Origin of the sequence: Bacillus sp. 0909A (assembly GCF_036765115.1) — a bacterium.
In the GTDB taxonomy this organism is placed as follows: domain Bacteria; phylum Bacillota; class Bacilli; order Bacillales; family Bacillaceae; genus Bacillus; species Bacillus mojavensis.
Genome location: NZ_JBAIZU010000004.1, coordinates 173,014 through 230,684 on the forward strand (window position 1 = coordinate 173,014; position 57,671 = coordinate 230,684).

Sequence of the window (57,671 nt, forward strand, 5' to 3'; positions counted from 1 at the left end):
GCAACAAGCATGGTTTTGGCATAATAGCCTCTAGTCATAATCAGACTCGGCCGCTGCCCGTCGAGATACGCAATGCCCGCAAGAAAACGATCGACCCGGTTGCCGTAGCTGTCGCCCCAATCCGATACGTTCCCTCGTGCCGGTTCAAAGTTTGAAGTGACAAGCTCTTTCCCCGTTTCACCTTGAAAGACAGTCAGGTACTCAGGACCAGAAAGCACTCGCCCCTGCTCATTTCTGTAATCGGCATTCGCATTTCCGATCACTTTTCCCGTGCCGTCTTTTGTTCCGTCAGCGGTCTTCATCGCCACTTCCGCTTTTCCGTCACCATCCAGGTCATACACCATAAACTGAGTGTAGTGTGCGCCTGCTCTGATGTTTTTGCCGAGACCGATTCGCCATAATCTTGTTCCGTCCAGCTTATACGCATCAATAAACACTTCACCCGTATAGCCGTCCTGTGAATTATCCTTTGAATTGGACGGGTCCCATTTGAGGATCAGCTCATACTGCCCATCGCCATCCACATCACCCGTACTGGCATCATTGGCACTGTAGGTATAGGCTTCGCCCTTTGGCGTCGTGCCGCCAGCCGGTTTATCAAGTGGAACGGAGAGATACGGCTGTGCCCATACAGAGGCTTTTTCAGAAGCTGCCTGCTCGGTTCCGTTTACAACAGCCCGAATGGAATACGTTGAGCCCGCAGATCCGTTTTTATCGTTATAATTCGTGGATTTGACAGGCGAAGCATTCAGCTTTTGTCCATCTCTGTACACATTAAACGCCACGGATGCGTTTTCTGTCCCAAGAAACCGCCAGCTGACAAAAATGCCGCCATCCGTCTTGACTGCCACAAGGCCCCGGTTCAGCGCTTCCATCTGCCGCGCCGCTCCTTCTGCTTTGACAGGAAACACAGAAGCCCCCATCATCAACAACAACAACAGTGTGAGAGTGGTAAACATGCTTTTTCTTCGTCTAATCATCAGACAGCTCCTTATCATTTATCTGTAAGCGCTTACTTAAATTGGATTTTATGCGCTTAAGAAGCTGTCTTCAATGTCACTTTTTTGCATAAACGTTTTTGGTTGGCTGCACTTTTTTGCCGGTTTGTCATTTTTTTGTTTACCCGGCCTGATGACGGTGCTGGGCCTCTGTTTTTTGAAACCCTCTGAAAGCAAAAAACATCGATACGAGCCCAAATAAACTGGGGCCGTAAAATGGGATCAGGCCCGGAAGCGTATACAGCAAATAAAGCACAAATCCGCAGCCGATCAGCATGCAGCAGGTGGTCAGCGGCCGCATGGCGCCAAACAGCAGCGCTTGCGGAATATATTGGCGAAGCGGAAGCTCGTAATGCACATAAAGAGGAAACACATACATGAGCGCGACAGTGTACAAAAGCCCCGCCAAGAGTGTGCAGCTCGTCACGGTAAAGGACAGCCAATCCGCACTTGCCGAAAAATAATGATAATTAGCCGACAAAATAAGCAAAAGGGCAAAAAACACAAGTCCAATCGCATTGACCTTTAGAAACTCTTTTTTGTAGGTATCCAGAAATAACGCAAATACCGGGACATCTTTTTGCCCCATCAGCCATTTCCGTATGACGGCACACATCGCGGCTGTGCTCGGCGCCCATCCGAAAAGAACGCCGCCCAAAAGCGTAAACAACAGCCACAGCCCGTTCAGCCACGCGATTTTCACAACCGCTTCACAGCCCGCATAAAGCGCATCCGTCACAGTCGTCTTCATCCTCTCACCGCTTGGTGCACAGACAAATCACGATAAGCGGCTTTCATCGGCGCCATTTGCCTCAGCCCGATTTTTCCTTTCGTTAACACAGGCCCGAATGTGCTTCCGTCATCCTGCCACTCCAGAATGGGCAGATCATTGATCGAAAAATGAACATATCCTTTATCCTTAATGAGCTTCATATGATACGGGGAAACAGCGTCGTCCGGAGAAGGCAGCGGATCAGCTCCCATTGCAGTGAGGTGGAAACCGCGGCTTTTTCTTACATTGCAGGTGCGGAACGCTCTTTCCTCCGGGTATTTTCTGCGGAAATACGACAGGTGGAGCGCATTGATGTCTCCGGAATGGTATTCGGGGTACTTTCCTGTTCTTTTCTTGAGTCGCGGGTCAAATAAGTCCTCGCCTCCGATGCCGGCAGCCGCGAAAAACAGCATACACAGCCCCGGCTGTTCAATCGGGTAAAAATCCCACTTCACAATGATGCCGTCGGGAAATGTTTCCGGGCACCAATAAACAAAGTGCGCTTCGTCCTCTACATGTGACAGGTGCATACGGTGCTCTTCGAATGAAACGTGCCCGCCTCCCTCCATCCGCCAGTCCTTCACATCGCTTGCTGAACGGAGCGGATTGCGGTACAGGCACGCGCCTTCTTTATACATGTTCTTTCCCCTCCCGGCTTACGAGATGATCCTTCAGCGGAAAGCCGATTTCTTCGATGCCCTCGGCAACGAGCTTCGCAACCTCCATGGCCCCTTCTTCTGAAAAATGCGTATTATCCTCAATGCCGTCTGGATAATTCGGATGTTCATCCGGCTGAAACCACATGAACAAACGCTTTGACTCCTCCGGTCCGTATGCTTCATAAAGCGCCTTCGTTTTCGTTAACAAATCAATGACCGGCACATCAAGCTCCTTCGCTAACGCTTTCATCGCATCCGGATACTCACCGAGCGTATGCTCAATCCTTCCGTTTTCATCAAAACGGCGGCGCTGCACCGATGTAACGAACACAGGCTGCGCGCCTTTTTCTCGCGCTGTGTCCGCAAACAAAGTGAGAAATTGCTGATACGTCGAGTATGGTTTCGTTCCCCGCGGTTTCTGGTCATTGTGGCCGAATTGGATAAACAAATAATCGCCTTGGGATATACGCTCAGCAATCGTCTGAAGCCTTCCTTCCTCAACAAATGAATTGGTGCTTGCTCCCCCTTTGGCGTGATTGCACACCTTCACCTGTTTAGTGAACAATTGACCGAAAACCTGCCCCCAGCCTGCCATCGGCGCTTCATGCGGCGGGCAGTCGCTTACGGTGGAATCACCTGCTAAAAATACCTGAATCGTTTTTTCCATCACATGTCCTCTCCTTTCACGGCGTTTCCTGATACATTTGCCTGAAGACTCCCGGCGGCATGCCGACTTGCTTTTTAAAAATCCGGTTGAAATAATTGTGGCGATAGCCGACTTCTTCTGACACATCATGAATTTTTTTATTTGTATTGACCAGCAGTTCTTTTGCTTTTTCGATTCTGATGCGGGTCACATAATCAATAAAATTAACGCCCGTCACTTGCTTAAAGGCCTTGCTCAAGGTGTAAGAATTCATGCCCAGCGCATCCGCGCAGCTTTCAAGAGAAAGATCCGCCATATACTGCTCATGAATCATTGCAATCACACGTTCCGCCACCTGTTTTTGCTGTCTGTTTTTCCTGCCTTCAAGCTTGGCGAGGTACGGGGTGACAACCGCATCCATCAGCCAGGCAGCCGCTTGGACAGGCTCATGCAGCTCAGATATTTCGCGAAGCATATCCCTGTTGCCGAACAGCTCGCTCGGGTGAAGGCCGGAATGCAGAATATCCTCCTGGATGCGGGAAAACAGCTGTATCAGCGCAGAATGCACTTGTCTGTCGCTGACCGCCTTTTCAGCCATTTCAGCCATACATAAGCGAATCAGCTCCTCTGCTTCCGCTTTTCTTTCCAGCCGAATGGCCTGAACAATTTGCTTTTCAAGTTCAAAAGGATAGTAGGGTGCGGATGGCTCAGCCTGAAAAACATCATCCTGCAAATCTATGATCTGATGGCGATTCGCAAAACATCTGCGGGACTTGCCGCTTTTCACATCCTTAAACAAAGATGGGATATCCTTAATACGGGCCGATTGCCTGCTCATTGTTCCGGTCAGGCTTAGTCCCGTGACAGCACCAAATAAGTGGGCCAGCTCTGAAACATACGCCTTCAGATCCGAGCCGCTCCTTTTCATCACAAGCACGGTGACGGAAAGGCGGCCAATATCAAGAATTAAAGGTTGAAAACACCGATTTGTCGCGAGCTCCTCATGTAAATTGGTCAGTGTAAACACAGCAAGCTGTTCATCGTCGGCATAGAGCATGCTTTTATCACAGAGAAGCCCTGTCACCTGAAGATCAAGCACATGAAATACGTTTTCTCCGATGTCCCATCCCGCATCCTCCATCCGCGATCTGAGGCTGTCCTCTGTGTCATAGTAAAACTCACCCTGAAGCAGGTGCTGCAAAAAACTCTTTTTCATATGGGGCGTCTGCCGGAGCAGCTGCTCTTGAAGCTTTCGGCTCTCAAGGGAAAGATCATTCCATCTCTTTTCTATCCACTTAAATTCGTCCTCCCCTGACGCCTGCCATGTTTTTTTCTCTCCTCCCGTAAACAGTCCGAGCAGATGCTGAATCGGGCGATAGATTTTCTTTGAAGCGTACCACGTCATGCACACAGCCAAGCCAATACAAATGACAAGCATCACAATAATCACCTTTGATAAAAACACCATCGGCGCTGTGATAGCTGAAAGAGGCGCAGCGGAAACAAAGGTCCACTTCTGGTGCATTCGCTTTATTTCTCCATAGGAAACGGAATACACCGTGCCGTCCCAATCCATCTGAAAATGGCCTTTCTGGTGAGGCTGTTTTTTCACCTCATTCAGTAAAGCATTTTCAAAATCCTTTTCTCCTCCATGGAAAAGCACCTCACGCTTTTGATCAAGAAGTAGCGCGCTGCCTTCAGGATAAGGAGACAAACTTTGCAGGAGCGCCTCCATTTCTTTCGGATCTACCGTCAGCATAATCGCGCCAAACGGTTTCTCAGCCGCACCCGGAATGAGCTGAATCAGCGCGGCGTCTTTTCCCGATCGGCTCCAATAAATACTCCGATCGGAGTCGAGAAGCGAGCGGTATTTGCGAAGCATATCCTGTTCTGTCAGTACACTGTATTCGGGGCTAAGCACAAGAGGCCGGGGGCTGTTCAGAAAGATAGAAGCCTGCTGAATCAGCGGCTGTTGATCCCGCAAAAGAAACAACTTCTTCGTTATTTGATAGGAGAATGTAAAGTCTTTCTCCAAATCCTTCTCGGCCAATCCGTTCATCAGCGAAGAATCGTATGCCATTTGGGCAAGCGTCAGCTCAAGCCCTTCCAGCTTCTCATCCATCCGGCTGACTTCACGCGCCACCTGTGTTTCATGCGACTTTTGCAGTTCTTTCTCCACTTTATTGATAGACAAAAAGTAGATGGCCCCGCCTGTCAGCAGTCCGGGAATACAGGCAATCAGCAAAATAAAAACAAAGTTTCTTTTGAAATACGTTCCCTTCCAGCGTGAAACCCGTTCTTTCTGTTGAAGCTGTTTTTTCATCCCTTTCCCCCCGCCGCCGTCTTTACTGATACACGCGTTTTTTCGTTCTCAGCACATCAGCAAGAAATGTGAGCGCAAGTCCCTGTCCCCATCCTTGTATTCGTTTGTAAGGCACTTGTTTGTATCCTTCCGCATTTTTCATGACGGCTGTGCCCGCGGATACTTTGCTGACACGTCCGTCCTCTTCCACCGCATCCAAAATGGCGGCAAGTGATTTCTGCGCGTATTTTGTATAGAGCTTCCCGCTCGACAGCAAAGCAGAGGCAATGCCCGCCGATGCGGAAACCTCCAAATACGAATCCGGATCATCCAAAATGGTATGCCACAGCCCTGAATCGTCCTGAAGCCGGACAAGCGCGCTTAACTGGTCTCTAAGCGATCCGTCAATGATCATAAAAGAAGGATGCGTCACCTCGATGAGCGGGAGCGCTTTTGCCATCGTGAGCGCAGCCCAGCCATTCGCCCGTCCCCAATAAATCCCCGACAGGTGGTTTTGCGCTTTATTATCCCAGGCATGGTAATACAGATTGGTCACGGGGTCCTGCAGCACGTCCTCGTGTCCATGAAACTGGCGCAGGCCGTCCTCAAAGTAATCCTCCCGCTCCATCACACGGCCGATTCTCAGCATAAACAGCCCCGCCATCATCAGCGTATCCGCCCATGCCTGCTCAGGAAACACATAATCCGACGAGTTCACCGTATGCTGAAGAATACCTTCTCCAAAGCGGGGCGCGTGATGAAGCACATATTCCGCCATCTCGCCAGCCGTTTCCAAATAGACGTTATCTCCCGTCACCTGATGCAGAAACAAAAGCGTATGCCCAATCGATACACCGTTGATCGACAGCGGCGGCAGCCCATCCTCAAGCTGTTCATCCACCCACATTTTTAACAGTTTGATATACTCCTCGTTTTCCGTCGCTTCATACGCCTCTGCCACGCCGTAAAACGCGACGCCGCCCGGCCAATCCCACGCAAAATCCATTTGAAATGTCCGTTTCACAATTCTGTCCATAACGGATGTGACCTTTTCTTCATCAAAGATTAGCTGTGCCATCTGCAACACTCCTTTTTATTTTAATCCGGTCGTACTGATGCCCTGAACGATATATTTTTGAAACAGAAAGAATACGAGAATTACAGGCAGTAAAGAGACGGCCGACATGGCAAACATCGCGCCCCAGTTCGAAGCGGACTCCGTATCGAGGAAAAGCTTCAGCGCAAGGGAAACAGGATAAAGCTCCGGCTTATTCAAATAGAGCAGCGGCTGAATCAGCTCCTCCCACTTCCAATAGAAAGAAAAAATCGCAGACGTCGCAAGCGCCGGTGCAATGAGCGGCAGAATGATCCGCCAAAAACAGGCAAAGCGCCCGCACCCGTCGATCCTCGCTGCTTCATCCAGCTCCTCAGGGATCGTCCGGATAAACTGGATCATCAGAAAAATAAAGAACGCATGCCCGAAAAATTGCGGAACGACAATCGGTTTAAAAGAATTCAGCCAGTCTAATTTCGCAAACATAATGTACTGCGGAATCATCAGCACTTCATGCGGCAGCATTAACGTCCCCATCATGCAGGCGAACCAAAATGCTTTTCCTTTAAACGGAATGCGCGCAAAGCCATAGGCAATGACAGCCGATGACAGAACGGCGCCGATTGTAGACAGCCCGACAATGATCGCCGAGTTTTTTATAAAGGTCCAAAACGGCTGACCCGCAATGCCCTTCCACCCTTCAGCATAGTTGCTGAGAATAAAAGGATCTGGAATGAGAGAATGAGAGGTTGTGAAAATACTGGAGCTTTCTTTAAAAGAACTGACAAACAGCCAAATGACGGGATACAGCAATAACACCGCCAGTGACGCCGTAAAAACATGGAACAGAATGCGTTTTGGCTTGATGCGTCCGGCTTTTTTCCCTTCAAACACCGGGGCTTGCCTGACAGGCTGGTTGACCGGCTCCATCCGTTATTCCTCCTTTGATTCGTAGTGAACCCAATATGATGATGTTTTAAATAAAATCAGCGTAATCAGCCCGACAATGATCAGCATGATCCACGCCATCGCCGAGGCGTAGCCCATTTGAAAATAGTTAAACGCCCGCTGGAACAAATAGAGTGAATACAATAGCGTTCCGTCAAGCGGCCCGCCCTCGCCTTTTGAGATGATATAGGCTGGGGTAAAGGTCATAAAAGCAGAAATCGTCTGCATGACCAGGTTAAAGAAAATAATCGGCGTCAGCATCGGCAGCGTGATCTTAAAGAAGCGCTGCACACGGTTTGCGCCGTCCACGCTGGCCGCCTCCAAATACGATGCCGGAATGTTTTTCAGCCCGGCCAGAAAAATCAGCATGGATGACCCGAACTGCCAGACGGACAAGAGAATCAGCGTCCATAACGCGCTTGTCGGGTCCTGGTACCAGAGAATTTTTTGATCAATCCCGACAAAAAACAGCAGCGCATTGATGACCCCGTCATTGCCGAAAATATTGCGCCACATAATGGCAACAGCCACACTTCCGCCGATGATTGAAGGCAGATAAAACAGCGTTCTGTAGATGGCTGTTCCCTTTGCCGCATTGTTTAAAATGACGGCAATAAAAAGCGCGAAGCCGAGGCGGAGCGGAACCCCGGCAAGTACGTACGTGAAAGTGACCTTCAGCGACTGCCAATACTTTTCGTCACCCGTAAACATTTCCTTATAGTTATCGAGCCCGATCCACTTCGGCGCCGTAAACAGGTCGTAGCTTGTAAAGGACAGAAACAGAGACGCGCCCATTGGAATCACCGTAAAACAGAAGAAGCCGATAATAAACGGAGAAATAAAAGCATATCCCGCCAGATTGTCTTTTCTCTTACTCCGGCTTATTTTCATACTGTCAGCCCCATTTCCCGTCAATTATTCCTCTCTAAGATTTCGTTGGCCTGCTCCCGAAACGTTTTGGCGGCTTTTTCCGGCGATACCTTCTGATACAGAATCTGATCAGACGTATCCTTCAGCAGCTTAATAACCTCAGCGCTTCCCACCGGCTCCGGCGGATCGGCTTTGCTGATGTTTTTCGACGCGGCTTCCACATATTCCACAATGTTGGCCTCTTCCTCATTCAGCTCCGGTTTTATCGCATCTGCCACCTTGTCGGATACCGGAACGCCCCGCTCGCCTTTAATCAGCTGGTTCGCTTCTTTATTATTCACAAAGAAATCAATGAATTTCGCGGCCTCTTTTTTATGCTCAGAGCTTTTCGGAATGGAAAACAGCATACTCGGCTTCAGCGTCAGTGCCTTTTCCTTCATTTGTTCAGGCGGCAGATAGAGAGACAGCGGTGAGTCTGTCAGCCGGGCAAAGCCCAAATATTGATTGGAGTAGTTCCATGTAATGGCTGATTTGCCTTTGACAATAAAGTCATCTTCCATCCCTTTAATTTGGGCGCTTTCGTCCGGTGTTGGCGATGTTTTTGCTTTGACCAGTCTCAGCTGCCGCTCAAAATAGTCAACAAACAGCTTGTCATCCTGATACGCAAGGCCCGTGCCGTCCTCTTTATAAAAACGCTCACCCTTTGTGCGCAAATAATACGGGAAGAAAATATCAGGCGGGTGCATTCCGTTAGATCCGTATACGCCGGCTTTTTCCTGCAGCTCATACGCAAGCTTCTCATAATCCTTCCACGTCCAGTTTTCCTGATGAATTGAAACACCGGCTTTTTTCAGCAGATCATCATTGGCAATCACAGAAAGCACGTTGACCCCAAGTGTAAATCCGTAAAGCTTTCCGTCAATCTTTCCGCCGGACAGCATATTCTCATCGATTGAACTGACGTCAATTGTTCCGTCCTTCATATATGCCGTTAAATCCTCAAGCTGATTTTTCTTTCCGTATTGCGCCAAATATGCCGTATCCATTTGAATGACATCAGGCAGCTGACCCGCGGCAGACATTGGCGCAAGCTTCTTCCAATAGTCATCCCAGTTCGCAAATTCCGCTTCAATATGGACGTGCGGATTCTTTTTCTCATATAATTCAATGACCTTTGTTGTATAGTCATGCCGCGGCTGTCCGCCCCACCATGCGATTCTGAGCGTCATGTCCTCTTTTTTCCCTGACGCCTCTTCACCCGCAGAACATCCGCTGAAGAAAAAGACGCATACAAGTGACAGCAGCACGTAATAAACCTTCTTCACATCAATCCCCCCTTTAATGTAAGTGCTTACATTTTATTTTAAAGGGTTGTAACGAGGCGAAACACTCAAAAAACAGTGGCGAAAGTTAAAAAAACAGAGATGGCTATCCTGCGGAAGCGCCTCCCTGTTTTCTTCTGAATTCTGACGGTGTCAGACCGGTATATTTTTTAAAGACAAGACTGAAATACTTCGGATTATCACCGAATCCGATTTCTTCCGCGATTTCTGATACACTCACATCCCGCCTCAGCTTCATCTGCTTCATCGCATGCTCAAGACGCACCCGCGTAACATACTGGGAAAACTTTTCGCCTGTCTCCTGCTTAAAGATTTTCCCCAAATAATCAGGGTTCATAAACAGCATATCTTTTGCTGCCCATTTCAGAGAGAGATTCGGATTGCCGAGCTCGTCGGCGACAAGCCTGGTGATTTTAGAAATCAAATCACTCCGCTTTTGGTCACCGGCCGTTTCAGTTGCTTCCCGGAACAGCTGTCCTGCGTCCCGCAGCTCCCCCGTCCGGCTGATGATTACCCGGCAGCCTGCAAAGCCGTCTTCGGCCTTTTTCTCCAGATCGGGCGTGCCCTCCTCCACGGCAAACACCGCACGTCCTCCGCTGCAGCAAAAAGCTGTCAGCGCGGAACCAAACGCCTCTCTGGCGGCAGAATCTCGAGGCTGAGTGTTCTCCGCGATGATAAGGCGAATCTTCTTTCCTGCAAGTGAAGGCGGCGGAGACAGTTGGGTGACACCGGCGATCAAGCCTTCCAGGTATTGATCAGCGGCAAAGGAGCGGATATGGTTCAGTTCATGTTTCAGGTGGGCGGCTTTCTTCTTCCGCACATCATGCAGCTTCAGCTCGGCGATGATCTCCTCTAACGAACTGATAATCTGCTGTTCATTGCAGGGCTTCAGCAAATAATGCCTTACCCCGTATTTCATCGCTTCTTTCGCGTACTCAAACTCCCCAAAACCAGACAGGACGATAAATTGCACGGACGGGCAGACCGCTGACACTTTTTTGATCAGCTCAAGCCCGTCCATACCGGGCATTTTTACATCAGTGACGACGATATGCGGCTGCTTGTTTACGATCTTCTCATACGCTTCAATTCCATTTTGCGCTTTTCCGACTAAAGAAGCGCCGAGCGTCTCCCACTCAATGATCCCTGCCATTCCGTCAAGAATAATTCTCTCATCATCAGCAAGCAGTATTTTGTACATCACACCACCTCATTTCGGCACGGTATTGTCAGCAAAATCGCCGTTCCCTTCCCTTTCTCACTTTGAATATGTAAGCCATACGGCTCCCCGAACGTTAACCGGATGCGTTCATGAATATTCCAGAGCCCGATCCCTCTTCCGCCCGTTTTTTCAAGAATACGTTCGTCCATGCCGGGCCCGTTATCTTCGACCGTGATACAGACGCAGTCCTCCGTTTTTTTCGCTTGAATGCGGATGGCACATGGCCGAGTAAAAGGCTCAAGCGCGTACTGAATCGCATTCTCCGCCAGCGGCTGGAGTGTCAGCTTCGGAATTCGGCAATGCCTTACCTCATCGGCGATGTCCAGTGTGAAGTTCAAGCGCTCTTCAAACCGAAACCGCTGAATCGTCATATAGTGAAGCACAATATCCGCCTCCTCCTGAAGGGTCACCGTATCATCTTTGATATGAATGCTGTTTCGCAGGAGAAAACCGAGCGACTCCACCATTTGAGAAATTCGCTTCTGCTGATTCGCTTTCGCCAGCCAATTGATGGACTCAAGCGTGTTATACAAAAAATGCGGGTTAATCTGGGCTTGCAGCGCCTTCAATTCTGTTTCTTTAATAATAAGCTGCTTTTCCACATTTTCTTCCATCAGCTCATTGATCCGCTTCATCATTACGGTAAAATGGCGGTTCAGCGTTCCCGCCTCATCTTGTGTGTGTTCCGGCAGTGACAGCGACACGCCCGCCTCAATTCCGCCGTGCTGCACCGATTTCATTGCGGATACAAGCTGCTCGATCGGCTCTGTGATGCTGTTTGCGATCTTCCGCCCGAAAAGCAAAACCACACTGAAAAACAAAAGAAAGCACGTACCGATCACCGTTTTCATAAAGGAAATTTTCGCGAACATCTGATCAAAGGGGATGACATTGTAGTAGCTCCAGTTTTGATAGGATGATTGAAGGAAAGAAATAAAATAACGTTTGCCATTCTTTTTTACCAAGTCATAACCAGGATGCCGCAGCGTCTGCTTTGTCATCTCAGGCGTAAGCACCGATGCATGTGCCGAATATACCAGATTGCCGTCCTTGTCTGCGATCATCATGTCTCCGACCGAATCGCCCCAATCCTTCGGCAAATCACGAATCATCTGTTTCACATTCACTTGAATCAGCACCATGCCCAAGCCATTTAAACTCAGCTGATGAAACGATCTGATTTGCCGCGCTGAAATCAGGACAGGATCTGAACTGCCTAAGGTCATCCAAAGATTTCTGCCTTTTTGCGCTTTCGCCCGTTCAAATACCTCTTCCTGCTGCTGCTTCATAAGATCCGATGAACTGCTTCCGGCGGAATACTCTGAGCCGCGGGCATCAATCAAATGAATCGAATCAATGTACTTTTCATCGCCGGCATATTGCGCAAGCTGATCCCACAGCTCCTGCTTCATTTGATACTGGTCATACGTATCATCACGGTTTTGCATGCTGAGAATGCGCTGAATTTGTTCATCGGTAATAATTTCATATGATACATCTTCAATTTTCTTCAGCTCGTCTTCAATCCGTTCAGAAGACATCCGCAGCACCTCCGAGGATTTGCGGTAAATCTGTTCATCATAGACATGAAAAGCGTACTGCACCCCGCTGTATACAAACAAAAAGGACACGGCCATAATCAATGACAGAAACACAAATAGCTTATCCTTAATCTTCATCCGCCTGTACCAGCCCGCGACTCTTCCTTTCATGCCGCCTTTTCTTTCTCCTGACGCTGATCTATTGACATAAATGCTTTAAAGGACAGCTTCGTTAACAACAAGCTCAGCGCGCTGCCGCTGAAAAACAGCAAAAACGTCACATGAAACAGCACAAGAAACAACATTCCGACCGCACCCGCAGCCATCATCAGCGTCACCAATGGCCGGCTGAAGGCAATCAAAAAGCTCATGCTCAGCACCTGTCTGAGCTTTACGTCAAAATGAGAAAAGACCGGAAACACATATAACAGCACAAACGCGAAAATCAAACCGATGCTCATAAACACATTCACCAGCACAGGCTGATTCATCTGAGCGGCAATCCGTATATCCGCAAACAAAAACAAGCCGGCCGTCACAAGAATGAGCCCCAACAGCTGAGCTGCCCCCCACTCCTTCTTAAACGTCCGGATAAACACAGAAAACACCGGGACATCCGTGTTCCCCTTCGCCCACTCTCTCGCCACCGAAAACATCGCGGCCGTAGCAGGCATCAATCCAAACACAACGAGCCCGGCAAGAGAAAACAAGATCCAGAGCACATTGACATAAGCCAGTCTCATCACCCATGTACAAAAACGATTCAGCCCATTTGTCAGGCTATGTATCATCAACATCACCTTCCTACTACAGAAAACGCTTTCAATGTAAAGTAATATGTATTTCTCCACTCGAAAGAAAATTCCTGCCGCCCCGTAAAAAATTCGACATCATTTGAGACGGCAAATGCCTTACCTTCTCCTAATTTGTCTTGTCAACAGCCGGAACACCGTCTCGATCAAATACCCGGCAAACGCTCCGATTATCACATGAATCCCAAGCATGCCCAGCGCCATGCCATCCCAGCCGCCGACAAAAAAGATGCTGCACCAAATTGTGATCACACCGAGACCAATCAGCACGGCAAGTATGCATTCCGGGCATTTTCTTTGCGGCATCCTCAAGCGCAGAAAAATAGATACACAAGCAGAAATACAAGCCGTCGCAATGGCCATCACATAAAAAAAGATCAATCGCCCTGTCCTCCCTTTTCAAAAAGGCAAAAAAGCCTCCTAAAAAGGACGCTTATTCTGACTTGTTCAGTTCTTTCTCAAACAAATGAAACCCTGAGGCGTCTGATCCCTTGAATTCATATCCCATTCGCCTGTAGAAGGAATGCAATGCGTCGTTATCAGCCACACAATCAAGACGGATCCGTTTCTTCCCCGGATACTCAACACCCGTCTCCGTCCATGTGAGAATCTCGGCCCCAAGCCCATTTCCCGCAAACCGGCGGCTGACCGCCAGACGGTGCAAATAAATGGACTCTTCGTGCCCCTCGTCTCCCCAAAGCGTTCTGTCCCATTCGCTCGGCTCAGGCAGAAGCATCACTACACCCGCCAGCTCTTGATCTTTTTGAAACACAAACACATGTCCGCTTTCAATCGAGCCAACAATATCATGTGAGTCATGTCCCTCCAGCAGCCCGCTCCACTGATCAGAGCCCCGGTCCCGCAGCCATTCAGCCGTACGGACGAGCAGTCCCGTTATTTGCTCTGCATCCTCACGGTCTGCCAGGCCGGCGTAAAAATCATTTGCAACTGTTTCTTTCGTAATCTTAAAAGATGACATAAAGGCCCCCCGATCAAAACTAACTTACATGCATACCTCCATTATAATGCAAGCAAACGACAAAAAAACAGAATATTTTGTCTGTATGTAAAAGGACGCATGAAAGGGAGCCCCCGCTGCTGTTAAAAGAGTTTCTTCTTATCCCGTTCTTCTTTTAAAATTTCAACCGCTTCCCTAAAGCGCATTGAATGTATAATTTCACGTTCACGCAAAAACCGCAGGGAATCGTTCAAATCAGGATCATCCGAAATATCAATCAGCCACTGATACGTCGCCCGCGCTTTTTCTTCTGCTGCGATATCTTCATACAAATCCGCAATCGGATCGCCCTTCGCCTGAATATAGCTTGCCGTAAAAGGCACTCCCGCCGCATTATGATAAAAAAGCGCGCCGTCATGATTCGCGTAATGATCGCCAAGCCCGGCTTCACGCAGCTGCTCCGGCGTCGCATCTTTCGTCAGCTTATACACCATCGTCGCAATCATCTCCAGATGGGCAAACTCCTCCGTGCCAATATCTGTTAAAAGGCCGATGACCTTATCGGGAATGGTATACCGCTGGTTCAAATACCGGAGAGCCGCGGCCAGCTCGCCGTCCGCTCCGCCATACTGCTCAATCAAATATTTCGCCAGTGTCGGATTGCACGTGCTGACCTTGACAGGATATTGCAGCTTCTTTTCATACACCCACATTCAGGCATTCCTCCTTATACTTGCCACGGCCAAGGCCCTTGATTCCAATCCCACTCCTCGCCCGCGGGGCTGTTGCCGTACTGCAAAAGCGGTCCGTAAGATGATTCGAATTGCCTTTTTAAGTGCCTTGAATAGCCGGAATATTGATTGAATTGCTTCAGCGCGTCTTCATCATGAGGATGTGTATCTAAATAAAGGCTCAGCTCAACAAGCACAAAATCCGCTGCTTGAATCTGCTCAAGCTGGCGGTAATATTCCGCATCAACCTTTTTTGTCATGTGCGTCTCCCCCTCGATAAGGATTTTCATAAAAATCATAGAGATCCTTCCAAAGGGTGCCTTTCCTTAAAGCCTCCATCGGCGAAAACTGCTCCATATGCTCAGGCTGAAAGGTCATATAGAGATTAGGGGGCGTTCTGTAATATTTCTTCCCTATGGGCGGACAGGGATCAAAACGGCTGTGAAAGGGCGTGTATGATTTAACAGGTGTAAATGGCTGCATCTCCTTCATTCTGGCTCCTCCTTTCTCAATAACAATGACCTTAATAGGTATGAGGCAGGAGGCGTCATTATGACTGGAATTCTTAATAAGGAAGCTTGATTTGTTTTTCTATCCCCGCTATCCGGAGCGGTCCCAAGAGCGTTAAACGTGTTAATTGATTCGCCATAAATAAAGGACTGTACTTCATGCCGCTCTCCAGCCAGGAACAAATCACCCCGATATGGGCGGAAGTGATATAGCTGACCAGTATCTCTTTCGGGAACTGAAGCTGTTTCTCAGATTCTTCAATAGATGAAAGCAATTCCTCGTAAATTCGTTTCTGAACGAATTCCGCCATCAAACTTCTGAATTGAGGCAGCCCTCTATCACTCAGCATCACTTGAAAGTACTCGGCGTGCTCATGAATGTACTCAAAGAGCTTCACAAATGAAACAGGCGGATGATCCTCATTAATAATGACCGGTTCCACCGGCGTCTCAGGCTTAACCTGCTGGATCAAATCATCGAGAACCTCCGTCATGCTTTGAAACAGAAAATCCTGTTTATCCCGATAGTGCAAATAAAAGGTGCCGCGGGTCAGATCCGCTTTTTCAGTAATTTCCTGAATCGTAATCGAATTGGCTTCTTTTTCTTTCAGCAGTGCGATCAAAGCGTCTCTTAAATATTTGTTCGTTCTTTTGACTCTCGGATCTACTTTATTTTTTTTAGACATTTTTTACCTCCTTGTCTAACTTTTATTTTCTTCTGGACAAATCATCTGCTGATGTCTTCTTCTAAACGTTTGCACGTTCTCTGTTTATTGACCTTTTCCCAAAATCTACTGTACCATGAACTTACATCTTGTACATGATGTAAAGTAATAAACACATTGTTCATTACCTATTGAAACGAAGCTTCGTGACGTAAAATGAGTGCACTCCATCTGATCTACACCAGACATGAAAAAGAGAGGAGCCTTTTGACATGAATGGAAAAATCGCATTAGAAGAGCACTGGGAATCTCCTGATTTTCCGGCAACAGGAAGTCACAATTTTACTGACGATGAATATTTCAGCGCTGTCCAAAAACGCTTGCAGGAATTCGAGAAACGGATTGAGGACATGGATCGAAACGGCATCCAAACGTCAATTCTCTCATTGACACAGCCTGGTATTGAAGGCATTACTGATCCTGACAGAGCTGTAAAACTCGCAAAGCAAATGAACGATCACGCTGCGGAATTCTTCGTTTCCAAACATCCAGACCGTTTTAAAGCATTTGCAGCGGTTCCCCTTCAAGATCCTGAAGAAGCAGCGAAGGAGCTGGAGCGGGCAGTAAACGAACTCGGTTTTGTCGGCGCCTTGGTCAACGGCTACAGTAATATCGGAGACGAAAATACCGCTCAATATTTAGACGAGCCACAGGTACGCCCTTTCTGGGAGAAGGCCGCACAACTTCAGGTTCCCGTCTATCTGCATCCGCGTATTCCGCTGCCAAATCAGCAGCGTATCTATGAAGGCTACGAAGGCCTCCTCGGCTCAGCATGGGGCTTTGGGGTTGAAACAGCAACACACGCCATCCGCCTGATTCTCAGCGGCCTGTTTGACGAATATCCTGATTTGACCGTAATTCTCGGACACTTAGGTGAGGGTCTTCCGTTTACGCTGCCGCGTGTCGAGCACAGACTGCGCCATCAGCGTCCTGAGACCCATGGAAACCATAAAAAAGCGCCGACTGAATACCTCCGCAAAAACTTTTATCTCACAACAAGCGGTGTATTCAGAACACAGGCATTAATTGATACATTGTTAGAGGTCGGCTCAGACCGCATCTTATTCTCGGTGGACTATCCGTATGAATCGATGGAAGAAATCTCTTCCTGGTTTGACCAGTGTCCAATCAGTGAAACGGACCGAATGAAAATCGGCACCGAAAACGCGGCAAGCCTTTTTAAACTCAATAGATAAAAAGAAAACCTTCGGCAGAGCCGAAGGTTTTTCTAGATCGATCAGTCCAAAATAAGATCAGCGTTTCCAGTATACAGCATGAGCAGCCGCAAACTCAGTCAGCGAACGGGGTTCTTTTCCTGTCACACGCTTCACTGTATCCGTTACCCGCTGTTCCGCACCACGGCTGATCGCTTCATCTAATTCCGCCATAAAGCGCGCGTAATCCGCAGGCAAACCCGCTGTTTCCATCCTATTTTTCAGCTCGGAAGAAGAAATGCTGACATGCGTCACCGGACGTCCCGCCATGGCTCCGATGATATCCGCCGCCTCAGCGTAGCTCAGCGCCTCAGGTCCCGTTAAAATATGATGAGTATTATGAGGCACAATGTCAATCAAAGCACGCACTGCTGTTTCCGCAATATCATCAGCATCAATAAAACCAAGTTTTCCCTCACCCGCCGCCGTAATGATTTGCCCCTCAGTTTGAATGGACATGCGATGCTGGACATTGATGAAGTTTTGCATGAAGTATGACGGCCGCAGCACCGCCCATTCCGGAAATCCGCGTACTGCACGATGCAATGCTCCAAACACAGGACCATCCTCAGGAACAGCGGACGCACTGAGCATCACCACACGTTCAGTACCGAGCCGCTTTGCTTCCTTTAAAAAGGGAAGCACATAAGGAGACGGGTCAAACACACCAACCGGCGCAACGAGGTAAATCCGTTTCACCCGCTCCAAAGCAGGCGTAAAGCTAGACTCATCCTTCCAATCAAAATATACATACTCCGCATTGCTCATTTTGCCCTTATTTCTGCTCGCGATGCGAACGCTGTAACCCTGCGCAATTAACCGTTGCGCAATCCGGCTTCCTGTCGTGCCGGTTCCTCCCGTAATCAGAATCTGATCGTGACTCATCATTTTTCATCCTCCTCTGTTTGTATAAATGTTTCAATGGTTTCTCCAAACGTCTTATTGACGATAAGCGGATTCCAATAATCCTTATAATGCAATATGCTGCCGTCCTTCGTTTCAATCACACTGATATAGGTTTGCCGGTAAGGTAGCCCAGTCGCAATCGCATAGCCTTCACATTGAAACTCCGCAATGATCGTGTTTGTATCAGCCGAACGATACACTGTCGGAGCAGTAAACGCAGAAATATGAATGTGATCAGGAAAATCCTTAATATAATCGTAAATGGCCGCCTTCCCCTCAATTCTTTCCGGAAATCCCTCTGGCGCATAGGGAAACTCCAATACGGCATGTTCATCCCACAGCTCTGTCCAGCTCTCCATATCCTTTTCAAGCATATATTGCATAAATTTATTCAGTGTGTCACATGCTTTTTCGTAATCCGTCATCATCATGGATCATCACCTCGTATTTTATTTTAGACCATTCAGTCCGAAAAATGCGTCAAAGGGCTAAGCACCCTTTATCAAAAAAGTCAATCAAGGACAGATAAACTCACTTCAACATAATCCTGAAGCTGGTCAAAATCAGCAGAAACCTTAGCGATAAACGTCAGAGACAGCCGGCTCTGGTTTAAATAACGGGCAAGCGCCGATATATCAAGATGTTCCTTTAATTCTCCTTCAGTCTGTGCCCGTTTCAGTGCCTGATAAAAGGCCGCCTCAAGCTGTTTCGTCTGCCCTTCAAAGTACCGGGCAAGGTCCGAATCATGCGGGATTTGTTCAATAGCGCTGTTGATGATAAAACAAGCCTTTGAACGTTCAGGATCTTTCAGGACATTCACACCCTCCTGAAAAATATCACGAATGGCTTCCTTGACAGATCCCGGTGCCTCGAGCCTTTCCACAACAGCCGCGTTTTTTCCTTCAAGATACGTTTTCACAGCGGACAAAAACAAATCCCGCTTCGTTCCATACGTATCGTACAAACTCTGGCGCGCAATGCCTAAATGAGAAAGCAGCTCTTGCAGCGACGTGCCTTCGTAGCCATACTCTCCAAAAACCTCTATCGCTCTGCGCAAAACAAGCGCTGTATCGAATTCTTTATTTCTACCCAAACGAATATCACCTCCTGCAAGAAGATATTACCTTTTCCAGACTGAACAGTCAAGAAAAAGAAAAACAAAAAAACACCCTTGATCAGCAAGAGTGTCCGTTCTCCACGCTTTTTACTTATGACCGTCTTTTCCCCAGTGCCCCATATGGTGGTGATGGTGCCCGTAGTTACCATCATGATGCCCATAATTTCCATCCTGATGGTGTCCGTAATTTCCACCAGGGTAATGGTGGTGATGCCCATCATTATCATAATGCATTCCGTAGCTCGGATAACTCATTGAGCTCGGATAGCCTCCGCTTGGGTAGCCGCCGAATCCTCCAGACATGCCATAACCCGGATAGCCTGCGCCTCCATAACCTGGATGGCCCATCCCTGTATACATGCCATGGCCCGGATAGCCCGCGCCTCCGTACATGCCGAATCCCGGACCGCCTGCACCATAGCCTGGGTGAGCGCCAAAACCGGGTCCGCAGCAGAAGTGTCTTGTATCAGTCATATCCAATCTCTCCTTCACATAGGTTACAGTCCAGCGTATGAGAAGGGCTTACAGATCGTATAGACACCCGCCTATAAACTGCTAAAACAATTTCCCGGACAATAAAAAAAGCAGACCACGACAGTCTGCTCATTTTTTATTCACCAAGATCTACGTTATGATACACCTGCTGAACGTCTTCCAAGTCCTCTAACGCGTCAATTAGCTTTTCGAACTGTTCCTTCGCATCCTCAGGAAGTGTCACTTCACTCTGCGCAAGCATGGTCAGCTCCGCTACCGTAAATTCCTCGACGCCCCCGTTTTTAAATGCCTCCTGCACCGCATGGAATTGATCCGGCTCCGCATAGACGATCACGCTGTCATCCTCTTCTAAAATATCGCGGACATCGACATCCGCTTCCATGAGAATTTCAAGCGCTTCATCAGCCGTCTTGCCTTCCACACCGATAACAGCCGTCGCATCAAACATGTAAGCGACAGATCCGCTCACACCCATGTTTCCGCCATTTTTTCCGAACGCCGCACGCACTTCCGGCGCCGTACGGTTCACATTATTCGTCAGCGCATCAACGATAATCATTGATCCGTTTGGCCCGAAGCCCTCATAACGAAGCTCATCATAATTTTCTTCCGCTCCGCCCTTCGCCTTCTCGATCGCACGTTCAATGATATTTTTCGGCACGCTGTAAGTCTTCGCGCGCTCAAGCACAACCTTCAGCGCCTGATTGGATTCCGGATCAGGCTCGCCCTGCTTTGCCGCCACATAAATCTCACGGCCAAACTTTGCGTAAACCCGACTCGTATTTGCGTCCTTAGACGCCTTCTTCTCTTTAATATTGTTCCACTTACGGCCCATGATGTTCCACTCTCTTTCATATATATCAATCTGTATATTGTGATTCACTTTATCCATTATACCTCAAATGGTTTGGTTGTTTCGAGTGTCTTGCGCTAGAAATAGAAGGAATGCCAAGGTATTAAAGGCCAACGTTTTCCGTTAAACAAGAAAAAAGCCCTAGCTAAGGGCTTTCTTCTCCTGATGTATCGTACTATTATGAGGGGAATGATCGATATACGTCGTGTTTCGATCCGTTGATTCCTTAAAACCGCCGGACTGTGTCAAGAAAGGAACTGCAATGCTTCCGCAAATAAGGGGAACAGCAAGACATATCATCACTTTTTTCTTAATAAGCATATAAACACTCTCCTTTTTGAATATCTTCTTGCGCTTTCAGCACTTTCCGATAAAACGCAGCAGCGTGCTCAAAATGACAGCGGCTTTCAAAAACAGCGGCAGCGCTGCGGGCACAAGCTTCAATGTAAGCGTGCAAGTTCTTTTTTTCGAAATAGCTTAAAAGATCATGAATTTTGCGTTCGTCAACAATCTCTTTGTACACTGCCTGCAAGAACAGATACAATTCTTTATAAAATTTGTGGGCCCCCGCATTTGGATGGGTTGTGATATGTTCTAATCCTTCTTCTATTAGCTGAAACGCCTGCTGTTTTTGTCCAGCTTTGCATAATGTCCAGCTTAACCCAAACAAGACTTTCGGCAGCAAGTCAGGGACCGTTTCTCTGCTTACTTTCACCGCTTTTTGGAAGTACTCAATGGCCAAATCATATCTTCCTGACCTGTCATAACTGTTGGCGATGTTCAATAAAGAGATGCCAATGAACCGGTCGTTTTGAATATCCATTGCCAGCTCCAGCGCCTTTCTTAAATGCGGGAGCGCTTTATCATAGCATCTGAAGTCATCATAATTTCCCGCTATGACAAACAAGCTTTGTATTCTTCTCATGCTATATAACGGATGGTCTTGATAAATGTCTAAGGCTTGAAGGATATGATGCATCGACACATGGGTTTGCTTCATATGGTAATACGCTTCTGCCACTTTAAAATGAAATTCCGCTTTCTCAATTTCATCTGACAAAAACGGCAGTTCCTTCTCCGCCTCGCGATAAAAACCGATCGCTTCCACATATTCTTTTTGATCAAATTCATACATGCCGCGGAAAAACAAAGAGTAGTATTTCAAAAGGCCTGTGAGTTTTTTCTGAGGAGTTTCAATGTTTTCCAGAAGCTCTGTCACTGTAGGGCGATTCCCATATGTTTGTCCCGGCTCCAAATAATCCAGCATCAGCTGGTGCCGAAAACACATGAGAGAATAATAGATCAGCAAATCCTGATCCTCTTCCATCTGCTGAATGTCCTGCTCCACCTCCGCTTTCAGCACCTCAGCATCCGGAACACTGAACTGGCGAATCATCTTGTACCATTCATTAATCTTAACACCAACACGCGAAGACGGTATGGCTTGACTCAACGGCTTCCCTCCCTCTCTGTGAGATATGTCATATTCTATCAATCCCAAATTTTGAAAACAATACAGAAGGAAGAAATTGTTTTTTCATCCTGTCAATTTGTTTTCTTGGCAAAAAAAGACCCTTTATGCAAGGGTCCAATATCATTCTATTTCATTTACGCATTCACTTATTGTCAACCACAATAAAATCCTGCACCTTCACTTGTTCCTCTGGCAAATCAAACTGATAAAGCATCTTCTTGGAATGGATATCAAACACACCCACGTACCCGCCAATGCCCTTTTTATGCTCTTCCTGGGCAACAACATACAGTTGATTCCCCTTAAACTTTGCATCCATATAAGGGAATTTTAAGCCGTATGTGCGAAAAGAAAAGTCCTTCCCATACTCAAGCAGGTTCGCTTCCCCCTCTTTGTCTTCGTACGTCACATAAAAACTGCCGCTTTCTTTGTCATAGTACACGGTATCAGCATATTCAAGATCATCAGGATAAGAAATATACTTCGTCTTCCATGTCCCTTTTTCAATCACAGTCAGTTCATGCTGCGAGCTCGCGACAATAAATTCCTCCGAGTCTGCGAATTTATCAGCGTATGAGGCTAAGCTCAAGGTCTCTATGATTTCCTCTGTGTTTCTGTCAATCACGTAAATTGCCATGCCTTGAATGACATAAATATAATTCTCGTCACTCGACCCCATCGTGACAAGCGAAGGCAAGGTGAGGCTATATTCCTTTTTCGTTTTTTTGTCGTTTATATGGACGTCATTCCCCGTCGTATCAACGTTATAGGCCTTAACAGAAACATCCTTCCCCTCATACCAAAACGAAAATGGATTTGATAGCGGATGCTTTTTTATGGCATCCTTCTCCAGCGCGTAATAAAAGGACTCGTGTTCCGCTAGTAATACAATAACTGTTGATGCGTAAGATTTTGTTTGAATGTAAGGCACATCCGCCACCTTGAACGTGCGCCTGTTAAATCGTTCGCCTGTTGAGGTCGAAAGCAGCGTACTTTCTTTGATGAAAGGATTGGAGTAAATAAAAAAGATGCGGTCTTCTTCGGGGTGGATGGCGGAAGCTTTGACAGGAATATTGCTTTTATTATGTAACTGAATATATAGAGCAAACAGGATGATGCATATCATTACCCCTAATAAACCAAATGTAATGCCTTTTTTCTTCATCAAAACGCTCCTTTACCTGTCTATCAATAATCATTTCGATTATGTTTACACAATCCCTTCGTGAATAAAGACACATGCCAAATGACTCATTTTTCCATCGAAACACGTTCTCACCCCCACCCTCATCCCGTACCGTGGTAAAATTTTGATATTGGGCGAACAAAAGAAGGGAAATGGTCATGAAAGTACTTGAAGCGAAAACACTGCTTTCTGAAGCGACAGACCGCGCGAAAGAGTATAAAGAACTAAGAACGCAAATGGTCAACTTGAGAAAAGCGTTAAAAAGCGTAGCTGATCTCAGTGACAGCGAATTTTCAGGAAAAGGCGCCAGCAACATCAAAGCCTTCTATCACGACCACGTCGGCGTCACCGGCCAATGGATCGACTACATCGACATGAAAATCGCATTTTTCAACAGCATCGCCGGAGCCGCCGAGGACAAAGGCCTCTCAGACGCATACATCGAAGAATCCTTCCTGGAGCACGAACTGGCAAATGCCAATAAAAAATCAAAATCCATCATGTCCGAACAGAAAAAAGCGATGAAAGACATCCTGAACGATATCGACGACATCCTCCCGCTCGACCTGTTTTCAACAGAAACCTTCAAAGATGAGCTTGCGGATGCCAACGACAAACGAAAAAAAACACTGGAAAAATTGGACGCCTTGGACGAAGACCTGAAGACAGAATACGACCTGTCAGAACCAAACGAACAATTCATCAAATCCGACTTCCAAAAGCTCCAAGAAGCAACGGGCAAAGGCAAAAATGCCACACCCATCCACTACAACGCCAAAGCGTACCGTGAGAGTGACATACATAAGAAAAAAGGCGACATTGAAAAGCGGACTGAGGCTTACTTGAAGATTAAGAAAGAGGAAGCGAAGGAACGCGAGATTGAAAAACTGAAAGAGAGACTGAAAAACTACGATTATGCAGATGCCGATGAATTCTACTCAATGGCAAAAACGATCGGCTATAAAAATCTGACAGCAGAACAGCAAAGGTACTTCACCCAAATTGAAAACACGCGTGAGCTTGAAGCAGGCTTCAAAGGGGTTGCCGTCGGCCTTTACGATTCAGGAAAAGACGCGGTCACAGGCCTGTGGGATATGGTCACAGATCCGGGCGGAACCGTTGAAGCCATTACAGGAGCGGTGGCTCACCCGATCAAAACGTATGAAGCCATTTCAGCGGCAATCGAAGAATCGTACCAAAAAGACATGGTGAATGGTGACACCTACTCACGAGCAAGATGGGTGTCATATGCGGTTGGCACTGTTGTCACATCAATTGTCGGCACAAAAGGCGTAGGAGCCGTCTCAAAAACTGGCACAGCCGCCAAAGTGACGGCCAAAGTCAAAACAGCAGCAAGCAAATCAGCAACAGCCCAAAAAGCCATAACGGTCTCAAAACAAACCATTGATCACATCAACCAAAAAGTAAACACAGGCATTGAAGTATCAAAAAAACACGTCAAAACCAAATTAAATCAAATCGGAGATCTCACACTTGCTGATATTCTCCCGTATCATCCCCGTCATGACTTAGTGCCTGCAGGCGTTCCTTACAACGCAGTCAACGGGGTCACACTTAAAGAGGGACTGCAAAAATTCGCCAAAGTCATCCTGCCGAAACCGTACGGAACTTCTTCAAGCGGAAGACGAACACCAGCGCCAGTTGTACCGCCGGTAACCGTCAAATACGGCGAGCATTATGCAAAATGGAGCAGAAAGAAAGTGCTGAAGCCGAATGTCGAATATAAAACAAAAGAGGGCTACACATACAATACAGACAACTATGGTAGAATTACAAAAGTTGAAGCTGATTTACAATTAGGAGAAGCAAAGCGAAATCAATATGCGCAATCAAACGCTGGAAAGCCTCAAGATCGATTACCTGATGACGATGGCGGACATTTGATAGGATCACAATTCAGAGGTTCAGGGGAACTAGATAACTTAGTTGCTCAAAATAGTCAAATTAACCGTTCTGGCGGAGAATGGTACAAAATGGAGACCGAATGGGCGGCGGCTCTAAAAGAGGAACCACCGAGAAAAGTCTCAGTAAGAATTCGACCGAAATATTTAGGAGACTCTCTAAGACCAGACTCTTTTGAGGTTATTTACAGAATTGAAGGCAAAGGATTATTTAAGAAATTTATAAAAAATCAAGCTGGAGGTTGATTCTTGTTGGAACATAAATTAAATGCATTATATAGAAGCATAGCTGAAATCGTTAACGAAATGATACCAGAACCATGGGAGAAATTTTTGTTCTATGCTCAGGTTTCAGAGACAGGCGGAGGCACTTACTTTTTTTATAATTCTCAAAATGAACCTAATCATTTTAAGTACAGTCTTGAAATTCCGTTTGAGTTTGATATTGACGAAAATGAATTCGATCAGTATGAGATGGAATTATTTAAACTAAGCGAAGAAATGAGAGATGTTTTCAAAGATCATGATCAAGAATTATTTTACTCCTTCACTCTTAGCCTAGAAAGATCAGGAAAATTAACTGTCAACTTTGATTATACAGATTGGTTTAAGACAGATTATAGTTTCAGTGATCAGCTTATCATCTGGAAATTTAAATATTTAGGGGAAGAACCTAAGGATCCATCATTACAAAAATTAACAAAAAAATATTTAGAAGAATATCCTGAAAATCCAATTTAATAAAGTTGAGATAATGATGTTAGAAAAAATTCATCTACAAATAACTGATGTCATAGGAAAAATAATTCCTGCTGATTGGAGTAATATTGTTCTTTATGCAGAAATACTAGACGGTTCCAGAGAAGTGTGTTTTTTCTTTCAAACACCAGAAAACGATGAATATATATACTCTCATGACATTCCAGAACAATTTCAAGTTAGTAAAAAAATTTATACAGAACTATTAATAGATCTTCAAGAGTTATTTAAACAGTTACACAATGAGTTTAAAGAAAATAATCCTGAAGCATGGACAAATTTGACACTGAATCTTGAAAGCTCTGGAATGTTTTCAATTGATTAAGATTATGAAGATGTTATTGAGTCTGATTTGGACGAATACGAAAGACAAATGATTTGGGAGTTCAATAACTTGGGTATTTTCCCCGAAGATGAAGAGGATAAAGAATTTGTTAAGGATTATCTAAACATAAACTAATGCAATCATCGAATCGAAGTTAGAGGTTAATCGAATGGAAACTCAAAAAATGAGCGAAGTATATCAAAAAATCGCTGAGCAAATAAATGAAATTATCCCCTCTGAATGGGAGAAGGTTGCTCTTTATGCTGAAATTTTAGATGATTCTTCAGAAGTTTACTTCTTCTTTACTACTCCACAAAATCAGGAATATATATATTCACACGATATTCCTGAACATTTTAATGTTGATGAAGATATATATGACGGACTTCTATATGAATTGCATGATTACTTTGAAGAGTTACGGGATGAATTTAAAACAAACAACGAGGACTTATGGACAAACCTCACTTTACATCTCGAACAAAGCGGTAAATTCTCAATTGACTACGATTACACCGAGGTCATCGCCTCAGACTTAAACGGAACACAACGCCAAGTGGTATGGGAATATCAAAACTTGGGGATTTTGCCTGAAGATGAGGACGATAAAGAATTTGTAATAAGCTACTGCGGTCTATAAAACAATAATGGCTCAGCACTTCCCTGCTGGGCTATTTTTTATAACTAGGATTTCTCGACGATTGAAGGCGAAAAGGTTTGAAAATAAGAAAATGCAAAATCTGTACCAGATTATTGGTGAGAAATTAAATGACATCATACCTTGTGAATGGACAAAAGTATATCTTTATGCAGAAGTATTAGATGACTCTACCATGGTTCTCTTTCACTTCAAGACACCAGAAAAACGTCAACTGATTTATTCGTAAGATATACCAGTCCGATACAGTGTAAGTAAAGATATCTTCAAAACATTATTAAGAGAAATCCGTGAACTTTTGACGAATTACGAGCTGAGCACAAAAATAATTATGATCAGGTTTGGACGAACCTTACATTGACATTGGAGAGCAACGATCAATTCCAACTTGATTATAATGATGATGATATTTTTTGCATCTGAGCTTGATGGGTATCAAAGAATTGCATTATGGGAGTACAAAACTCTTGGAATATTGCCTGAAGACGAGGAAGATCAAGAATTTTTAATTAGCTACCTACATCTATAAATTTGATATAGCTCTTAAAAAAACTGGAGGTTAGCATGAAAACAGAAAAAATGGGTGAAATATATCAACAGATAGCAGAAGGCATTAACGAAATCATTCCTTCTGAATGGGAAAGAGTTATTCTTTATGCGGAAATACTTGACGATTCATCTGAAGTTTTCTTTTATTTCAATACTCCACATAGTGAAGATTTTATATATTCTCTTAATATCCCTGACCACTATCATGTCAGTGAGGAGATTTATGGGAGCTATTATTTGACTTGCATGACTTATTCGAGGAATTACGAGATGAATTTAAAGAAAACAATCAAGATATATGGACTAATCTAACACTTAATCTAGGAATAAGCGGAGAATTTTCGATAGATTATAATTGATGAAGACGTTATTCAATCTCCATATACCCTCTCTCAAAGACAAAAAAACTGGACTTATAAAAATGCAGGAATTTATCCTAAGAGTAAACCTTTTAAATTCTTTTTAGAACAGTATCTAAATTCTCCAAATTAAAATTCCCCCTCCTTTAATATGCTCCCCTAAAGGTAGACAGATGAAATAAAAATCTGTTTACCTAGGGAGAGTTTCTTCATGGCTGGAAAATGGTTTTCAGAAGAGGAAAATTTGAACAGTCTATCCGAGTATGATCAAGGAATGGATTCGGTTTTGAAGACTGCGTATAAATAAGGCATTCACGCCAAAACCATTCGTGAATGGCAAACATTACACGACATGGCTGGCGAGAAAAGTCTTGAACGTTCAAAATGACATCAGTTTTACTCTGCGGGAACTCAAACATGCCGCCGTGAAGGACTTAAATTTTATTTTACCGGGCTTGGAACAAGACTTTTTGCCAAGGATGTTATCGTTTCAAACAATGAAATAAAATTACTAACCAATTCAAAAAGATGTGGAAAAGCTGCCCACTCTTTCTCCAATATTTTGCGGTTCTTTTATGAGCGGATATCTGTAAGAAATAATTAATATCGTTTATATCCATCTAGAGCCAGTTTTTCGTATCTATTTTTAAATAGATATTTAGTCAGCATTTTTCTTGCAATGTTCTGAGTATTCGCTACTGTTTCTATGTCTACTTGTGGGTTAGAAATAGAACTGTGTGCTCCAACTTTATTACGTATCCTGATAACTTCACCTATTTCATCCTGTAGGTCTAAAAGGTTTAAATGCTCTAACGCCTTAACTGCTTTTCTTCTCGCTGTAATTAATTCTTCACCCATATTAATTACGTACCCATTAATTTCATTATCTTTACCTTGTCCTGAGTAATTCTCATTAAAGTTTTCTTTAAGAAAATTGGGTATAATATCTGCTAAGGCACCTGAAAACTTTTCCTTATATATATCTTTAAAAACCTTATTAGATATTAGCTCAATTATCTTATAAGCTGTTAGCAAACTTTCCTCAAACAATTCCAATTCGATCAATTTAAGGGATCTGGAGAAATATTTAATACACTGTACAATCAATTTATATTCTTTACCTGTGTATTGGTTTATTCTTTGGAAGGTTTCGCTAAGTAATACAATATTTTTATTTGTTACTTTTTCCACAATTTCGTTATTAGGCAAACCCTCAACTTCCCAAATGTAAAATCCCCCAGCAATAGAGATGTCCATATGATACATAAAGTTAAGCAAATGCATAAATGAAACTAAGCTTTCCTTAGCTTTTTCTTTATTTAAATCTTTTATATACAGGTCTAAATTCCTTATACCCCCATCATTATCCCAAGTGTAATACAGATAGATGGGTTTGATTTCAAATAATTTATTCCTAGTAATCCGAAGATATATACCGTTATCCTCTAAATCATACAAATCAAGTCTTAATTTAAATAATTTCATTTTAGACTCCTTTTAATTACGAAACAAATATGCCAATCACACCCAACCTTATCTTTTAAGTGCTGATTTCAATTTCTGAAGTAATAAGTTTTCTCGTTCCTCCAAAAACACGTCAAAGTTACTGAATTCGAGGCTTACATTGGGAACATAATGTTTTTGCTTATAATCGGCTAATTCACCAGCAGGAACTTTTTCACTTAACCATTTTTCGAAATCCATAGCTTTTTTCTCGATATTCGGTATCTCCTCTAGCAATTGCAGATTGCCTATATAATTGCAATTCGCTTTAAAATCATTAATTTTGTTATCTGGAACACCATAAGCCTTTAACCTTTTGTACGTAAATTTACTTTTTGGGAACATATGATCAACGTGGAAGTTATGCTTTAAGTCTGCCCAAGGATATAAAATCGAAAGAATGACCAACGTTTCTCCGTGGTTATACTTAGAATATAGTAGATTCTCAATATCATCATCTGTAAACTGTAGAGCACGATTTGTCCCTTTGAAGTGTGCAAAGATTTCATCAACAGGAAAACCATTCGATGACTGCCTCTTAATAATTTCCCTCATCGGTTTCAATGCTCCGTCCGGTGCAAAACTGAACACCCTTTTTAATAGGGCCGATATAAACCATAATTTTATATTCTTTCTGTCTTCTATTCTTGTTGTGGAAGTTTCAAAGTTATTCGGCAATCCTATTTTCTTTAAATAGTAAGCTATCGGAATCATCAAGTTATTGGAAGTCATATTTTCTCTGCTAAATCCAAAGCTGCTTATCAGTACAAGTGCATTGCGAATTGCTTTTGTAATGTTATCCCATTCTTTTTCAATCAAAAGCATATTCGTTCGATTAAAATTATCTACCTTAAAAGAAATATCCGACATATCGCAAAGGACTAAACAAGCTTTTAAAACAATGTCCTTACTGATTTTAAAACCTCGTCCAATTTGATTAATTTCATCGATAAATTCATTAATTTCCTCACGGGCATCCCTTGTTTCCCACTGCGCCGTTGCAAATGACAGAAGTAAATCAGAGTAGCTAAGTGTCGTCCCACCACTATTTACACGAATAAAGATATTTAGGACTTTATCAAGCTCTGTACTTTGTTCAAGATAGTAGCTAATGATCTTATTTACATGAATGACTGAATGCAACTTATACAGCACTTTGTTTGCATACTTCGCTTTTTCCTTATCAGGATTAGAAGATAGTCCTGCTTCAATCATATAATTCATAACATCGTATTGTTCCGTTAAGTCCAACATCTTACCAACCGGAAACCAATGATGGTTCGCATCACTTTTAGCCGCTTCTGCATCCGTCAAAAATTCAAACCCATATTCATATGAAATGTCTTCTGGTTTACCTAGTAGGTTAAGATATAACTTTTTCTTTGGATATGCTAGCGGATTATCCCACTTTTTATAAGCTAGTTTATTAGCATACGTGCCTTTAAGCGCTATGTACAAAGATGTTAATCGTTGCTGCCCATCAAGAACAGCCATCACATCATCACTACCATTTATATTCGCCTTTGGATTATGACGATTGTCTCTTTGATGATAATCTCTCAGAAATTCATAAAACTTAAATTCGGAAGCTTTCTCTTTAGGTACTTTCCAAAAAAGAAATGAACTGATTGGATAGTCCCTCATCAGACTATCAAAAAGCATCGTAATCTGTTCGGAACTCCAGACGAACTCCCGTTGAATGGACGGTAACAAATACCTTTTTGAATGAATATCGTTTACAACTTCACCTATGGTGAGCGGTGTTTGAAATGACATATTTTTCCTCCGAAATAAAATTTATCCTTACAAAACTTTAAGATTTATAATCCTACTGATCCCTATCCTTTTTTAATGACCGGTAATGCGATACAAACCTCACTAGGCAATACGCACCCATCTACTTTCTATTATCCCACATATCAAAATATAGCGGGTAATAAAAGCAAGGGTTTCCGTAAAAACCCAACTTCAGCTCCATACTAAATTTGCCGGGCATTGCGGCGTAAATTATATACTAGCTTCAATATGCTATCATAGAGATGAACTATCACTGTATTTTATTTAAGATAACATTTGTGTATTTTTAAAAGTATTCAGCAGTCAAGTCACAGTTAAAAAGAATACTAAGTAGAGAGAAGGGGAAAATTTGATTAGATCTTTGTTTAAAATGCCTTGGCAATACTATTTTTTAATTGAAAGCATGTTAGTGAAAACTAATCAATATGTAACACATTCCAATAAAAACAAAGCCGTTTATTCTGATGAGTTTGCGTCAATTATTTTGCTGTCTTGCTCAGAAATAGATTCTTTACTTAAACAACTTTGTATTAATAATAATGTTCAAAGCAAAGGTTGTTATTATAATATGAAAGATTATGGCTTACTTATAGAAAAGTCTACAATCAAAGATTTTGGTCTATCAACCGATATACGCGTAATTAACGATAACGGCATCTTACTTTTTCCCTTTAGATATTGATGTAACAAAACCATACGCTAATTTAGTATCAATCTAATAAACACGATAGTATAAAAGATGTTACAAAAGGCAACTTGTTAAATACTGTTAATTACTTTATGAAGTTTATCCGAATTTATTGATGAGTCGCAAGGACGGGACTACATAAGGAAGAACTATTGGCCACATTATTGGATACCGGTTGTATAAAACTCAACCATTTAACTGTTTTTTTGATAGAAACATAATCTTTATTTATTAGTGAGATTTACGGAAAGGATGACAGATGCATTGAAAATGGAAGTAGTCTGTATCCTGACTTCTTAAAGATATGTAGAATCTGTCGACATTGCAATGCATATATCGATGATCCAGCGCAGTCGAACTGTCATATCTGCGGAAGTAAGCTACCACAAACGAAACCCCATTCAACCATTTGTCACAGCCAGGTATCTTTTACATTCAACCCTTCACATTTCAAAATCACTTTCCGGTTGCGCAAACTTCGTGCCCAAAATGTACACCTCAATTTTTATGCAAAACTCTTATCTATATCCTTTAACATTTAATTCCGCGTAAAAGTGTGACCCCCGGAGGTCAAAAAATCCCCCGAACTTTTCGTCCAAGGGAACATAAAACACACTTCAATATCCAGCTGAAATCCGCAAAACCATTGCTACCATGCTATTTCAACTCTATCATCGCCACACACTCCACATGATTCGTATGCGGAAACATATCCACAGGCTGCACTTCGAGCGTCTGATACCCGCCATCCTCAAGCACCCGCAAGTCTCTCGCAAGCGTGCCAGGATTACAGGACACATACACCACCCGCTTCGGTTTCATCTCTACAATCGTGCGTAGGAGGGCTTCGTCGCAGCCTTTTCTTGGTGGGTCGACGACTAGCGTATCAGCTGTAATGCCTTCTTCATACCACTTTGGAATCACGGTTTCCGCTTCCCCGACTGCAAATTCTGCGTTTGTGATGCCGTTTAATTCTGCGTTTCGCTTTGCGTCCTCAATTGCTTCCGGCACAATCTCTACACCGTACACTTTTTTCGCTTGCTTCGCCAAGAAGAGGGAAATCGTTCCGATGCCGCAGTAGGCGTCGATGACGGTTTCTTCCCCTTTCAGCTCCGCGTACTCAAGCGCTTTGTCGTAGAGCACTTTTGTCTGCTCTGGATTAACCTGATAGAACGATCTGGCGGAGATGGCGAATTTGACGTCTCCGATGAGGTCGTAGATGTATTCTTCGCCCCAGATGACATTTGTTTCATTGCCGAAGATCACGTTTGTTTTGTTTGGGTTGATGTTTTGCACGATGGATTTGACGTGCGGGAATTGCGCCGTGATGTCTTCGATGATCTTCGCTTTGTGCGGGAAGTCGTTCGTTCTTGTGATGAAGACGATCATCATTTCGCCCGTCACGACGCCGTATCTGACCATGATGTGGCGGAGCCAGCCTTTGTGGCGTTCTTCGTTGTAGGCTTTGACACCGTATGTGGCGCAAATGTCTTTGACGGCTTGGACGGCTTCGTCGTTTTTGGATTGCTGGATCAGGCAGGCGCTCATGTCGATGATGTCATGGCTTCTTTGCTGATAGAATCCGGCGACGAGTCCGCCTTCCCGTTCTCCTACCGGCACCTGTGCTTTGTTTCTGTAGTTCCATGGGTCTTGCATGCCGAGTGTCGGGTGCACGGTGACGTTGGACAGGTCCAGCTTGCCGATCCGTTCTAAGACGTCTTTGACCTGTTTCTGTTTAAACAGGAGCTGGCCTTCGTAGGTCATGTGCTGAAGCTGGCAGCCGCCGCATTGCTTGTAAATCGGGCATGGAGCGTCGGTTCTGTGCGGGCTTTCTTCCTTCAGCTCAATCAGGCGGCCGAAGGCAAAGCCTTTTTTGACACGTGTCACTTTGATTTGGGCTTTTTCTTCCGGCAGAGCGTTCGGCACGAAGATCGGGAAGCCCTGCACCTTTGCGACGCCCGCTCCTTCGTGAGTCAAATCCTCAAATGTCACGTCGTAGTATTCGTTTTTTTCTACTGGGGGTTTCATTTTCATGTATGTTCACCTCTTGTTTTAAGCGAAAGAAAAACTTGGCTCAATAAAGCCAAGTTTTTAGTCATCCAGCTGTTCCGCTTTCTCCTTCGGCATGACGACGTGAATGTGTCTATACAGATTCACGAATTCGCCCGGCAGCATGCCGCCGTACTCGCCGTCCAGATTCAGCTGCATCTTTTCTGATACATTGACTTTCACGCGGTTCGCTTTTGTATAAATAATGTGCTGGTCGTTGATGTGTTCGCCGCGGAGCGCCATCGATGCGACTCTGATAAATTCAGCAAGGTTTGCTTTCTTTAATATCATCAAATCAAACATGCCGTCATTCAGGCTGGAATCCGGCGCGAGTTTCTCAAACCCGCCGACGGAATTTGTCAGCGTGACCAAAAACAGCATAATTTCACCTTGAAACAGCTTGCCATCATATTCAATCTCGACTTCTGTCGGACGAAGTGAAGGCAGCATTTCCATACCCTTTAAATAATAAGCAAGCTGGCCGAGCATCGTTTTGAGTTTGCTTGGGACGTCGTACGTCAGCTCCGTCAGGCGGCCTCCGCCGGCGATATTGATAAAATACTGGCCGTTGACCTGTCCGATGTCGATCGGGCGGGCAACGCCGTTAATCACCGTATCCGCCGCTTTTAAAATATCCTCTCGCGGAATGCCGAGCGCTCTGGCGAAGTCATTTGTTGTGCCGACAGGAATCACGCCGAGTGTCGGACGATTGTCTAATGGGGCAAGCCCGTTGACGACCTCGTTGATCGTTCCGTCTCCACCTGCCGCAATGATCAGGTCAAACTCACGCAATGCCGCTTCCTTGGCAGCGTGCGTTGCGTCTCCCGCGCATGTTGTGGCATGGGTAGAGGTTTCATAGCCGGCTTGTTCAAATTTTTGCAGGACCTGGGCAAGATGCTTTTTAAAGACCTCCCGTCCCGAAGTCGGATTGTATATTATGCGTGCACGTTTCATTATCTCATCATCCTACTTAAGAGTATCCGATCCATTTTTACACTAACAACCTTTAATTATACTATGAGTTAAAAAAATCGCAACAAAATGTACATAATCTTACAGAAGGAAACACAGAAAAGCCCCAGCATAGCTGAGGCTTTTTGTCATTTTTACTCTTCTTCTGTTCCCGGTTTTTTCTTGCGGAACTTCGCCAATACTTCGTATACGATTGGCACGATTAAGAGCGTCAAAAGCGTCGAACTGATTAAACCGCCGATAACCGTTACGCCAAGTCCTTTTGAAATGACCTGGCTTCCGCCTTCGAAGCCGAGCGCTAATGGAATCAAGGCGCCAATTGTCGCGATGGCTGTCATCAGGATTGGACGGAGTCGTGTGGAGCCGGCTTCTAAGAGCGCTTCTCTCGTAGACAGTCCTTCCGCTTCCTTATGAATCACGCGGTCAATTAAGACAATGGCGTTTGTGACAACGATACCGATCAGCATCAGCATACCGATCATCGCGTTCAGACTGATTGTCTCACCTGATACGTAAAGTCCGACAAGGGCACCGATGATTGTAAACGGCAGTGAGAACAGAATCGCAAATGGCGCTAATGCTCCGCCGAATGTAATCACTAGCACGAGGTAGACGATCGCAATCGCCGCAAGCATCGCTAATCCAAGCTTCGTAAAGGAATCCGCGATATCTGCGGAAACACCGCCTGTATCGATCGTTACATTGTCAGGCATGTCAAGCTTATCAATTTTCTTCTGGACATCAACGGATACAGCTGTAACGTTGTCTGATGTAACCTCACCTGTGACATCAGCATACACTTTTCCGTCACGTTTAGACACCGTATCAGATGTTGTGCCTTCTTTTACTTTTGCCACATCACCGATTTTGACTTCTTTGCCGGTCGCTGATGTGATCTTTTTGTTCTCTAAATCTTTAACACTCTTATACTCGTCTTTTTCGGTTTTAATGTTCACGTCAAGCTCTTTGCCGTCTTTTTTCACGGTTGTGAGCGGGTCCTGTGCTGTCTCTGACATTAAGGCCTTAGAAATTTGAGAAGCTGTTAAACCGAGTTTGCTCAGCTTTTCTTGGTCAGCCACAAATGTGTACTCATCATATGTGCTGGAAAGGCCTGAGTTTACGTTCTTCAGATCCTTTTCATCCTTCATGACCTTCTCAATGTCTTTGACAGTGTCTTTAATGTCATTTTCTGAATCGCCATACACATAGTATGTCAATTCATTATTATTGCCTGAAGAGCTGAAGTCCTGTGACTTCCATTCTCCGCGGTCAGACTGCTTTTTGATTTCTTTCAGCACGTTGTCTTTTTCTTTATCAAAGTTCGGCGTGTCACTGTCATATTTGATATAGAACAATGCGCCGTTTGAATCTCCTCCGGCAAGCGGGCTGCCAGAGCCTAATGAATACTGAACCGTATCGACATGCTTGCGGTCAAGCAGGATTTTTTCTGCTTTTTCAGCTTCATCTTCCGCTTCTTTTTTCGTTTCACCCGGTTCAGGGCTGTATGTGATCTGCATCGTTTTTTCTTCCTCTGACGGAAGGTAGCTGGCACCGATTAACGGTACAAGGAACAAGCTTCCGAGCAGCATCAGAACGGCGATGATAGACGTGATCCATTTGTGGCTCAGCGCCCAGTTCAATACTTTTTTATAGATGTTTGCGAGTCTGCCAGGTTTGTGTTCTTTCGCTTTTACAGGCGCTCCCGTTAATGATTTTTTGAACAGGCTGTGTGCGAGCATTGGCACGAGCGTGATCGAAATCAACAGGGATGCGGCAAGCGCGAATACAATCGTTAAGGCGAAAGGAATAAACAATTCACCAATTTGTCCGCCTACCAGTGCGAGCGGCAGGAATACCGCGATCGTCACAATAGTGGATGACAGGATCGGTTTAAACATTTCCTTCGTTGCTTCACGGACCAGAGCTTTTCCGCGCAGCGGTTCATCTTTCAGTCTCATGCGGCGGTAAATGTTTTCGATCACAACAATGGAGTCATCAACAACCCGTCCGATGGCAACGGTCATTGCACCGAGCGTCATGATATTCAGTGTGATATCAAGCTGTTGCAGCACGAAAAGTGCGATCAGCAATGATAATGGAATAGAAATAATTGAAATTAATGTTGATTTGATATCTCTTAAGAATAAGAGAATAATCACAATCGCAAAAATAGCACCGAAGATGGCTTTGCTTAACATTGTTTCAACTGACTGTGTGATCGGCTCTGCCATGTCGAGTGTTGCGCTGTAGTTGAAGCCTTTATGGTCTTCTTTGAACTGCTTCAGCTCATCTTTGACATTGTCGGCAACCTCTACCGTGTTGGCATCGTTTGCTTTGATAATGTTGATGCCGATGCTGTCTTTTCCATTTGTGCGGGAAATTGATTCAGCTTTTTTGACATCTTTAATCGTTGCAATGTCAGATAGCTTGACCGTCGGCACGTCTGTGCTTACGCTTTGCTGCGCCTGTGCTGCTGCCTGCGGGCTTTGAGCCGCTTGTGCACTTTGTGCTGCTGCTGCGGCGCTGCTGCCTGCACTAGAAGCAGATGCCGTTGGAATTCTCATATTCTTCAAATCTTTAATGGTTTCAATATCGCCGCTGACGACGACAGATTTTTCTTTATTTCCGAATGTGTACAATCCAAGCGGCGTTGTCACATCTGACCCCTGAATCACTTGCTTAACTGTATCTTCATCAAGGCCGTATTCTTTCAGTTTGTCTTCTTTGAAAGAGAATTCAACCTCTTCCACCTGCTGGCCTGATACTTGGACTGAAGCAACGCCTTCTATGCCTTCAAGCTTAGAAACGAGGCTGTCCTCCACTTGTTTTGTCAGCTTTTGCAGATTATCTGAATCACTGGACACGCTCAGCGTCAGAATTGGGAAGGAGTTCAAACTGTAGCGTGAAATGTCCGGATCTTTCGCGTCATCAGGCAGGCTGACGTTTTCTAATGCTTCAGCCGCTTCTGTTTTCGCTTTGTCCATATCTTTCTCATAATCATATTCAATCATAACCGACGATGCATTTTCATAGGACGTCGACGTAACAACGCTCACGCCGTCCAAATTCTGCACCGCTTGTTCAACCGGTTTCGTTACTTCATCAGCGACTTGGCTAGGCGTCGCTCCCGGATATGTCGTGCTGATTGTCAGGTAGGGCATGTTTACATCAGGAATGGATTCTTGCTTCATATTCATACCCGCGTACAAGCCGGCTGCCGTTACAATAATCGTCATCAGCCATACGGCGAATTTGTTTTTCAGAACGAAATTAATAACGTGATTCATCATATCCTCCATTGTGTTTTTATTGACTGACTGGTCATTCTATATAATACTAAACGGTATAACGCAACATCGTCAACTCATATACCAGAAAATTTTTCTAAATTTTTCAAGGATTAAGGGGAAGCACATCATGAATGAGAAAAAAGAGAGAATCATAAAAACAAGCATTCGTTTATTTGCGAAAAAAGGATACGCTTCGACGACCATCCAGGAAATCGCCAGCGAATGCGGCATCTCAAAAGGCGCTTTTTATCTGCATTTCAAATCAAAAGAAGCGCTGCTATTGTCTGCCTGTGAATATTACATTGGCATGTCTATGAAAAAAATGAAACAAATAGAAGAGAATCTCGCCGGACAGCCGCCTAAGGATGTGCTGAAAAAACAAATCAGCGCTCAGTTTGAGGATTTTCGCGATCATAAGGATTTTATTGTTCTGTTGCTTACTGAAAATATCATCCCGGAAAACCAAGAAGTGAAGCAATACTTTTACAAAGTCACAGCCGAGACAGATAAACTGTATCGGAACGCTTTGCTTGCGACTTATGGCAAGGGAACTGAGAATTACCTCTCAGACCTCTCCATCATGGCAAGAGGCATTGTGCACTCCTATATGAATGTGATGGTGTTTAATGAAGAAATCAAAATTGATGCAGACAACATATCTGAATTTATCATGGAAAGACTGGATGATCTTGTACAGGGGCTAAGCCGTTCCAGCCTGGATCCGCTCATGCCAAAAGATATTTACAGCCTGATGCCCGCGAATAAAGGTCAGATCCTTCAGGACATTCAAAAAGTGAAAGAAAACAGCGCCTTGCCTGAGGACATCATCGTTTCGCTCGATGTGATCGAGGAGGAGCTGTCGCAGGAAAAGCCGCGCAAGCCGATTATCAAAGGCCTGCTGTCAAATTTGACCGGAAGTGATTTCGAAGAAGTTGAAAAGCTTCGCGCTTTGATTTCTATCTTTATTTCTATTTGATCAAAAAAGCAGCTCCCTCTGCAATGAGGAGAGCTGCTTTTTCATTAGCGTTTTTTAATTTCTTCAAGCAGGATTTTGTTAACCATCGGCGGGTTGGCTTGTCCTTTGGACGCTTTCATAATTTGTCCGACAAGGAAGCCGATTGCGCGGTCTTTCCCGTTTTTAAAGTCTTCAATTGACTGAGGATTGTTGTCAAGCGCCTCTGTGACAAGCTTCAGAAGCACGCCTTCGTCAGAGATCTGCACAAGGCCTTTTTCTTTCACAATCTTCTCAGCGTCGCCGCCTTTTTCAATTAATTCCTTGAACACTTTCTTCGCGATTTTAGAAGAAATCGTTCCTTTTTCAATCAATTGAATCATGCCGGCAAGGCCTTCCGGTGTCAGCGCCACATCAGAAAGCTCTTTTTGTTCAGCGTTCAGATAAGCTGACACTTCACCCATAAGCCAGTTTGATGCTTGCTTTGCTTCAGCGCCTTTTTGAACTGTTTCTTCGAAGAAGTCTGCCATTTCTTTTGTCAGTGTCAGAACCATCGCATCATATGCAGGCAAGCCAAGCTCATCGATATAACGCTTGCGGCGTTCATCCGGAAGCTCAGGAATGCTTGCTTTTACACGCTGCTTCCATTCGTCATCAATATACAGCTCGACAAGGTCAGGCTCAGGGAAATAACGGTAGTCGTCGGAACCCTCTTTGACACGCATGAGAATGGTTTTCTTCGTTGCTTCATCGTAACGGCGAGTTTCCTGCTGGATCACACCGCCGGACAGAAGAACCTGCTCCTGGCGTTTTTCTTCATGCTCAAGGCCTTTTTGAACAAACGCAAAGGAGTTCAAGTTTTTCAATTCCGTCTTTGTGCCGAATTCCTCTTGGCCGATCGGACGAAGAGAAATATTGGCGTCACAGCGAAGTGAACCTTCTTCCATTTTACAGTCAGACACGCCTGTATATTGAATGATGGACTTCAGCTTTTCAAGATACGCATACGCTTCTTCCGGCGTGCGGATATCCGGCTCTGATACGATCTCAACAAGCGGTGTTCCCTGGCGGTTGAAGTCAACAAGCGAATAGCCGTCGCCTGTATGCGTCAGCTTTCCGGCATCTTCTTCAAGGTGAAGACGTGTGATGCCGATACGTTTCGTTTTTCCGCCGACTTCAATTTCGATCCAGCCGTTTTCGCCGATCGGCTTATCAAATTGAGAAATCTGATACGCTTTCGGGTTGTCCGGATAGAAATAGTTTTTGCGGTCAAACTTCGTATCCGTCGCGATTTCACAGTTCAGCGCCATTGCCGCTTTCATTGCGAATTCCACGGCTTCTTTGTTTAGTACAGGCAGGACACCCGGATACCCGAGGTCGATGACGCTAGTCTGTGTATTCGCCTCCGCGCCGAATGGCGTCGGAGAGCTTGAGAAAATTTTTGAATTTGTTTTTAATTCAACGTGGACTTCAAGTCCGATTACCGTTTCAAAGTTCAATTCATTTCACCCCTTACAATTCAGGTTTTGCTTTATGATGGTCTGTCGCTTGTTCAAATGCATGAGCGACGCGGTAAACAGTGCTTTCGTCAAAGTGTTTTCCGATGATTTGCAGGCCGAGCGGAAGTCCGTCTGCAAATCCGCATGGCACGCTGATTCCCGGAACGCCGGCAAGGTTGACCGGAATTGTTAGGATGTCATTAGCGTACATTGTCAGCGGGTCTTTCGTGTTTTCACCGATTTTAAATGCAGGTGTCGGTGTAGTTGGTCCAACAATGACATCATATTTCTCAAATACGTCTTCGAAGTCTTTCTTAATCAAAGTACGCACTTTTTGCGCCTTTTTATAGTACGCGTCATAGTAGCCTGAGCTTAAAGCGAATGTTCCAAGCATAATGCGGCGTTTCACTTCATTTCCGAAGCCTTCAGCGCGCGTTTGCTTGTATAGGTCGATCAGGTTTTCCGCGTTGTCTGTGCGGTATCCGTAGCGGATGCCGTCAAAGCGTGCAAGGTTCGCAGACGCTTCAGAAGATGACAGCAGGTAATACGTCGCAAGCGCGTATTTACTGTGCGGAAGAGATACTTCTTCCCATGTAGCGCCAAGGCCTTCTAGAACTTTGAGCGCTGCAAGAACAGATTCTCTCGCTTCTTTGCCGACGCCTTCGCCAAGATATTCTTTTGGAACAGCGATTTTCAATCCTTTGATATCGCCAGTTAATGAAGAAAGAAAATCTGGAACGTCTACATTTGCACTTGTAGAGTCCATTTTATCAACGCCTGAAATGGCCTGCAGCAAGAATGCGTTGTCCTCAACCGTACGTGTAATCGGCCCGATTTGGTCTAATGAAGACGCAAATGCGACCAATCCGTAGCGGGATACGCGTCCGTATGTAGGCTTTAATCCGACAACGCCGCAGAAAGAGGCCGGCTGGCGGATGGAACCTCCTGTATCAGAGCCAAGAGAAAATGGAACTTCTCCCGCGGCAACCGCAGCCGCAGATCCGCCGCTTGAACCGCCGGGAACTGTATCTAAGTTCCAAGGGTTCTTCGTCAGTTTGTAAGCTGAGTTTTCTGTTGATGATCCCATGGCGAATTCGTCCATGTTCAGTTTTCCGATTGTGACCGCTTCAGCGTCTTGAAGGCGCTGAACGACAGTTGCATCGTAAATCGGGTCAAAGTTTTCGAGAATTTTGCTGGAGCATGTTGTGCGCAGCCCTTTTGTTACGATATTATCTTTTACGCCGATCGGCATCCCAAAGAGAAGACCATGCTCAGAATGGCTGTCAACCGCCTCATCGAGCTCTTTTGCGTATGCGCGCGCTTTTTCTTCATCTAATGCCAAAAAGGCTTGTACCTTATCATCAACCGCTTGAATGCGTTTATAAGATTCATCGACCAGGTCAGAAATCTTAATCTCTTTTTTATGTATGAGCTGTTTTAATTCTGTGATTTTGTGATCAAATAATGACATTCTTGTGTCCCTCCTTTAGTCCAGAATTGATGGCACACGAATATAGCCGTCTTTGTGGTCAGGCGCATTTTTCATGACATCCTCAACCGGAAGACCTTTACCCGCTTCATCTTCTCTCATGACATTTTTCATTTTCAGCACGTGAGTTGTAGGCTCCACATTGTCTGTGTTGACCTCGTTCAGCTCCTCGGCAAATGAAATGATGCTGTCAAGCTGTTCAGTGAACATTTTTGCTTCTTCTTCTGTAATCGCAAGTCTCGCAAGGTGCGCAACGTGCTTTACTTCTTCTATTGAAATTCGTGACATATGATCCACCTCCACATATTTCTCCGTTAAGTCATATAATACTGATCATATCAAAAACAAGCCCTTTAAAGCAACAAAACGCCTTGGGGCGGGCCTGTGTTTTCGAGACAATACCCTATATATTTTATACTAAAAAGAGGCGAAGGAGAAACGAAATATTTTTCTGAAAATTTTTACTTTAATTATTTTTGAAAGCGTTTTAATCTCTATTCCCTTCTTGGTTTGCCCCGATATTTCCCGCTGATCGGCCATGTTTCATCGCTTGAATGGGTGGGAATACTTTGTTAGGTTAAGTTACCAAGTGCACCTGCAAAAGAATGTCTTTTGTGTCGTACTTGCGCCAGGCTGCTTAACTGGCACCATCAATTTGAGAGGTGATGCAAAATTATTAGAATTGAAGAGAGGGTAAAACGTGAGTATTGAAATTATTATTTCTTTAGCAATTTACTTTATTGCCATGCTGTTAATCGGCTGGTATGCATTTAAGAAAACCACTGATATTAACGATTACATGCTTGGAGGAAGAGGTCTCGGGCCGTTTGTTACTGCTTTGTCTGCCGGAGCGGCGGATATGAGCGGATGGATGCTGATGGGTGTTCCCGGCGCGATGTTCGCGACAGGGCTGTCAACCTTATGGCTTGCTTTAGGTCTTACCATCGGGGCGTACTCAAACTACTTGCTGCTGGCTCCAAGGCTGCGTGCTTATACGGAAGCGGCGGATGACGCGATTACGATTCCTGATTTCTTTGATAAACGATTCCAGCATTCTTCATCACTGCTGAAAATCGTATCTGCTTTGGTCATTATGATCTTTTTCACATTGTATACCTCTTCCGGTATGGTATCTGGAGGGCGGCTGTTTGAATCTGCTTTTGGCGCGGATTACAAACTGGGCTTGTTTCTGACTACCACGGTTGTCGTGTTATATACACTATTTGGCGGTTTCCTTGCTGTCAGTCTGACTGACTTCGTGCAGGGTGCGATCATGTTTGCAGCACTAGTGCTTGTGCCGATCGTTGCTTTTACCCATGTGGGCGGCGTTGCTCCGACTTTCCATGAAATCAGCGCTGTTAACCCAAATCTATTGGATATCTTTAAAGGCGCGAGCGTCATTAGCATTATTTCCTATTTAGCCTGGGGCTTGGGGTACTACGGCCAGCCTCATATTATCGTCCGATTTATGGCGATTAAAAACATTAAAGATTTAAAGCCTGCACGCCGAATCGGCATGAGCTGGATGGTTATTTCAGTGCTCGGTTCCGTGTTGACGGGTTTAATCGGTGTTGCTTATGCCCATAAATTCGGTGTTGCTGTAAAGGATCCGGAGATGATATTCATTATCTTCTCTAAAATCTTGTTCCACCCTTTAATCACTGGTTTCTTGTTGTCAGCTATTTTGGCTGCCATCATGAGTTCCATCTCCTCACAGCTCTTGGTAACAGCAAGTGCTGTAACAGAGGATTTATACCGGACGTTTTTCAGACGAAAAGCTTCCGATAAAGAATTGGTCATGATCGGGCGTCTGTCCGTCTTAGTGATAGCTGTTATTGCGGTTCTCTTATCATTGAATCCGAGCAGTACCATTCTTGATTTGGTCGGATACGCGTGGGCCGGCTTCGGTTCAGCTTTCGGGCCTGCGATTCTGCTCAGCCTGTATTGGAAGCGGATGAACGAATGGGGCGCACTTGCTGCGATGATTGTAGGGGCTGCGACCGTGTTGATCTGGATTACAACCGGCCTGGCAAAATCAACCGGCGTGTACGAAATCATCCCTGGGTTTATCCTCAGTATGATTGCCGGCATTATCGTCAGCATGATCACGAAGCGGCCTGCAAAAGCCTCTTACCGATTATTCGGTGTTATGGAAAAACTGTTAAAGCGCAAAAAATAATCAAAAAGCCATCAAGCGCTGCTTGGTGGCTTTTGTGCCCTTGTTTTGCGATAAATACTGTGAGAAAATCATATTTATTTAAAAACACCTTAGATAAGGGGGAAGTTGCTGTTGAGCTGGTATATTGATCCTGATATTTTATTAAAATTAGGCATTGCCACTTTGATTGGCATGGTCATCGGGCTGGAGCGCGAGCTGAAGAATAAGCCGCTCGGGTTAAAAACCTGTATCGTTATCGCCGTCAGCTCATGCATGCTGACGATCGTCAGTATTAACGCGGCATATCATTTCCCTAAATACTACCGCATTATGATGGACCCGCTGCGTCTGCCGGCGCAAATCATCTCCGGCGTCGGGTTTATCGGCGCAGGTGTCATTTTGCGGAAAAGCAACGATGTCATTTCCGGCTTAACCACATCGGCTATGATTTGGGGGGCGGCCGGGCTCGGACTTGCAACCGGAGCGGGATTTTATAAAGAAGCCTTTGCCAGCCTTCTGTTCATCCTGATCAGCGTTGAATTTCTGCCGTGGGCTGTCAGAAAAATTGGTCCAGACCGCCTGCAGGAAAAAGACATCCGCATCAGAATGTCACTTTCCGATAAAAACAAAATGACAGAGATTTTAAAAGAAATGAAAAGAAGAAACATTAAGACACACTCCGTCCGAATCGATGACCTTCATGAAAAAGAATTTCCGATCATGGAAGTCAAGGTCCGTGTCCATAAAAACAGATACACGACCGATGTCTACTATGATATAAAAGACATTGAAGGTGTCGTCGGCGTGAAGTGCGATACATTATAAAAGCCAATGGGGCATTATGACCCATTGGCTTTTTTCGTTCTAGAAGAGCTTAGAAAAATCATATTCTGTGATCGGCGTGCGGTTTTCTATATCCCTTCTGAAACCGGCCAGCATTTCTTTTTCTTCTGCGCCTATTGAGGTAAGATCAAACATTTGATGCAGCAGTCCGTATATCAGCATATGACGCAGGCGGAGAAAATCAGGTATTCTGATCAGCCACGAAGCATCCAGATCATTTTCCTCCCTGTACCCTTTCATAAAGTGTGTCATAAATTCCTCTGTAAACACGGCTTTGTTTTCATATGGAACGACCGGGTACCATAGCACATTATAGAGGAGAATGCTAATATCATTGACAAACCAATTGTAGCCGATGTCATCAAAATCAAATGTTGTGATTTTCCCTTGGTCCCAGTTAAAATTGCCATGGTGGAGGTCTGCATGAACCAAGCCATAGCTGTCCCTGCTTTTTGGTAATTGGCGCAGTTCATTCATTAGCTCATCGGCCTGCTGAAACACCTGAGTCTGGTTTTCCGGCACGTATTTTCTAAGCATCAGCTGCTCTTCTTCATCCCACTCCTGTCTTTTAAAAGCAGGATTGTTGAGCTTGTAGCTTTTTGTCAAGCTGTGCATTTTCCCTGTGTATCTGCCAAGCTCAAAAAATAGGGTTTCATTCCAGTCGGATTCGTCCACTTTGTGCCCCGGCGCCTTCTCATATACTCTGAGTAAAAACGCTCCGCCATTTCCATCTGGCACTTCCTCAACATCTTTTCCATTTAGCGACGGGATCGGTTTGGCTACTGAAAGTCCTCCTTCAGCAAGGTGATGGAGCCACTCCATTTCCCCCATAATGTAATTAGGCGACCTGCGAATTGTGTGTGTAATCTTTAAAATATAAGATTCGTTGTCTTTAGCAAACTCATACACATAGTTTTCCGCATCTGCTAAGAATTGCACCTGCTCTCTTGTAAATCCATATATAACGGCAGCTTCTGCCAGAACCTTTTCTTCATCGAATATTGCTTTAATATCTTTATGCATGCTGATTCTCCCTCTTCATATATTTAAATAATTCTTTTATCGTGTGTTTTTTTGTGAAATTCCAATCATCAACATACCAGCCCTTCTTTTCCAGATCTACTTCCATTTTGACAGCGAGAAGTGAATTTCCTCCTAAATGAAAGAAATAGTTGGGTCAATACCTACATGATCCAAGTGGAGAATATCCTTAAATGTCCGCAGGTATTTTTTGCTGTTCTGTTTCCGGTTCCGACCCGCTTTCTACTGCTTCGGCTCCTATATGTTCCTTCACTAATAAAGCTCGCAAATGCTCCAGCCGGTTTGTATCTAAGGCCACTATATGAAGAATGCGGGATTGTTCAGCATGCAGCACTTTCCAATGAGCATTTGTGTTTTCAATGAAAGCTTGCGGCAATACATCACCTGCAGCCGTTTTTTCCGTTACATCCTGCGCAGGCTGCCGAGAGGATACCCATTCGATATGCCCGCTTCGATCCTCTACATCATACACAGAATTGTGATAAATACGATCCGCTTCTTCTTCAAAACGATGCGCAGCCCAGAATTCAGAAAAAGCCCGGTTTCTGCCTGAATCCTTAAACTGCAAGGATATGTCGCAAGCTGTTTTTCCCATGCATATGAAGCCAGCCCTGTCAGAATTTTATATTGTTCAATGCCTTTGCCTGATGCGCGGCAGCTGAGCTAAAATGTATCGATCTTTAATGAGTCTTCCATTAGGACCCCCATGACCGCACCAACAATGCCTTCATCACTAAATCTGTCCGCCGCTTCAACAATCCAGCCGATGTGTCCCTCCGTATCAAGCCGATGGGCAAGCTTCTCCTCGAGGGAAATCGACGGGATGCTGCCCCTATAAAGAATTTATAACAGAGGTTGAAAAAGGCGCCGACAGATGTATGTGGAGGATGATTACAGAAGAGAGGCTGAAGAGCAGTTTGAAGGACCATCCGATCAATTTATTTCCAGTCTAGATATAAAGTTTACAATCAGCTATGCGCAGGAAAGCAACTTGCAGCGGGCCGAAGAGCTTACGGTGCGTACGAATCAGCTGAATGCAAGCGGGAAACATACGATTATGAGGAGTTATATTATTTCAAAAGTCGGATTCTCATATGCTTTTCGTCTGCGAGCTTTTTAACGGGAGAAAGAGGAAATAAATGAAAATGGCCGTCCAAAATTCCAAAAATATTTGAATAAAAACCATTTAATCACACAAACATATTTATGTAAATATTTATAAGATATTGTCTATATTTGTTCATTTTTTAGTTTTAATGATAGAAGCGCTGAAACAGAAAAAATGATAAAATTCAAGAAAAAGACATATTGCACACCAAGCCAATCAGTTAGACTGCTCATAATCAAGATAGAAGCACCGTATACAAATGTGCTTATTGTATGCTGAGCAGACAGGATTTTCGGCAGCAATGTTTCGTTTATGTTCTCCTGCACATAAGTTCTAATCGCAATCCCCCTGAGCTGAAATGAGGGTCCCAGAATAAAGACCAGAAGCAAGGACGCCAACGCATACTTGTTTAGCGCAAGACATAATGTAGAAGCGCCGATAGCAATTGATGTCCATAAAATCATTGAGAACAGCTTTCCGTTGATGCTTTTCGAAAATTTCCATACGATTAAACCGCCTGTAATGGTACCCGCGAAATAGCTGGCATTAATAAACCCCCACCATGTTTCGTTTTTATGAAGCACTTCATCGACATATACAAGAATGATAGCCCCCGTCCAAATGCTTCTGCCGAACATAGATAAAAGCTCAAGAACAGTCAGCATTCTGATAACAGGCATCTGATAAATCGCTTTCCAGCCAGCTGCAATTTTATCAATAAAAGATTCGTTTTCTTCCTGTTCGCCATCTCCTTTACCCGCATCCTTGACAAAAAATAAAGACACTGTTGAAGTGCCATAAAGCACAAAAGTCAGCATTAATAGCAATTGGGGCCCGAGCCATTTGATCAAAAGGCCGCCGAGCAGCCAACCGAGCAAGAGCACGATCTGATCAGAGGTCAGCACAAGACTGTTTGCTTTCAATAGCATGGTTTTTGGAACAAAACGGGGAATCATAGAATTTCTGACCGGGATGGTTCCTCCATCTAACAGGGACATGAAAAATACAATCAAGAAAAAGATTACAATAGATTTAAAATCTATAATAAATATGAGGAGCAGCAAAGATAAAAGTATTGTTTGCGTCATCTGTAAAAAGATCAAAATCTGCTTGAGCCTGTATTTATTGATAAAAACAGGTATAAAAACTGCACTTAATGATTGGCCGACAAATTGCATCATGGCCACAAGTGATGCCAAAAAAGCCGAGTCTGTGACTTGATAGGTAAACAGGGTCAGCACCAGCACATATAGAGAATCTCCTAAATTGGCAATCGACTGCCCCGCCCATATGAAATAAAAGGATTTATTTTTCATATTTTCAACCTTTTTCTATTTTTTGAACATCATAACATAAATGCATACCCTATCCAACGATCCCCAAATTCAATATAAACGCAAAATAACCCCAGCGCCGCTGCGGCGCAAGGGGTTAACTTATTTTAGTCATAAATGTGAACAGTCGGCTCTTTATCGCCAGCATCCCGGAGAATGACCGCTTCCTGCCCGTCTGAGGATGTAATATCCACTTCGAGATCTAGTGAGCTCTTTGAGTAATAGTCCATGACTTCACCCGTTAAGAACTGGGTAAACGCGACGACTTCACTCTTTCCGTAGAATTGCATCGGAATTTCGATTTTCATTTTCTTCATTTCATTGTTTTCATACAGGGCCGTTCCGACAACACCTGTGTAGTTCGGGAAGTAGTTGTCAATTGAGTTTTTGAACCGTTTAAAGACTTCAGTATCATCAGGATATTTCTCTGCAGTGCTCGTATCGGCCGGATAGAAGACGTATTTTTCATTTACATCGTCCCAGTTTGAAATATCAGAGGAGCCTGCTTTGACTTCTGTTTTGGCGATAAAATTGCCGGGAACGATGGATGTTTTAGACGCCTGTTTGTAAAGCGCAATCGTAATCGGCACATTCTTCAGGTTATCTTTTTTGCGAAGGCGGTTAATGACCTCCTGCGCGATTTTTTCTCCCTGTTTACGGAGTGTGCTGTTATCAATTTCCACTTCTTTTTGAGGGTCGCCTGTTTTCTCGCGGTAGTAATACACTGAATTTAACGCCAAGCCGATCATAACGCCGCCAAGCTGGATGGAATTCTTGTCTTTTCTGACTAAGTAATCATGTTCCAGCATAGAAGCTAAATAAACCGGACTGCTTTCGTTTTTCTCTTCTGTTGAGCCAGAGCTAGGGAGCGCTGGGTTCAGACCTTCGTTTTTAAAGTTTTTATCTTCTTTCTGGGCTTTTTTCAGATCAGAGCCTGTTTTTTTCCGAGCCAGCCAGCTTAATACTGTATCTTCATCTAAGTATTGTCCTTCTTGGAACAGATAATCGTCTGTCGAGAAAGAGTCTTGGGCAAGGCGCATCAGTCCCGTTTCAAACTCATCAATATCAAGTCTTGTATTCAGCTGTTCCGTTGTCAGGCCGCGTGCTTTCCCCGCTTTAAACGGAAGCACCATTTTGTAATAGGAGTCAGAGATATTGTATTTTGGGATAATCGCTTTTTCTGACGATTTCGCCGTTTTTTGCGTAATCTCTTCCTCCTTCTTCCCCCCAAAACCTGACGAACAGGCAGACAGCATCAACACTGCCGCCGTTGCCGCCATTACCAACGTCTTTTTCAATAGAAAACACTCCTCTTATTTCTTTAGCTCTCCCATTAGCTGTTGTTCATTCCACACTTCAATGTTCAGCTCTTGCGCTTTTGTCAGCTTGCTTCCCGCCGCTTCTCCGGCGATAACCAAGTCTGTGTTTTTACTGACGCTTCCAGTCATCTTTCCGCCGAGCGCTTCAATTTGCGCTTTCGCTTCGTTTCTTGACAGCTCTTCCAGCTTTCCTGTCAGAACGATGGTTTTGCCTGCAAAATAGGAATCGCTGTCCTCTGCTTTTACTTTTTTCGGACCTTTATAAAGTGTGTTTACGCCAAGCTCCTCAAGTTCGGCCAAAAGCTCGAGCATTTCTTCTTTATGGAAATAGGTGATGACTGCGTCAGCCATTTTTTCACCGATTTCATCTATTGCCAGAAGTTCCTCTATGGTAGCTTTTTTCAGATTGTCCAAGCTTTCAAAATGCATGGCGAGCGTCTTTGCAGCCTTCGAGCCGATAAAGCGGATGCCAAGGCCGAATAACAGGCGCTCTAATGAGTTTTCCTTAGATTTTTGTATAGAGCTGATTAGGTTTTCAGTTGATTTTTCGCCCATGCGTTCGAGCTGAATCACCTGTTCCTTCGTCAGCTTATACAGATCTGCCACATTACGGACGAGATTCTCCTGAAACAGCTGTGTGATCACTCGTTCGCCTAGCCCGTCAATGTTCATGGCATTGCGGGAGACAAAATGAATCAGCCCTTCTCTGATTTGTGCAGGGCATTCAGGATTGATGCAGCGAAGCGCCACTTCTCCTTCAATGCGGACGAGTTCACTGCCGCATTCAGGGCATTCTGTCGGCATGCTGAATTCCTTTTCTTCCCCTGTGCGCTGCTCAACGAGAACGTTCACGACTTCAGGTATGATATCGCCCGCTTTTTTGACGACTACCTTATCCAAAATCCGGATATCCTTCTCTTTAATTAAATCTTCGTTATGAAGGGATGCTCTTGAGACCGTTGTCCCGGCAACTTTTACCGGCTCAAGAATCGCGGTCGGCGTAATCACACCCGTTCTTCCGACATTTAATTCGATATCGAGAAGCTTGGTTACGACCTCTTCTGCAGGAAACTTATACGCAATGGCCCAGCGCGGGCTTTTTGCCGTATAGCCGAGCTCCTCCTGCTGATCGAGAGAATCCACTTTGATGACGATGCCGTCAATTTCATACGGGAGATCGGCGCGTTTCGCTTGAAGCTCATCGATCATCGCAATGACTTCTTCTATGCTGCCGCATTTTTTCCGTTCCTGGTTCGTTTTAAAGCCGATGTCGTCGAGAAAATCAAGCCCTTGGCTTTGTGTCTCCACACCCATTTCGTCAAGCTCCGCTATACTGTAGACGAAGATATCAAGATTTCGTTTCGCCGCAATTTTAGGATCAAGCTGTCTGAGTGATCCCGCAGCGGCATTGCGCGGATTTGCGAACGGTTCTTCCTCGTTTTTGATCCGTTCTTCATTGAGCGCTTCAAATGAGCGTTTCGGCATATATGCCTCGCCGCGCACTTCAATTGAAAGGCTGCGGTTCATTTTGAGCGGAATAGTGCGGATCGTCTTCAGATTTTCTGTAATATCCTCTCCCGTTGTTCCGTCGCCTCTTGTGGCGCCTCTGACAAAATAGCCATCTTCATAACGGAGAGAAACAGCAAGACCGTCTATTTTCAGCTCCACATTATACGCCACATCATCACCCACGGCCTGGCGCACACGGCGGTCAAAGTCGCGGACATCGTCAGCATTAAACGCGTTGCCCAGACTGAGCATTGGCGTGCCGTGAGTGACTTTTTGAAATGCTTCAAGCACAGCACCGCCGACACGCTGTGTAGGAGAATCAGGCGTTCTGAGGTCTGGATGCTCCTCCTCAATCGCAATCAGCTCCTGCATCAATCTGTCGTATTCAGCATCTGGGACGCTCGGTTCATCTAAGGTGTAATATTCATAGCTATACTTGTTGATGGTGCGGCGCAGTTCTTCTGCCCGCTGCTTCGCTGTTTCTTTGTCCATCTGCTTCTTCCTTTCCTGTTCAATTACTGCTTTTCAATTGGCGCGAATGCCGCTAACAGGCGCTTCACACCGATCGGGCTCGGGAAGGCAATATCGAGTTCGGTCCCTTCTCCTTCGCCTTTTACGCTGACAACGGTTCCTGTGCCCCATTTTTTATGTCCGGCTTTATCTCCGACAGCCCAGTTTAGGGTATCACCGCCTGTTTTGCTTGCGTAGGACACCGGACGGGAAACAGGGCCGCGTCTCGGCTGCATGTTTCTTGCAGACGGCGCTCTCGTTTCTTTTTTCTCATTTAGGTTTTCCAATAAATCATCAGGAATTTCACCGATAAAGCGTGATTCCGGGTTCATGTTTGTTCTGCCAAACAACGTGCGCATTTTTGCGTTGGTCAGATAAAGCTCCTGCTCCGCTCTTGTAATGCCCACGTAAGCTAGACGGCGTTCTTCTTCCATCTCAGCTTCTTCCATCAGTGAACGGCTGTGCGGGAAGACACCTTCCTCAAGTCCCATAAGGAAAACAACCGGGAATTCCAGTCCTTTTGCGGCGTGCAGCGTCATCAGCGTGATCGCATCCGTGCCGCCGGATTCCTCTTCTTTTTGGTCGAGCTGATCGATATCAGCGATCAGTGCCAAATCTGTCAGGAACGCAACGAGTGTTTTGTCTTCGCTTTTCTGTTCAAAGTTTTTCGTTACAGACAGGAACTCGTCGATGTTTTCTAAACGGCTTTGGGCTTCAATTGATTTTTCTGCCTTCAGCATCTCTCTGTATTCGGTTTTATCGAGAATTTCTTCGGTCAGCTCGGTAATTGATAAATAATCCTGCATGTTTGTCAGGTTCTCAATCATCTGTCTGAAGCTGTCGAGCGCGTTGGCAGCCTTGGCGCTGACGCCGATGAAATCAACCTGCTGAATCGCTTGGAATAGTGACAAGCCGTTCATCGCGGCATATGAAGCAATTTTTTCAAGTGATGTGGCGCCGACTCCGCGCTTCGGCACATTGACAATACGCGTAAAGCTGATGTCATCATCCGGATTAGATACGAGACGCAGGTACGCGAGAATGTCTTTGATTTCTTTTCTGTCATAGAACTTTGTGCCGCCGACAATGTTATAGTTCAGTCCCGCTTTGAGAAGCGTTTCCTCAATCACACGGGATTGGGCGTTTGTCCGGTACAAGATGGCGATATCCGACAGCTTCCGTTTGCCGGAGTGATGAAGCTCATAAATTTTCCCGGCAACAAATTGTCCTTCACCGAATTCATTGTCTCCGCGGTAATAGGAAATTTTAATTCCTTCATCGTTTTCCGTCCATAGATTTTTCGGCTTGCGGTTTGTGTTGTTTTGGATCACTTCGTTGGCCGCGCGCAAAATCCGTTTTGTTGAACGGTAGTTTTGTTCAAGCAAAATAACGCTGGCATTCGGATAATCCTTTTCAAAGGAAAGAATGTTGGCAATGTCCGCTCCGCGCCATCTGTAGATGGACTGGTCGGAGTCGCCGACAACACAAAGGTTTTGGAAACGCTCCGCCAGCTGCTTCACGAGCATGTATTGCGCTCTGTTCGTATCCTGATACTCATCGACGTGGATGTATTGGAATTTGCGCTGATAAAACTCAAGCACTTCCGGAATACGGTCAAACAGTTTAATGGTTGTCATAATTAAGTCGTCGAAATCAAGCGACTGGTTTTTCAGCAGTTTTTTCTGATAATCAGTGTATACATCGCTGACGACCTGATCATAGTAGCCGCCGGCAACCTTAGAAAATTCCTCCGGTTCGGTCAATTCGTTTTTCGCACTGCTGATCGTGCCGAGGATACTTCTCGGATCAAATTTTTTCGGATCAAGGTTGCGTTCTTTCAATATCCCTTTGATGACTGAAAGCTGGTCAGCCGTATCAAGGATTGAGAAATTACGGTTGATCCCGATGCGGTCGATATCTCGGCGCAAAATCCGCACACACATGCTGTGGAATGTGGAAATCCAGATATCGTCCGCGCCGGGCCCGAGAATGCTCTCCACACGTTCTTTCATTTCTCTGGCCGCTTTATTTGTAAATGTGATCGCCAAGATGTTCCACGGCGCCACATGCTTCTCCGCCATTAAGTAAGCGATTCTGTGCGTCAGGACGCGCGTCTTTCCGCTTCCCGCTCCCGCCATCAGCAAGAGAGGCCCGTCCGTTGTTTTGACAGCTTCCTGCTGAACGGGGTTTAATCCGCTTAATAGTTGATTGCTAATGTAATTCAAAATTCGTCACCCGCCTATACAAACATATGTTCTATCATAAACCAAATCCGTACATTTCGCTACTCGCCTTTGACAGCTGCTACTGTCTTCAGCGCTTCATCAAAATCCTCATACACAGCGTTGCCCACCACAATGACATCCGCGTGCTCGGCATACTGTTTCGCCGTCCCCGCATCTTTGATACCGCCTCCGTAAAACAGGGTGGACGATTCCAATACAGCCTTCGTTTTCTTGACGGCTTCTATGTCCCCAAGAGCGCCGCTGTATTCGAGATAAAAAATCGGAAGCTGCAGCAGCTCAGACACGCGCGCATAGGCGATGATATCGTCATGATTCAGATTGGTGTCCGCCTCCGTTAAAGCCGCGGCTTTGCAATCAGGATTTACGATACAATAGCCTTCCGCCACAATTTCTTCCATTGACATCAGTTCTCCATATTCCTTCATGGCCTTCTGATGCATTCCGACAATCCAATTCGGATTTTTACTGTTTAATACACTCGGAATAAAATATAAGTCAAAGCCGGGGACAATCGCTTCAATCGCTGACACCTCAAGGACACACGGCACCAAAAACCGTCTCACCTGAGACAGCATCCGCAGGACATTATCCTCCGTTACACCATCGCTTCCTCCGATAATGACCGCATCAGTCCCTGACTCACAAAGAATCTCCAGCTGTTCATCAGGCAAATCTTTATTTGGATCGAGTTTAAAGACATGCTTCCACTCCGTTACATCGTACACGTCATCCGTTCCTCCATTCGTTTCTTACCATTTAAACATTATAACAAATTCACATAGCGCGGAAAAACGGAAAAAGCCGTCATTCTCGTTATTCACTGAAAAAGGTGTTTTGATTCTATTTCCGCAGAAAAAAAGCAGCTGTTCCGCTCTCTTTTTATAGTAAAAACACAGTAATATTTTCTATTGTTTGGAAACGCTCCAACAGTGGAAATGGTTACATAAAAAGGGAGGCTAACAGATGGAATACATTATCATTGCACTTATTGCATTTATCATCGGGATTATCGTTATCCCCATCGCATTGTTTGTCTGGATCTACATAAAGGACGAAAAACAGCAGGAGCATTCGATCCTCCGCAATTATCCTGTCATTGGAAGGTTTCGCTATATTTTCGAAAAAATCGGGCCGGAGCTGCGGCAGTATTTATTTAGCAATGACAATGAGGAACAGCCTTTTTCACGAAAAGAATATGAGCAAACTGTCATTTCCGGAAAATACAAAAGCAGAATGATGGGTTTCGGATCGGTAAGAGATTTTGATCAACCGGGCTATTATATCCGAAACGCCCTTTTCCCAAAACAAAAAGAAGAATTGCGTGTGAACCAGTCTCCGAAAATCGAAACCCACATCTATAAAATCGATTCGGACAATCTGTTCAGACGCAGCGAACATGCCGAACGTATTAAGGCTGATCCGTATTATCTCCATCCAGATGATGTTCAAGTCATCGGCGGGAGTACATGCGAAAAGCCTTTCTATGTGAAGGGATTAGTCGGGCAATCCGCCATGAGCTACGGTTCACTTGGGGAGCGCGCCATTACAGCGCTGTCAAAAGGGCTGCACCAGGCGGGCGGCACTTGGATGAATACCGGTGAAGGCGGATTGTCTGAGTATCACTTAAAGGGAGGTGCTGATATCATCTGCCAAATCGGTCCCGGCCTTTTTGGCGTGCGCAATAGAAAAGGGGAATTTTCGTGGGAGGAATTCAAAAAGAAAAGCCGGCTTGACCAAATTAAAGCGTTTGAGCTGAAGCTCGCACAAGGAGCGAAAACCCGCGGCGGACATGTGGATGGCGCTAAAGTGTCAGAGGAAGTGGCGGAAATCCGGAATGTCGAACCCGGAAAATCAATCGACAGCCCAAACCGCTTTCATGAATTTTCAAGCACACCTGAAATGCTGGATTTTATCGAAAAGCTGCGAGACGTCGGTCAAAAGCCGGTCGGCATTAAAATGGTTGCAGGCCAGCCTGATGACTTGCATGAGCTTTTTTCTTATATGCAGAAAAGCGGAAAACATCCTGATTTTATAACAATAGACGGGAGTGAAGGCGGTACCGGTGCTTCCTTTTATGAGCTTGCCGACACAGTCGGCCTCCCGATTATGACCGCGCTCCCTATCGTTGATACGCTGCTCAGACAATACGGCTTGCGTGACCGGATGAAACTTTTTGCTTCCGGAAAGCTGCTGACACCTGACAAAATCGCGGTCGCTTTAGCTCTGGGCGCTGACTTTGTCAACATTGCACGCGGCATGATGTTTTCAGTCGGATGCATCCGCGCCCTCGTATGCCACACCAACACATGCCCGGCAGGCGTTGCGACAACAGATCCGAAGCTACAAAAAGCGCTGAGCGTTGAGGAAAAGCAGCACCGTGTCTGCAATTACGTCATTTCGCTGCGTGAGGGGCTGTTTAATCTGGCGGCAGCAGCCGGGATCGATTCGCCGATTCATTTTTCCCAGAAGCATGTTGTTTATCGTAAAGAGGATGGCAGCACAATTGACATCAACAAACTGGTTGAGAAAATAGTTTCATAAAAAAACCGCCCCTTGCCAAACGGCAGGGCGGTTTTTTATTTGGAAGAAGACTCTGTTTCAGTATCCTTCACACGGTCAAGCGCCATCTCATAGGCGTCATTTCCATAATTTAAGCAGCGCTTCACACGGGAAATTGTCGCAGTAGATGCGCCTGTTTCTGTTTCAATTTTATGATACGTATTTCCTTCGCGGAGCATGCGCGCCACTTCAAGGCGCTGAGCCAGCGATTGAATTTCATTAATTGTGCAAAGATCATCGAAGAACCGGTAACATTCCTCCAGGTCTTTCAGCGATAAGATAGAGTTAAATAGCTGGTCCAGCTCTTTGCCGCGTAATTTATCGATTTGCATCGTTACACACCTTCTCCTTTACTAATGGAAGCCGCATCGAGATCAGGCACGATATTTATCCATGTCTTTCCTGGCACAAACGGCAGCCATTTGCCTTCTTTCACCGGCACAATTCTCCCGTTTACATATTTCCAGTCTGCTTCAATGACGTTTCCGTGCTGAAACAGCAGACCTTTACCCCCTGATTCTATGTCGATGTCACGCCTTCCATCTTGGTCAATAATATGATGGCTGGCTTCAACAATGAAAATATTTTGCATTGCAACCGGCTTTCCGGTCTCCCGGTCTGTCGTCATGACACCATCAGAGCTTCTCGTATAAGCTTCAGTTTTTTTATCATAGTTGTATTCGACAAGATTTGTAACGTTTTTTGTTCCATAATCTACCCGAACATTATAAGATTCATTTACAGGTTTTGCATCTGATGTTTGAAACAGCATTGGATCTGTTTCCTGCTTCAGCTCATATCCCTTTTGTTCCGCCGCCTTTTTTATGTACTCATAAGACGTGAAGGAATTGTGGGGCGGTTCGCTGAAATCAGCTCTCCAAAATAAGCTTCCGTCAAA

51 protein-coding genes and 5 pseudogenes (2 of these 56 only partly in view) are annotated in these 57,671 nt (G+C 44.9%); 13 read left to right on the top strand and 43 right to left on the bottom strand.

The features are described 5' to 3' along the window. The 18 genes from V6D42_RS15710 to V6D42_RS15795 all read right to left on the bottom strand — a co-directional run. Positions 1-980, bottom strand: the 5' portion of a protein-coding gene (locus tag V6D42_RS15710) for a rhamnogalacturonan lyase (RefSeq protein WP_442893245.1). 865 nt of this gene lie to the left of the window's left edge; the window shows 980 of its 1,845 coding nt (coding positions 1-980); it begins with the start codon at positions 978-980; its stop codon lies off the left edge, out of view. 139 nt (positions 981-1,119) lie between these two features. Continuing rightward, positions 1,120-1,749, bottom strand: a complete 630-nt coding sequence (locus V6D42_RS15715) for a YesL family protein (RefSeq protein WP_326201160.1) — start codon at positions 1,747-1,749, stop codon at positions 1,120-1,122. Beyond that, entirely contained in the window at positions 1,746-2,408 is a 663-nt protein-coding gene (locus V6D42_RS15720; protein ID WP_333513848.1) for a YesU family protein, read from the bottom strand. Before V6D42_RS15720 ends, V6D42_RS15715 begins: the two co-directional genes overlap by 4 nt. Continuing rightward, positions 2,401-3,099 carry a rhamnogalacturonan acetylesterase gene (locus V6D42_RS15725; RefSeq protein WP_333513849.1) on the bottom strand — a complete coding sequence of 233 codons (699 nt, stop codon included), beginning with the start codon at positions 3,097-3,099 and terminating at the stop codon, positions 2,401-2,403. Before V6D42_RS15725 ends, V6D42_RS15720 begins: the two co-directional genes overlap by 8 nt. Positions 3,100-3,112: 13 nt before the next feature. After that, positions 3,113-5,398 carry an AraC family transcriptional regulator gene (locus tag V6D42_RS15730; RefSeq protein WP_333513850.1) on the bottom strand — a complete coding sequence of 762 codons (2,286 nt, stop codon included), beginning with the start codon at positions 5,396-5,398 and terminating at the stop codon, positions 3,113-3,115. 22 nt (positions 5,399-5,420) lie between these two features. Then, positions 5,421-6,455 (bottom strand): rhamnogalacturonyl hydrolase YesR, encoded by a 1,035-nt coding sequence (gene yesR, locus V6D42_RS15735; RefSeq protein ID WP_333513851.1) that lies wholly within the window; start codon positions 6,453-6,455, stop codon positions 5,421-5,423. 15 nt (positions 6,456-6,470) lie between these two features. After that, positions 6,471-7,361 (bottom strand): carbohydrate ABC transporter permease, encoded by an 891-nt coding sequence (locus V6D42_RS15740; RefSeq protein WP_333513852.1) that lies wholly within the window; start codon positions 7,359-7,361, stop codon positions 6,471-6,473. Positions 7,362-7,364: 3 nt separating this feature from the next. Next, positions 7,365-8,294, bottom strand: a complete 930-nt coding sequence (locus tag V6D42_RS15745) for a carbohydrate ABC transporter permease (protein WP_333513853.1) — start codon at positions 8,292-8,294, stop codon at positions 7,365-7,367. Beyond that, complete coding sequence (locus V6D42_RS15750) at positions 8,291-9,574, bottom strand: ABC transporter substrate-binding protein (protein ID WP_333513854.1); 1,284 nt, start codon at positions 9,572-9,574, stop codon at positions 8,291-8,293. The genes V6D42_RS15745 and V6D42_RS15750 overlap by 4 nt, the downstream gene beginning before the upstream one ends. A 103-nt stretch (positions 9,575-9,677) precedes the next feature. Beyond that, on the bottom strand, positions 9,678-10,793 hold the full coding sequence (locus tag V6D42_RS15755) for a response regulator transcription factor (protein ID WP_333513855.1): 1,116 nt from the start codon (positions 10,791-10,793) through the stop codon (positions 9,678-9,680). After that, the gene (locus V6D42_RS15760) at positions 10,793-12,526 is read right to left on the bottom strand and encodes a cache domain-containing sensor histidine kinase (RefSeq protein ID WP_333513856.1); all 1,734 of its coding nucleotides are present in this window, start codon (positions 12,524-12,526) and stop codon (positions 10,793-10,795) included. Before V6D42_RS15760 ends, V6D42_RS15755 begins: the two co-directional genes overlap by 1 nt. Further along, positions 12,523-13,152, bottom strand: coding sequence for a YesL family protein (locus tag V6D42_RS15765; RefSeq protein ID WP_333513857.1), 630 nt, complete (start codon positions 13,150-13,152; stop codon positions 12,523-12,525). Before V6D42_RS15765 ends, V6D42_RS15760 begins: the two co-directional genes overlap by 4 nt. A 114-nt stretch (positions 13,153-13,266) precedes the next feature. Then, entirely contained in the window at positions 13,267-13,548 is a 282-nt protein-coding gene (locus V6D42_RS15770; protein ID WP_333513858.1) for a YesK-like family protein, read from the bottom strand. Positions 13,549-13,600: 52 nt separating this feature from the next. Then, a complete protein-coding gene (locus V6D42_RS15775) occupies positions 13,601-14,146 on the bottom strand; it encodes a GNAT family N-acetyltransferase (RefSeq protein ID WP_168747139.1) in 546 nt (181 codons plus the stop codon). A gap of 122 nt (positions 14,147-14,268) precedes the next feature. Further along, a complete protein-coding gene (gene cotJC / locus V6D42_RS15780) occupies positions 14,269-14,838 on the bottom strand; it encodes a spore coat protein CotJC (protein WP_010333292.1) in 570 nt (189 codons plus the stop codon). Positions 14,839-14,852: 14 nt separating this feature from the next. Continuing rightward, positions 14,853-15,116: a spore coat protein CotJB gene (cotJB, locus tag V6D42_RS15785; RefSeq protein WP_326219074.1), complete on the bottom strand. Its 264-nt coding sequence runs from the start codon at positions 15,114-15,116 to the stop codon at positions 14,853-14,855. After that, positions 15,100-15,348: a spore coat-associated protein CotJA gene (gene cotJA / locus V6D42_RS15790; protein ID WP_010333290.1), complete on the bottom strand. Its 249-nt coding sequence runs from the start codon at positions 15,346-15,348 to the stop codon at positions 15,100-15,102. The genes cotJB and cotJA overlap by 17 nt, the downstream gene beginning before the upstream one ends. A 73-nt stretch (positions 15,349-15,421) precedes the next feature. Beyond that, a complete protein-coding gene (locus V6D42_RS15795; protein ID WP_333513859.1) occupies positions 15,422-16,051 on the bottom strand; it encodes a TetR/AcrR family transcriptional regulator in 630 nt (209 codons plus the stop codon). Between the two features lie 251 nt (positions 16,052-16,302). Here V6D42_RS15795 and V6D42_RS15800 point away from each other — a divergent pair, with 251 nt between their 5' ends. Beyond that, positions 16,303-17,286 (top strand): amidohydrolase family protein, encoded by a 984-nt coding sequence (locus tag V6D42_RS15800; protein ID WP_333513860.1) that lies wholly within the window; start codon positions 16,303-16,305, stop codon positions 17,284-17,286. A gap of 57 nt (positions 17,287-17,343) precedes the next feature. Here the strand turns inward: V6D42_RS15800 and V6D42_RS15805 are convergent, their stop codons facing one another. The 8 genes from V6D42_RS15805 to V6D42_RS15840 all read right to left on the bottom strand — a co-directional run bounded on the left by V6D42_RS15805 (position 17,344) and on the right by V6D42_RS15840 (position 23,314). Beyond that, complete coding sequence (locus V6D42_RS15805; protein ID WP_333513861.1) at positions 17,344-18,192, bottom strand: NmrA family NAD(P)-binding protein; 849 nt, start codon at positions 18,190-18,192, stop codon at positions 17,344-17,346. Continuing rightward, a complete protein-coding gene (locus V6D42_RS15810) occupies positions 18,189-18,641 on the bottom strand; it encodes a nuclear transport factor 2 family protein (protein ID WP_333513862.1) in 453 nt (150 codons plus the stop codon). Before V6D42_RS15810 ends, V6D42_RS15805 begins: the two co-directional genes overlap by 4 nt. Before the next feature lie 80 nt (positions 18,642-18,721). Next, on the bottom strand, positions 18,722-19,303 hold the full coding sequence (locus tag V6D42_RS15815; RefSeq protein ID WP_333513863.1) for a TetR/AcrR family transcriptional regulator: 582 nt from the start codon (positions 19,301-19,303) through the stop codon (positions 18,722-18,724). Between the two features lie 111 nt (positions 19,304-19,414). After that, entirely contained in the window at positions 19,415-19,801 is a 387-nt protein-coding gene (locus tag V6D42_RS15820; protein ID WP_333513864.1) for a spore coat protein, read from the bottom strand. A gap of 136 nt (positions 19,802-19,937) precedes the next feature. Then, entirely contained in the window at positions 19,938-20,657 is a 720-nt protein-coding gene (locus V6D42_RS15825) for a YebC/PmpR family DNA-binding transcriptional regulator (RefSeq protein ID WP_333513865.1), read from the bottom strand. A gap of 159 nt (positions 20,658-20,816) precedes the next feature. Next, positions 20,817-20,996 (bottom strand): phosphatase RapH inhibitor, encoded by a 180-nt coding sequence (locus tag V6D42_RS15830; RefSeq protein WP_333513866.1) that lies wholly within the window; start codon positions 20,994-20,996, stop codon positions 20,817-20,819. Beyond that, entirely contained in the window at positions 20,986-22,128 is a 1,143-nt protein-coding gene (locus tag V6D42_RS15835) for a Rap family tetratricopeptide repeat protein (protein WP_333513867.1), read from the bottom strand. The genes V6D42_RS15830 and V6D42_RS15835 overlap by 11 nt, the downstream gene beginning before the upstream one ends. 163 nt (positions 22,129-22,291) lie before the next feature. Further along, on the bottom strand, positions 22,292-23,314 hold the full coding sequence (locus V6D42_RS15840; RefSeq protein WP_333513868.1) for a hypothetical protein: 1,023 nt from the start codon (positions 23,312-23,314) through the stop codon (positions 22,292-22,294). A gap of 179 nt (positions 23,315-23,493) precedes the next feature. On the opposite strand from V6D42_RS15840, the gene V6D42_RS15845 reads away from it, so the two are divergent. The 6 genes and pseudogenes from V6D42_RS15845 to V6D42_RS15870 all read left to right on the top strand — a co-directional run bounded on the left by V6D42_RS15845 (position 23,494) and on the right by V6D42_RS15870 (position 28,040). Next, positions 23,494-25,503: a ribonuclease YeeF family protein gene (locus V6D42_RS15845; RefSeq protein WP_333513869.1), complete on the top strand. Its 2,010-nt coding sequence runs from the start codon at positions 23,494-23,496 to the stop codon at positions 25,501-25,503. Positions 25,504-25,509: 6 nt separating this feature from the next. Beyond that, a complete protein-coding gene (locus tag V6D42_RS15850; RefSeq protein WP_333513870.1) occupies positions 25,510-25,998 on the top strand; it encodes an immunity protein YezG family protein in 489 nt (162 codons plus the stop codon). Between the two features lie 16 nt (positions 25,999-26,014). Continuing rightward, positions 26,015-26,476 (top strand): annotated as a pseudogene (locus tag V6D42_RS15855) (immunity protein YezG family protein). Positions 26,477-26,510: 34 nt separating this feature from the next. Continuing rightward, entirely contained in the window at positions 26,511-26,981 is a 471-nt protein-coding gene (locus V6D42_RS15860; RefSeq protein ID WP_333513871.1) for an antitoxin YezG family protein, read from the top strand. A 91-nt stretch (positions 26,982-27,072) separates the two neighbouring features. After that, positions 27,073-27,528, top strand: a pseudogene (locus V6D42_RS15865) (TIGR01741 family protein). Positions 27,529-27,563: 35 nt separating this feature from the next. Beyond that, positions 27,564-28,040: pseudogene (locus tag V6D42_RS15870) on the top strand (antitoxin YezG family protein). Between the two features lie 467 nt (positions 28,041-28,507). Here V6D42_RS15870 and V6D42_RS15875 read toward each other — a convergent pair. Together V6D42_RS15875 and V6D42_RS15880 are read right to left on the bottom strand one after the other, a co-directional pair. Next, the gene (locus tag V6D42_RS15875) at positions 28,508-29,392 is read right to left on the bottom strand and encodes a hypothetical protein (RefSeq protein WP_333513872.1); all 885 of its coding nucleotides are present in this window, start codon (positions 29,390-29,392) and stop codon (positions 28,508-28,510) included. Between the two features lie 48 nt (positions 29,393-29,440). Next, complete coding sequence (locus tag V6D42_RS15880) at positions 29,441-31,186, bottom strand: DUF262 domain-containing protein (protein ID WP_333513873.1); 1,746 nt, start codon at positions 31,184-31,186, stop codon at positions 29,441-29,443. A 370-nt stretch (positions 31,187-31,556) separates the two neighbouring features. Here V6D42_RS15880 and V6D42_RS15885 point away from each other — a divergent pair, with 370 nt between their 5' ends. Next, entirely contained in the window at positions 31,557-31,889 is a 333-nt protein-coding gene (locus tag V6D42_RS15885; protein ID WP_333513874.1) for a hypothetical protein, read from the top strand. Between the two features lie 663 nt (positions 31,890-32,552). On the opposite strand, the gene rlmD is transcribed toward V6D42_RS15885, so the two are convergent. The 3 genes from rlmD to srfP form a co-directional block, all read right to left on the bottom strand. Next, positions 32,553-33,929, bottom strand: coding sequence for a 23S rRNA (uracil(1939)-C(5))-methyltransferase RlmD (rlmD, locus tag V6D42_RS15890; protein ID WP_333513875.1), 1,377 nt, complete (start codon positions 33,927-33,929; stop codon positions 32,553-32,555). A gap of 57 nt (positions 33,930-33,986) precedes the next feature. After that, positions 33,987-34,898: a diacylglycerol kinase gene (locus tag V6D42_RS15895; RefSeq protein WP_010333270.1), complete on the bottom strand. Its 912-nt coding sequence runs from the start codon at positions 34,896-34,898 to the stop codon at positions 33,987-33,989. Positions 34,899-35,050: 152 nt separating this feature from the next. Further along, a complete protein-coding gene (gene srfP / locus V6D42_RS15900) occupies positions 35,051-38,203 on the bottom strand; it encodes a surfactin resistance protein SrfP (protein ID WP_333513876.1) in 3,153 nt (1,050 codons plus the stop codon). Positions 38,204-38,333: 130 nt separating this feature from the next. On the opposite strand from srfP, the pseudogene V6D42_RS15905 reads away from it, so the two are divergent. Further along, positions 38,334-39,240 (top strand): annotated as a pseudogene (locus tag V6D42_RS15905) (TetR/AcrR family transcriptional regulator). On the opposite strand, the gene gatB reads toward V6D42_RS15905, so the two are convergent. The 3 genes from gatB to gatC are packed head-to-tail and all read right to left on the bottom strand — an operon-like array spanning position 39,227 to position 42,434. After that, positions 39,227-40,657 (bottom strand): Asp-tRNA(Asn)/Glu-tRNA(Gln) amidotransferase subunit GatB, encoded by a 1,431-nt coding sequence (gene gatB / locus V6D42_RS15910; RefSeq protein ID WP_010333268.1) that lies wholly within the window; start codon positions 40,655-40,657, stop codon positions 39,227-39,229. The pseudogene V6D42_RS15905 and the gene gatB sit on opposite strands and share 14 nt — an antisense overlap. 13 nt (positions 40,658-40,670) lie before the next feature. Continuing rightward, entirely contained in the window at positions 40,671-42,128 is a 1,458-nt protein-coding gene (gatA, locus tag V6D42_RS15915) for an Asp-tRNA(Asn)/Glu-tRNA(Gln) amidotransferase subunit GatA (protein ID WP_333513877.1), read from the bottom strand. A 15-nt stretch (positions 42,129-42,143) separates the two neighbouring features. Then, complete coding sequence (gatC, locus tag V6D42_RS15920; RefSeq protein WP_003219442.1) at positions 42,144-42,434, bottom strand: Asp-tRNA(Asn)/Glu-tRNA(Gln) amidotransferase subunit GatC; 291 nt, start codon at positions 42,432-42,434, stop codon at positions 42,144-42,146. Positions 42,435-42,846: 412 nt separating this feature from the next. Here gatC and opuE point away from each other — a divergent pair, with 412 nt between their 5' ends. Together opuE and V6D42_RS15930 are read left to right on the top strand one after the other, a co-directional pair. Continuing rightward, positions 42,847-44,325 (top strand): proline transporter OpuE, encoded by a 1,479-nt coding sequence (gene opuE, locus V6D42_RS15925; RefSeq protein ID WP_333513878.1) that lies wholly within the window; start codon positions 42,847-42,849, stop codon positions 44,323-44,325. Positions 44,326-44,430: 105 nt separating this feature from the next. Beyond that, positions 44,431-45,129, top strand: coding sequence for an MgtC/SapB family protein (locus V6D42_RS15930; protein ID WP_081720754.1), 699 nt, complete (start codon positions 44,431-44,433; stop codon positions 45,127-45,129). Positions 45,130-45,168: 39 nt separating this feature from the next. Here V6D42_RS15930 and V6D42_RS15935 read toward each other — a convergent pair whose 3' ends face one another. Continuing rightward, a complete protein-coding gene (locus tag V6D42_RS15935) occupies positions 45,169-46,170 on the bottom strand; it encodes a phosphotransferase enzyme family protein (RefSeq protein ID WP_333513879.1) in 1,002 nt (333 codons plus the stop codon). A 187-nt stretch (positions 46,171-46,357) separates the two neighbouring features. Further along, positions 46,358-46,783: a hypothetical protein gene (locus V6D42_RS15940; RefSeq protein ID WP_333513880.1), complete on the bottom strand. Its 426-nt coding sequence runs from the start codon at positions 46,781-46,783 to the stop codon at positions 46,358-46,360. A gap of 264 nt (positions 46,784-47,047) precedes the next feature. Between V6D42_RS15940 and V6D42_RS15945 the strand changes: the two are divergent. Then, a pseudogene (locus V6D42_RS15945) lies at positions 47,048-47,303 on the top strand (hypothetical protein); the annotation flags it as partial. 115 nt (positions 47,304-47,418) lie between these two features. Here the strand turns inward: V6D42_RS15945 and V6D42_RS15950 are convergent. From V6D42_RS15950 to V6D42_RS15970, 5 genes are all read right to left on the bottom strand, one after another. Continuing rightward, positions 47,419-48,612: an MFS transporter gene (locus tag V6D42_RS15950; RefSeq protein ID WP_333513882.1), complete on the bottom strand. Its 1,194-nt coding sequence runs from the start codon at positions 48,610-48,612 to the stop codon at positions 47,419-47,421. Positions 48,613-48,737: 125 nt separating this feature from the next. Beyond that, entirely contained in the window at positions 48,738-49,928 is a 1,191-nt protein-coding gene (locus V6D42_RS15955; protein ID WP_333513883.1) for a CamS family sex pheromone protein, read from the bottom strand. Positions 49,929-49,943: 15 nt separating this feature from the next. Next, positions 49,944-51,950 (bottom strand): NAD-dependent DNA ligase LigA, encoded by a 2,007-nt coding sequence (gene ligA, locus V6D42_RS15960; RefSeq protein WP_333513884.1) that lies wholly within the window; start codon positions 51,948-51,950, stop codon positions 49,944-49,946. A 23-nt stretch (positions 51,951-51,973) separates the two neighbouring features. Beyond that, on the bottom strand, positions 51,974-54,193 hold the full coding sequence (gene pcrA / locus V6D42_RS15965) for a DNA helicase PcrA (RefSeq protein WP_333513885.1): 2,220 nt from the start codon (positions 54,191-54,193) through the stop codon (positions 51,974-51,976). Between the two features lie 59 nt (positions 54,194-54,252). Then, positions 54,253-54,939 carry a heptaprenylglyceryl phosphate synthase gene (locus V6D42_RS15970; protein WP_333513886.1) on the bottom strand — a complete coding sequence of 229 codons (687 nt, stop codon included), beginning with the start codon at positions 54,937-54,939 and terminating at the stop codon, positions 54,253-54,255. A 238-nt stretch (positions 54,940-55,177) separates the two neighbouring features. Between V6D42_RS15970 and V6D42_RS15975 the strand changes: the two genes are divergently transcribed. Further along, positions 55,178-56,755, top strand: coding sequence for an FMN-binding glutamate synthase family protein (locus V6D42_RS15975; protein WP_333513887.1), 1,578 nt, complete (start codon positions 55,178-55,180; stop codon positions 56,753-56,755). A gap of 35 nt (positions 56,756-56,790) precedes the next feature. On the opposite strand, the gene V6D42_RS15980 is transcribed toward V6D42_RS15975, so the two are convergent. Beyond that, positions 56,791-57,105: a YerC/YecD family TrpR-related protein gene (locus V6D42_RS15980; protein ID WP_333513888.1), complete on the bottom strand. Its 315-nt coding sequence runs from the start codon at positions 57,103-57,105 to the stop codon at positions 56,791-56,793. A gap of 2 nt (positions 57,106-57,107) precedes the next feature. Further along, a protein-coding gene (locus tag V6D42_RS15985; RefSeq protein WP_333513889.1) for a DUF3048 domain-containing protein crosses the window boundary here: on the bottom strand, positions 57,108-57,671 show its 3' portion. Its footprint extends 432 nt past the window's final position; the window shows 564 of its 996 coding nt (coding positions 433-996); its start codon lies beyond the right edge, outside the window; it ends in the stop codon at positions 57,108-57,110.

What these genes read in the sequence shown, in the direction of transcription:
- V6D42_RS15765 (WP_333513857.1), bottom strand. Translation starts at nt 13,152, where the DNA reads ATGTTGATGATACATAGCCTGACAAATGGGCTGAATCGTTTTTGTACA.
- cotJC (WP_010333292.1), bottom strand. Translation starts at nt 14,838, where the DNA reads ATGTGGGTGTATGAAAAGAAGCTGCAATATCCTGTCAAGGTCAGCACG.
- V6D42_RS15940 (WP_333513880.1), bottom strand. Translation starts at nt 46,783, where the DNA reads ATGGGAAAAACAGCTTGCGACATATCCTTGCAGTTTAAGGATTCAGGC.
- V6D42_RS15830 (WP_333513866.1), bottom strand. Translation starts at nt 20,996, where the DNA reads ATGCTTATTAAGAAAAAAGTGATGATATGTCTTGCTGTTCCCCTTATT.
- V6D42_RS15860 (WP_333513871.1), top strand. Translation starts at nt 26,511, where the DNA reads ATGGAAACTCAAAAAATGAGCGAAGTATATCAAAAAATCGCTGAGCAA.
- V6D42_RS15760 (WP_333513856.1), bottom strand. Translation starts at nt 12,526, where the DNA reads ATGAAAGGAAGAGTCGCGGGCTGGTACAGGCGGATGAAGATTAAGGAT.
- V6D42_RS15840 (WP_333513868.1), bottom strand. Translation starts at nt 23,314, where the DNA reads ATGAAGAAAAAAGGCATTACATTTGGTTTATTAGGGGTAATGATATGC.
- V6D42_RS15875 (WP_333513872.1), bottom strand. Translation starts at nt 29,392, where the DNA reads ATGAAATTATTTAAATTAAGACTTGATTTGTATGATTTAGAGGATAAC.
- V6D42_RS15845 (WP_333513869.1), top strand. Translation starts at nt 23,494, where the DNA reads ATGAAAGTACTTGAAGCGAAAACACTGCTTTCTGAAGCGACAGACCGC.
- cotJB (WP_326219074.1), bottom strand. Translation starts at nt 15,116, where the DNA reads ATGACAAAAAAGGTTGATGCGGAATATTACCGCCAGCTTGAGCAGATT.
- gatC (WP_003219442.1), bottom strand. Translation starts at nt 42,434, where the DNA reads ATGTCACGAATTTCAATAGAAGAAGTAAAGCACGTTGCGCACCTTGCG.
- srfP (WP_333513876.1), bottom strand. Translation starts at nt 38,203, where the DNA reads ATGAATCACGTTATTAATTTCGTTCTGAAAAACAAATTCGCCGTATGG.
- cotJA (WP_010333290.1), bottom strand. Translation starts at nt 15,348, where the DNA reads ATGAAGGAGATGCAGCCATTTACACCTGTTAAATCATACACGCCCTTT.
- V6D42_RS15800 (WP_333513860.1), top strand. Translation starts at nt 16,303, where the DNA reads ATGAATGGAAAAATCGCATTAGAAGAGCACTGGGAATCTCCTGATTTT.
- rlmD (WP_333513875.1), bottom strand. Translation starts at nt 33,929, where the DNA reads ATGAAAATGAAACCCCCAGTAGAAAAAAACGAATACTACGACGTGACA.
- V6D42_RS15810 (WP_333513862.1), bottom strand. Translation starts at nt 18,641, where the DNA reads ATGATGATGACGGATTACGAAAAAGCATGTGACACACTGAATAAATTT.
- gatA (WP_333513877.1), bottom strand. Translation starts at nt 42,128, where the DNA reads ATGTCATTATTTGATCACAAAATCACAGAATTAAAACAGCTCATACAT.
- V6D42_RS15895 (WP_010333270.1), bottom strand. Translation starts at nt 34,898, where the DNA reads ATGAAACGTGCACGCATAATATACAATCCGACTTCGGGACGGGAGGTC.
- V6D42_RS15935 (WP_333513879.1), bottom strand. Translation starts at nt 46,170, where the DNA reads ATGCATAAAGATATTAAAGCAATATTCGATGAAGAAAAGGTTCTGGCA.
- yesR (WP_333513851.1), bottom strand. Translation starts at nt 6,455, where the DNA reads ATGGCACAGCTAATCTTTGATGAAGAAAAGGTCACATCCGTTATGGAC.
- V6D42_RS15775 (WP_168747139.1), bottom strand. Translation starts at nt 14,146, where the DNA reads ATGTCATCTTTTAAGATTACGAAAGAAACAGTTGCAAATGATTTTTAC.
- V6D42_RS15820 (WP_333513864.1), bottom strand. Translation starts at nt 19,801, where the DNA reads ATGACTGATACAAGACACTTCTGCTGCGGACCCGGTTTTGGCGCTCAC.
- V6D42_RS15975 (WP_333513887.1), top strand. Translation starts at nt 55,178, where the DNA reads ATGGAATACATTATCATTGCACTTATTGCATTTATCATCGGGATTATC.
- V6D42_RS15950 (WP_333513882.1), bottom strand. Translation starts at nt 48,612, where the DNA reads ATGAAAAATAAATCCTTTTATTTCATATGGGCGGGGCAGTCGATTGCC.
- V6D42_RS15715 (WP_326201160.1), bottom strand. Translation starts at nt 1,749, where the DNA reads ATGAAGACGACTGTGACGGATGCGCTTTATGCGGGCTGTGAAGCGGTT.
- V6D42_RS15795 (WP_333513859.1), bottom strand. Translation starts at nt 16,051, where the DNA reads ATGTCTAAAAAAAATAAAGTAGATCCGAGAGTCAAAAGAACGAACAAA.
- V6D42_RS15740 (WP_333513852.1), bottom strand. Translation starts at nt 7,361, where the DNA reads ATGGAGCCGGTCAACCAGCCTGTCAGGCAAGCCCCGGTGTTTGAAGGG.
- ligA (WP_333513884.1), bottom strand. Translation starts at nt 51,950, where the DNA reads ATGGACAAAGAAACAGCGAAGCAGCGGGCAGAAGAACTGCGCCGCACC.
- V6D42_RS15755 (WP_333513855.1), bottom strand. Translation starts at nt 10,793, where the DNA reads ATGTACAAAATACTGCTTGCTGATGATGAGAGAATTATTCTTGACGGA.
- V6D42_RS15730 (WP_333513850.1), bottom strand. Translation starts at nt 5,398, where the DNA reads ATGAAAAAACAGCTTCAACAGAAAGAACGGGTTTCACGCTGGAAGGGA.
- V6D42_RS15805 (WP_333513861.1), bottom strand. Translation starts at nt 18,192, where the DNA reads ATGATGAGTCACGATCAGATTCTGATTACGGGAGGAACCGGCACGACA.
- V6D42_RS15980 (WP_333513888.1), bottom strand. Translation starts at nt 57,105, where the DNA reads ATGCAAATCGATAAATTACGCGGCAAAGAGCTGGACCAGCTATTTAAC.
- V6D42_RS15720 (WP_333513848.1), bottom strand. Translation starts at nt 2,408, where the DNA reads ATGTATAAAGAAGGCGCGTGCCTGTACCGCAATCCGCTCCGTTCAGCA.
- V6D42_RS15880 (WP_333513873.1), bottom strand. Translation starts at nt 31,186, where the DNA reads ATGTCATTTCAAACACCGCTCACCATAGGTGAAGTTGTAAACGATATT.
- V6D42_RS15825 (WP_333513865.1), bottom strand. Translation starts at nt 20,657, where the DNA reads ATGGGCCGTAAGTGGAACAATATTAAAGAGAAGAAGGCGTCTAAGGAC.